This window comes from Nocardiopsis sp. NPDC006139, assembly GCF_040614155.1.
GTDB lineage: Bacteria > Actinomycetota > Actinomycetes > Streptosporangiales > Streptosporangiaceae > Nocardiopsis > Nocardiopsis changdeensis.
The window spans coordinates 113,663-169,787 of sequence record NZ_JBEXTT010000012.1; the positions used below are offsets into that span (position 1 = coordinate 113,663).

The window sequence follows — 56,125 nt, forward strand, 5'->3', positions numbered from 1 at the left end:
GGCCAGTTCTCCCCCCGTTACAACCACAACGACGGTCGCGTCTACTACCTGGAAAAGGTCCCCGACGGTGAAGAGGGCACCGTGAAAAGCGTCGACCCCGCGAGCGGAGACGTCCAGGAGGTCGGCTCCTGCACCGATTGCGACCGCATCATCCTCGACCCCTACAGCGGCCACATCTACGCGACGAACTTCCTTCCGGTCGATTCGCCGGAGTACGAGGGTTCCTGGGAGCGAAGCGTCACAGGGGGCCGGGAGTACGTCAGGCATTTCTCCAACCGTGAAGGCACTCTCGTCGGGCACCTCTACGTGGAGACTTCCACGGGCTTCCTGTGGACCCGGGCAAGGGATTCCGCGACCGAGGCCCCGGTGTCCACTGAGCTGCCGGCGGCCACCTTCGATCCGCCGGAGGGTTGGGTGAAAACCCTTGAAGACTACGAGGACTCCGAATCGGCCCTGAACGGGCAGCGGCCCGTCTTCATGGTCGGCGAGCACGAACTGCTGGTGGAAGGCGACAACCTCACCATCGTGGGCTTCGATCCCCAGACCCTTGAGCTGAAGCCGGAACCGGTCCGCCACCTCATCCAGGGCGGCGACCGGACCAACACCACCCCGGTCCTCTCCTCCGACGGTACGCAAATCCTGTTCCGCTCCACCGCCCCGGACGGCTCCAGCGGCTGGTACTCCGTGCCCGTCGACGGCAGTGCCGAGCCCACCGAGATCGGTGCCGTCGCCCCCGAGCACAGCGAGACCTTCCCGATCCACTGGTGAAGGCGACCGGCCCCGGAACAAGGAAAGGATCGGAGGCATGGCCGGCAATGAGGACTGGCTGAACGAATTGAACGAATACGCCAACAGCGGTGGCGAAGCCGACGACGCCGAAGGCCTCCACTACAGGAACGCGGTCGACTTCTTCGAGAACTACTTCCGCCACGTCTACAAACGGCGGGTGGGGGTCCGCAACCAGTACCGCTGGTCCGCGCGCTGGTGGGAGAACGCCGAGGCGCTCATCCGCGTCGACGCCGTCTGGCGGTCGTGGGAGAGCCTGCGCAACGACCCCTCCACCGGTATCAGCACCTGGCTGCGCGACCACGCGGACTACCACATGGGCATCCTGCTCTCCCCGGACGGCCCCATGGCCACGGCAGAGGACGGCAACGGACACGGCGAGCCCCTGCCCCATGACCCACCGCCGCCGGGGTACTTCCCCGAATACTGACGCACACGGGCCCACGTCTGAGGCCGCATGAGCGGAACGCCCGGTCGGGGACTCCGACCGGGCGTTCCGCTCATGCGGGGGCGTCAGCGACCGCCCATGCCGTTGTCCTTCCCGGGACCGCGGTCCAGATGGCTTCCGGCCCCGCCCCGGGCCGGGGCGGGGTCCTGAGGTCCGGCGGCCGCCCCCGGTCGCGTCGCCCCCGTGGTCCGGGTGAGCAGATGGCGGCTGTCCGTCCCCGGTGCCGTCGGCGCCGGTCGCCCGTGGCCCGTTTCCGCGGCGGTGGAGGACTCGTCCACCCGGCCTTCTCCACCGGTGACCGCCTCGGAGGCGGCCTGGGGGCGGTCCTCCGCCGGAGCGGTCCCGTTCACCTCGGGTGCGGAAGCCTCCGTTCCGGTGTGTTCCGCCGTCTCCCGGTGGCCGAACTCCTGGTCCGTTTCGGAGATCGCCGGCGCCCCGTCCGCGGGCCCCTCGGCCCCCCTGTCCCCCTCGGTCTCCGCGCCGGGGCGGTCCGCCGCCTCCTCCCGGGCGTTCTCAGCGGGTTCGCGATCCTCTCCGGCCTCGGTCTCGGGACTCTCCTCCGCCCGCTCCTCCTCAGCCCCCGGCTCGGACCGCTCGGCGGTCCCGTCCCGCTCTGGCCCGGTCTCTGCCTCCGCTTCGGGACGCCCGACGGCCTCCTGCTCGGCCTCCTGGTCCTGTCCGGCCTCCGCTTCGGGACGTTCGGCGGCCTCCTCCCGCTCCTCCTCAACGTCCCGACCGGACTCGGTCTCCGCCTCGGGGGCCTCGGCGGCGGCCTCGCGGTCGGACTCCTCCTCCGCCTCGCGGTGGGGGGTAACGCCCTCCTGCTCGGCCGCGGTTCCGTTCTGCTGCCGCTCCTCCGGGCTCAGCGGGGGAAGCCCCAACCGCTCACGGAGGTAGTCGATCTCGCGCGACATGCGCTCGAGTTCGCGCCGCAGCTCCTCCAGGCCGCGCTGCTCCTCGAAGGTGCGCGGAACCAGTTCGGCGAACCCCTGGGCCATGCCCTGGTTCCCCACCGCCTGGTGCGGGGACTGCGGGCCGAAGACCTGCACGGTCTCGTCCAGGTTCACACCGGTGAGCCGCCGGTATCCCCGGTTCAGCAGCCAACCGGCCAGCCGCGCCCGCAGGCTGTTGCCCCGTTGGCGCCGGACCGCCGCCGACGCGTCCGCGATCTTGGCGGGGGTGGCGTCGCGCCACCAGGATGCCCGACCGACCCCGGCGAACTTCCCGCGGTCCTCGCGCCACTGGGCACGCCGCTCCCTGCGGGTCTGGGGGCGCACCCGGGTGGGGGCCTCGTTCACCCGTGGAAGATCACGGAACCTGTCCATGACATGGCGGTTCGCCGCCCGGCCGAAGGTCTGGGCGATACGCATCTGGAGGTGGACGGCCTGGAGGAGGGCCTCCTGGGCTCCGTCCGATCTCTGGTCTATCTCCACCCTGGACCTCTACTCTTCCTCGTGGCGGATTGGCGGGGGCGGGGCATCCCCTGGGACGCCCCGGTCACCGGGAGCGCTCCGCGGCCTCGAACGGGGTTCGCCCGGGCGGCGGTTCACACACCCGACCTCTGCATGTTCGCGAGCCCCTCCACGCTCAGCAGCGCCAGATGGGAACACGCGTTGCGCGTGGACTCGTGCAGTTCCTGGAACCGGATGACCCTCCCCCACGCGAGGTGTTCGTCGAAGGGGATCCGGACGGCGGCCCTCACCGCCCCGCTGAAACGGGCTTCGAGGGTGTCGATGTCAGGGGACGACGCGGATCTCCGGTCGACCTTGGAAATGACGACGATGGCTCCGGAGACGAGATCCGCGTAGCCGTTCCTGCCCAGCCAGTCGAAGGTCGCCTCCGCGGCCCGGACCGCGTCGGAGGCGGGTTCGAGAACGACCACGACCTGGTCCGCGAGATCCAGCACCCGCTGCATCCCCGGGTTGCCCATACCGGTGCCGCAGTCGTTGAGGACGATGTCGTAGTACCGCTCCAGGACATCGGCGACCACACCGTAGCCGTTCCGTCCCTCGACCTCCCGGAAACCGAAGACCTGGTCGCCGACCAGGGCGTGCATCCTCTCCTCGTTCGCGGAGACGTAACCCCGCAGCTCGGTGAAACCCCTGATGGATGCGGCGTCCCGGAAGAGGTCGCGGACGGTGAGTCCGGTCTGCAGGGGTACCCGGTCACGCAGGGTCCCCATGTCCCGGTTGACGTCGACCGCCACCACCCTGCTCTCCCGCTGGGACGCCATGAGGGATCCGAGGAGGACGCTGGTGGTGGTCTTGCCCACACCGCCCTTCAGGCTCAGGACGGCGATACGGCGGTGTCCCGCGATGGGCACCTGCATACGGGCGTGGAAGTTCTCCGGAGGGGCGGACCACTCCGGCACACGGGGACCCAGGAGCCCGCCGAGGCCGAACCTGCGGCGCCGCGAGGGCGGTGCGGAGATGGGCGGGCCGACCGCCTCCTGAGCGGGGATGGGATGCACGGGCGGCACCGTCCCCGGGTGGGCGCCGCGTTCGCTGTTGATCTCCTGGATGACCGTGTTCCACAACTCGGCCGCTTCCGAGGGACCCGTGAGTGCGGCGGGGGCGCCGCCCTGGCCGGGCCCGCCCCCGAGGTCCGCCGGGAGGGGTTCCGCCTCGGGGCCCGGACCGGGCCGGGGGGCGGGCGGAACGGGGACACCCGGAGGCGGACCCGCGGGAACACCGTGGGAAGGGGTGCCGTGCCCATACCCCGGCGCAGGCTGCGGAGCGGGGGCAGGAGGTGTCGGCTGCCCCGCGGGGACACCGTGGAGAGGGGTCGTCCGGGGGCCTCCCTGGGCGGGCCGGGGGGCGTGGGGGCCCGGCGGGGGCCCCGACACCGGAGGCGTGGAATCGGGTGCGGGCTCCCCCGTGGGACCGCTGTGGGAAGGAACGCCGTGCGCGTATCCCGACGAGGGCTGCGGAGCGGGTACGGAAGGCGCGGGCGGCATCGCCCCGGCCCCTTCCCGGGGGGCGGGCTCCGGAGAAAACCGCCCGGACGGCGCGAAGGCCGCCGGAGTCGGCGCGGACGGTCCGTGGGGCTCCGGGCCCGGGGCATCGTCGCTTCCGGCCGTCACCGGCCCCGGCCCGGGGAACCGGGAACCCGGCGCGGAGAGGGGCGCAGGGGCGGAGGCGTCCGCCGAAGAGCGCACGGCCCCGCCCTGCGGGACGACCGGAGGGGGTTCCGGGGCCGGGTTCCGGTTCTGCTCGGCGGACAGGACCCGGTCACGTTCCTCCAGGCTCTGTACGACCATCTCGAAAAGCGAAGGGGTGGCGGGGCGCGGCCGGACCGGCTCCGCCTCGGTGTTCTCGTCCACGCGCACCTCGGGCGCGGGGGGCCGCTCTCCGGGGACCGCTGTGGCATGGGGGACCCCGCCCGAGACGAACGCGTCGGCCGCCGAGGGGCCGCTCGGCGCGGGGGTCTCGTCAGGGGTCCGCGGCGCGGTACCGCCCTTGGCCTTCGACCCCCGGCCCGCCTGCTTCTTCCTCCCCTTGCGCTTGCCGGGGTCGGCGGTCGTGTCGCTCTCGACGACTCCGTCCGGGTAGATGACGAGAGGCCATTCCTCTCCGCCTTCGACGGTGAGTGCGCGGACCGGGCGGCCGAGTCGTTTCGCGGTGAGCGAGATCAGCCGGACGACCTCGGCACGCGTCGCGTTGAGGTCGGTACCGGTCACCGAGCTGACGATTCCGCTCACGGTGACCTTGGCCGTCACCTCGTCGAGGATCTCCGCGGAGATCTTCGGAAACGAGGGGACCGTACTGTGGTCTCTGCGCATGTCCTCTTTTCCTTGGTGTCGACGACCCCGTTCACCTGTTGAAAAAGGTCAATTCGGACAGGTGTTGCCACCGGAGGTACAGTACTCCATCCCTGAGACAGGGATTGTGAGTGTTCTTCCTGTGTGATTCACACGGGGGCGTTCCGGTTCGTTTCCATTTCCGGATCAGAACGGCACGCCATCACTGCAGGTGGCAGCCCCGGAGTTCAAAAAATCGGAGGGAACGGCGCCTCGGAGAGGACTCCGGTGGGATGCGGCGCGCGAAGGACGCCTCGCCGTCGGCCGTGCGGGGAGCCGGAGGCGTTCCGGTCCGTGGGGCGGAGCCGGGCGTCCGCCGCCGGAGGCCTCGGACCCGTGTCGGCGCGGTCCCGGCATCCATCTGTCCGTGGAACCGCGCCGCCCCGGCCGGACCGGACGCCCTGGAGGGCGCGGGGCTCCGTGCCGCGGCTCGGACCGCGCCTGCGGCGTGTTCCCCGGGAAGGGGTCAGTGCACCGGACCGGCGTCGGGGAGATAGCGCTGCATCAGGTTCAGGAGGTCCTGGATCTCGTACTCGATCCGGTCGCGGACGAACCGGTCGGGGTTCCTCTCGTAGGACGCCCTGCCGATCTCCGAAACGATCAGCTCCGGGGGGACCCGGTCCTCGGACGGCGGGATGAACTTCGGGACTTCGGCGAGCGCGTAGACCGAACGCCGGAGAAGGGTCGCGACTTTTTCATAATCTCCGGGATTCGCCTGCTCAACGGCGTCACGGGCAAGGGCGAAGTACACGTCCGAGGCGGCGTGGAACTCTCCGGGGTCCATGATCTCGGACGGCTCGTTCCCGCCCAGGGGGCCGGGCGGGAGGGGTTCGCGCGGCATCAGGAACTCCAACTGATCCCGGGCACCGCAGGAAGAGCACGAAAGCGAGTAGACGGCCACGGGGCGGTCCTCGAGGGTTCTCAAAGCGTGCCGCACCCCGTCCCACCTGAGATTGCACGTCCGGCAGACCTGAATCTCCAGGTAGAGGTGGGCTTCGGCAATCGAGCGCGCTTCGAGCATGGTCCGGACTATAGCAATGCTCCACGGAGAAGGGCGCACCCGGACTATATGCTCCTATCGTATTCACGATCCTGAATGCCACGCCCCCGGCTTAGGAGACCGCAGACGTGACCGACCTGTTCCCCGACCCCCTCAGCAGCGGACGCAGGGAATCGACCCCCGACCGGGAAAGGGTGTTGCAGGAGGCCACTGCCGCCCTTCCGGTGATCCTCCGCGACTTCCACGGGTGCACACCGGCTCCGGTGCCCCCCGTTGCTCGTAGACCAACGACCGACATCCTTCTCGCGTTCCAGGACAGGAACGGCATCCCCTTCACCCTGCGAACGGAGGCGGTACCGCTTCCTTCCGGAGAGGTGGGACGTGTACACGTCAACTCCTTCTCCCAGAACCATGTGCTACAGATCGCCCAGGACGTGCGGCCGAACGATGTGGGCATGGCACTCGCCTACGAGTCCGGTGAGCTTTTCCAGGTCAGGGAGGACACGGCGGCGGATCTGTCGGCCCGCCGCGATTCCTTCTTCCTCGCCCTCGACCGGTCCCGGGACACCCGGCTGTCACCGGAGGACGCAGGGCGCGTCGGCGAGCTGAACTGGCTCGCCCACATCGCACACCTGCCCGACGCATCCCCCGACCTGCGCCGGGCGGCGCGGGACGGCTTCTCGAACCGGCTCGACGTACTGGCCCTGCGCGAGGACTCCCCCTCGTGGAACGGAGCCCCCTTCCCCGGGTGGGAGCGGATCGCGAACGGCCACGCGCTGTCCTCCCAGGCCCACGCGATGTACCGGGAACTGGGTGTCCCTCTGCGCGGTCTTCCCGAGCGCGACGCCGCGGCCCTGCGGGCCTTCCGGGAGAGCCGGGAGCAGGACACCGGTCGACTGCTCACCCCCTCCACGTCGTCAGCGGCCCTCCTCGACCCCACCGGTTCGCGGCCGGACAAACGGGACCTGGCGGAAATGGCCCGGCGATCGGGTGAGGTGCGCGCCCGGAAGAGCGACCAGACCGTGGAGGCCCTGCGCAGGAACGCCGAGGCCCTGCCGGAGGGCTCGTACCCGAAGGTGTCGCTCATGATCGGCGGCGGTGCCGCACTGGCCGGCCGTTCCCCGGACCAACTGGTCGTCGACGGGAAGGGACGCTGGCACGTGGACCCCATCAGGGGCATCGTCCAGTCCGCAGAGCAGGTGAGGCACCTGCCCAAGAGCGGTTTGGGCGATCCGGCGGCATTCGTCGGCCCGAACGACCGCGTTCCGCTGGACGCGATCCGGCTCTGGGAGAACGAGGCGGCGGTGAAGGGACCGGTCGTCGACGGACACGCCGCGCTCTCCGTGGACGACCAGGGAAGACTCCTCGCCACCATCACCCCGGCAGGCGACCGGGGCGACCCCGTCACCGTCGAGGTCAAGGGAACACCCGTGGTGGCGACCGGGGTGCCCCCTGAGATCATCCCCGGCGCTTCGCGCAGCATCCCGACCCTCCCCGAAGCCACACAGGTGTTGGCGGACGAGATCCGCAGGAGCGGAATCCCGGAGTCCTTGACCGCGGCGGAACGCCTCAAGAAACTCCCCGACACCCCGGGCAGCGCCCAGGAGGCCCTCGAAACGGCGGAACGGTTCGGAGTGGGGTCTCACTCCAGCAAGGACATGTCAGAGGCCATGAAGACCTTGAAAGCCGTGGACACCTGGGACCGCGCCTCCCAGGACGCCCCGGGACGCCTCCTCATCGGTGACGATGTGGGAGATGGCCGATATGACCCGAACATCACCGATGAGTGGCTAATCGCTGGGGCGGGAGGAGCAGCGATCGCCAATGCGGAGATCATCCTAGAGGCGAACCCCAACGCTCGGGTCACCATGGTCGGCGGTCAGGCTCCCTGGGTGTTGTCGAACGACGCGCAGTACCTGACGCTACGTCAGAAGCACGACCGGGAACACGGCGGAGACGGCAGACTCTCGGTCCACGACGCTCGGCTTGAAGCGGTGGAAACGTCTCACGCCCCTGATGGTTCTCTACGTTTTCACGCAGCGGGTCACACCGGTGGCGCCTACGTCGCCTGTCTAGGGCGTGTGGCGCGGGCGCCCAAGGTCCTGGACCCGGTACGCGACTGGTGCCGCGAGAACGGCGGTGAAGTCACCGGGCGGCTCATCACGAACAACACTGGCCAATACCTCGGCTACGAACTTAATTACCGGACCGAGGAGCGCGAAATAAAAACCCTGGTCACCGGAGCCGCATCGCGCATGCTCCCTTCTGATATATTCTCGGCAAAACAGGGACAAGAGATCGAACGCATGGGGGCGATAGAGGCCCCATCGGAAAGCGGGAACGTGGCGGCCGGGTTCATGGCGACCGCGATCCAGGGATCCCACCTGAAACAAACCCGACAGAACACCAACAGCCCGCACCAGTCGCCCTCCACCTCACCTCGACGAACGCCAAATAACAGTTCGAAGCCCTCCATCGAGAGAGATTGAGCACTAAGGGCCCGACGCCCAGAAGATGAGCCCGGGCCCGGTAAAGCTATATCTCTCCGCGCTTCCGCTTGACCCTCCATACCGCATCGGAGGACTCAGAGCCGAGCTGATACTGCCCCCCGTACTCACTGACCAGGTTCTTCTCCACCAGAGTGACCAGCGCATCGCGAACCGCGTCGACATCGGTTGTCAGATCCGGATAACCAGCTATATCTCCAGGACCGAAGAAGTTCGTCATCGGCTTATTCTCATACTCCAGGGCGTCCAAGGAGAGCAGAACGTCCTCTTCCACCTTTGTCAAAGACACTTCGGCATCGCTCATGCCCCTATCCTGCACCAGAACCCCGCGGCATGGACAGCCCGGCCACCGGCACAAAACAGGGCCCCCGAGGCGCTACGACCGGTTGCGGCCACCCCGGAGCACCACGAGACCGCAGAACGGCCGAGGCAGGACACAGAAGAGCGGCTGAGCGGCCGCGGCACCGCCCCGAGGGGGCCGAACGAGGATCACCCGGACCCTGCGCGGCGTCCGGACTCTTCCCCTGTTCACCGGCCCCGCTCCGACCGGATCCGCGAGTGCGGCGCCGAGGACTGCCGATGGGTGTTCGTGGACAGCTCCCGGCCCGGGCGGCGCCGCTGGTGCGCCATGGGGCGCTGCGGCAACCGACACAAGATCCGGGAACTGCGCTCCCGGCGCGAGTCCCGCCGACACGAGGAGGAGACGCCATGACCGATCGACCAGTCGGTCTCACCCGGGTCGGCGTCTCCCGCACTCTGCTCACCTTCCACCAAGAGAAGCCGAGCCCCCCGGAGGAGCGCGCCGCCCGGCGCGGGCACTGGTAGGCCGTCACGGCCGCCGTGGAGGCGGCTCTGCTCCCCGCCTGAGGCGTACCCCCTCACCGGCCCTCGTCCACACCCGCGCCGGAAGGCGTGCGCCCGCCGGGCGGTCTCCCGCGGGGCGCACGGCCGGGGCGGCCCGGACCCGACCGTCCCGGCGCGGCGGGAGGCGGCCCGGCGACCGCGGTCGCCGGCCGTGCCCGCCCTAGGAGCGGCGGGCGAGCAGGACGATGCCGCCGATGAGCAGGACGGCCACGGCGGCACCGCCCACGAGGAAGGGAACCGCGCTCCCCCGCCCGCCGGTGTCCTCGGCGGATTCCCCGGCGGACTCCGACGGGGAGGGGAACGCGCTCTCCTCCTCCGCCTCGGCCTGCCCGGACCGGTAGCGCTCCTCCAGCGGGATGCGCCAGACCGGGGCGTTCAGGCCCTCGGTCCCGGCCATGAGCTCCGTACCGTCGGGGGTGAAGGCGATGGACTCGCCCTGGTCGGACTCGGGCAGGTCGAACCCGCCCAGCGACCTGCCCGGCACCCCGTCGGTGGAGTCGTAGACCGTCACACCCCAGTAGGTGCGGATCACGTAGCGGGTGCCGTCCGGGCCGAACGCGGCGTCGGTGGCGAACAGCGGCGCCGAGTCGATCCGCTCCAGGGTGTTGACCCCCTCGGGGTCGATCTCCTCCGGCGCGGCGTACAGCCCGCCCGAGAACTCCTTGGACACCACGTACAGCCGCCCGTCGCGCGGGTCGATCATCATCGACTCGGCGTCGCGGCCCCCGTCCGCGTAGGAGAAGGTCAGCACCGTCGGCTCGACGACGGCGTCCGCCAGCACCTCCGGCTCGGCGAACCGGTACACCCGCACCTCGGTCCAGCCCCCGCCGAAGTTGTCGCCGATGTCGCCGATGTGGACGGCGGGCTCCCCGTCGGGCCCGGGGGCGACGGAGACGGCCTCCCAGTCGCGCCGCTCCAGGGCCAGGGTGAGGGTGGCGAGCGTGTTCCCCTCCTCGTCCACCGCGTACACCTCGCTGAGGTGCTCCCCGCTGTCGTTGTGGGTCCACCACACGCCCTCGTGCCGCAGCGAGGGGGCCAGGCCGCTGGACTCCGAGATCCGCGGGTCCTGGAAGGTGAAGGCGACCTCCGACCCCTCCGGCCCCTCGCCGCCGCGCGGGTAGTCGGGCCCGGTGCCCCCGTCGGGGACCGTCGGCTCCGCCAGGGCGGGCGCCGGGAGGAACACGGACAGCGCGGCCAGGGCGCACACGAGCGGTCGTCTCATGACGGACATCCTGCCAGGGGGCGCGGATTCGGGCGCGCAGCCGGGACGGCTTTTGCGGACCGGGATGAACGGGCACATTCGGCTTACGGAGTGCCGTGAGGAGTACCCATGAGGATCGTCGCCTGTCTGAACGGGGACCGCCGTCCCGGAGCGCACCCCGCCCTTCCCGTCTCCGTGGACCAACTGCTGGCCGACGCCCACGCCGCGGTGGCCGCGGGGGCGACCGACCTGCACGTCCACCCGCGCGACCGGAGCGGCGCCGAATCGCTGGAGCCGCAGGTGGTCGGCCCGCTCATGGAGCGGTTGCGCGCCGAGGGACCCGGCGTCCCGGTGTCGCTCACCACGGCCCTGTCCGCCGAGTCCGACCCCTGGCGGCGCTACGACCTGGTGCAGCGCTGGGCGTCGTCGGCGCTGCCCGACGCGGTGACGGTGAACCTGCACGAGGCGGGGTCGGTGGACCTGATCCACCTGCTGGAGGACCGCCGCGTGGCCGTGGAGGCGGGGGTGTGGACGGTGGACGCCGCCCGCATCCTGGTCGCCACGCGGGTTCCGGTGGCGGCGGTGCTGGTGGAACCCACCCAGGTGGCGGTGGAGGACGCCCGGCGCAACGCGCGGTCGATCCTGTCGCTGCTGGAGCGGGCCGGGGTGGAGGCGCCGCGGCTGCTGCACGGCTCGGACGCGACCGCCTGGCCGATGCTGGAGGACGCCCTGGACGCCGGGCTGGACATCCGGATCGGCCTGGAGGACACCATGCGGATGCCGGACGGGTCGGAGGCGGAGGACAACGCGGCGCTGGTCGCGCACGCGGTGCGGCTGGCGTCCGCCGCCGCCTGAGGTGGGCCGCGCGGCGGCCCGGCGGCCGGTCCGGCCGGCTCAGTCCAGGAGGGCGCCGACCAGCACGATCAGCATGATGGCGCCGAGCACCACGGGCAGCAGCCACCGCTGTTTGTGGTTGTTGGTGAGCATGCTCATGCCGTGCTCCGCTCTGGCGGTCGTCCGGGGTCGGTTTTCCAGCCTAACGCCCAGGTCCGGGCGGTTCGGTAGCGGTCCTCCCGTCCGGGGCGGCTCTCCACGAGGTGCACGTCGCGGGCGGGCCAGGGCGCTCGCGGGCCGCTCCCCAGCTCGGAGAGCAGGCCGGTGAGGTCCCGGGGCGGGCGGCTGCGGGCGACGGTGAGATGCGGCACGTAGACGCGGTCCTCGCCGGGCAGGCCGGCGGCGGACGCCGCGGCGCGCAGGTCGGCGCTCAGGGCGGCGAGGGCGCCGGTGTCGCCGCCGATTCCGGCCCACAGAACGGCGGCGCGGTCGCGGTGGGGGTGGGGGAAGACGCCCCAGCCGTCGACGGTGAGGTCGAAGGGGTCGTGTTCACCGACCGCCGCGCCCAGGGCTGCGGTGAGGCCGGGCAGCAGGTCGTCGGGGACCTCGCCGAAGAAGGCGAGGGTGAGGTGCCACCCGTCCGGCCGGGTCCAGTGCAGGTCGGGGGTGTGGCGCAGTCCCGGTTCGCGGGCGCCGAGGACGGCGTCGGCGACCGCGGCGGGCGGTGTCAGTGCGACGAACAGTCTCATGCGGGCATCCTCGCATCCGCCACGATCCCGCCCGGACAGGGCGGGCCAGGGCCTGTTCTTTGGACGTCGGCCTGTTCCGCGGGGGGCGGTGAGGCGCCGGCGTGGGTTCGGAAGACCCAGAGGAGACGTCCGAGGAACGAGGACGGTCCGTAGTGCCGGGGGCTCCCGCGGTCGAGAGGCGCCGGATCCGGTGGGGGCCGGGACGTCAGGCCGTCCGTTGGGGGCGGTGGCGGGCGACGGGCGGGCCGGAGCGGAGGACCGGAAGAACACGGCCTAGCGCTCGATGCCCCTGTCGGGACCGACGCCGGGCCCGCCCCGGGCCCTCGGAGCGACCGCCCCCCGGGGGCCGGGGCGGCGGGCCCCTCCCCTCACCAGCAGAGCGGCGGCGCTCGGCACCATCAGAGGCTGCGCCAGCCGGTCGATCTCATCCACCTCCGAGAGCAGTTTCCGCTTCTCGCGGGTGCTGAAGGCGTCGTTGCGGGCGATGGACGACCGCATCCACTCCTGGGTCGCCTTGAACAGGCCGGTCTGTGTCTCGCCGAGGGGCAGACCGCGTTCGACGGCGAGCCGCTCCACGGCGGACATCCCTCCCGACGGGGTGTTCGATATGCCGCCCCGTTGGAAGAACACCACTCCGACCCCGCTCGGCCGCCCCGCGTCGATCGCCCGGGCCGCGCGCTCGACGCCCTCGTAACACTCCCGGTGGATCTCCGGTTCCACGTAGCGACCGACACCGTACTTCTCCATCGCCGCCACGTACCGGTGCAGTCCGCCCTGAAGGCTCACGGCCTCGGGGACCCCCATGAGCGCGGCGTTGAGGCGGTATCCCTGCTCTCCGAACCGCTCCAGGATGTTCTCGAACTCGTCCGAACCGCGAAGCGCGGACTCGATGACCACATCGTTCCGGCGATCGGGGTGATGAGCGTATTCCTGGGCCTTGTTCCACCAGGAGAGCCCATCACTCCACAACAGCGCTCCGGCTTTCTCCGGGGCGGACCTTCGAAGCATCGTGTAGTCCGGGTGGTGCGGGTTGAAGTCGTCCATGTTGATGTGGAGCGCGCCGCCGCGCCGGTCGAAGGCGTAGCGCACCAGGTCGGTCACACTGCTCTTCCCGGACCCGGTCGCCCCGCCGACGACGACCAGGTGCGGGGCGGACTGGACCGCGGCACCCTCGAGATGAAACGGCACGATCTCGTCCAGGAAGATCCTCTGGTTGTCCGCTTCGCTGAGGCGTACCCTGTCGAACTCTTCGGGGGATATATCCGGCAGGGCTAACCCCCGTAGCCCTTGATGATCTCCAGGCATTCGGCCCTCAGGCGGACGGAACCCTCCGTGTCGGAGATCCGGAGCCCACGCAGCTCCTGCGCAAGCCGGGCCTTCTGCTCGTCGATCCTCCGGATGACGTCGTCCCGGGGAGCCTCGGACCTCCTTTCGGCGTGCGCCATGGCCGAGAGCACCCCGACGGCGTCCCGCACCATGTCCTTCAGGAGGTCGTACTCGAGTTCCCGCTCGGCATCCCACGTCGCGTTCCGGAGATCGGAGATCGGAGACGCGTCCTCATCGGGATCCATGCGCACACCCCATCGGTCGGTCGGGAACACCGGTCCGGTTCCCTCGACGAAGAGGGTGCCACCAGAACCCGCACCGGGCAAGGGCGGGAAGCCGCCGCGCTCCTTCGTGGAATCCTCGGCTCACCGCTCCCAACGGACCGTCGAGGCCTCCCCCGGCCCGGCCCCCCGTTCACCGCTCCGTACCCCCGGCGCCACCGGGGCCCGGTCCGCGCGCCGCGGCGAGCCGTCCGGGTGCGGCCGGGGCGCCGGCCGCGCCTTCCTCGACGGCGGCGACGGCGGTGGCGGCGGACACCGGCCCGCCGGCGTCCGGTTCCTCCGAGGCGGATTCCGCCGCGACCGGTGCCCCGCGGCGGCGCGGCAGCAGGTCGCGCACGCGCACGCCCTTGACCCGGAAGAGCGGCACGGCGAGCACCGCGACCACGAGCATCGTGAACGTGCCGCCGATGACCATGCTGGTCTGCGGCCCGAAGGCGTCGGCGAGGAAGCCCACCACCGGGGCGCCGATCGGGGCCACGCCCATGAACACCAGCAGGAACATGCTCATGACGCGCCCCCGCATGTGCGGTTCCACGGTGAGCTGGAAGGTGGCGTTGAGCGTCGTCACGTAGGTCATGAAGGCGATGCCCATGGGCACCAGCACCACCACGAACGCCGCGTAGGCCGGCATCAGCCCGGCGGCGACCTGGCCGGCGCCGAACACCATCGACCCGACCAGGATGAGGCGCAGCCGCGGGCGCTCGCGGCGCGCCGCCAGCAGCGCGCCGATGAGGGCGCCCACGGCCAGGCAGGCGGCGGCCACGCCGAACGCGGCGGCCCCCGTCTCGAAGACGTTGTTGACCATCAGGGCGATCTGCGTCTGCCCGTTGGCGCCGAAGAACTGCGTGCATGCGGCCAGCAGGAGCAGCAGCACGAGGTCCCGGCGCCCGCTCACGTAGGCGAGGCCCTCGCGGATCTGCCCCTTGCCCCGCGGCACCGGCTCGGTGGGGTTGAGCTCGGCGGTGCGGATGAGCAGCAGCGCCACGATGGTGAACCCGAACGAGGCCCCGTTGATGAGGAAGACCGGCCCGCTGCCGATCCAGGCGATGAGCAGCCCGGCGACGGCCGGCCCGGTGACCCGGCCGAGCTGGAAGCTGGCGCTGTTGAGGGCGATCGCGTTGGTCAGCAGGTCGCGGTCGACCATCTCGGGGACGAAGGCCTGGCGTCCGGGGTTGTCGAGCACCGTGACCAGCCCGAGCCCGAAGGCGAACAGGTACACGTGCCAGACCTGGGCGGCCCCCAGGGTGGCCAGCACGCCGAGGGCGACGGCGAGCAGGCCCATGGTGCTCTGGGTGAACACCAGCAGGCGGCGCTTGTCCAGCCGGTCCACCAGGGCCCCGCCCCACAGCCCGAGGAACAGCATGGGCAGGAACTGGAGCGCCGTGGTCATCCCGAGTGCGATGCCGCTGCCGCCGCTGAGCTGGAGGACCAGCCAGTCCTGGGCGATGCGCTGCATCCAGGTGCCGGGGTTGGAGAGCAGTTGGCCGAGCGCGTACAGGCGGTAGTTGCGCACGGACAGTGAGCGGAACATGGCGATACGCCGCATCAGTCCCTCCCCTGGGAGAGGAGAAGGACTGATGCGGTCATCGGAGCGTTCCGGGCGAGAAAAGGTAAACGGCGTTGACTCATCATTCGGGTCAACGCCGTTCACGGTGGCGGGAATTCCCGCCGTACAGGGGCTAGCCGATCAGCGCGTAGATGGGCGCCTCGGCGAAGTGGATGAGGAACACCACGGAGATCAGCCACAGCAGCGGGTGGACCTGGCGGCCCTTGCCCGTGACCAGGCTGACGAACGCGAACGTGAGCAGGCCGAACCCGATGCCGTTGGCGATCGAGTACGTGAAGGGCATCATGATGATGGCCATGAAGGAGCCCAGGCCGATGGCCGGGTCCTTGAAGTCGATGTTCACGACCTGGGTCATCATCATGAAGCCCACGATGACCAGGACCGGGGTGGCCGCCTCGAAGGGGACGAGGGTCACCAGCGGGGTGAAGAACGTCGCGAGGAGCATCATCAGGCCGGTGACCATCGGGGCGATGCCGGTCCGCGCGCCCTCACCGACGCCGGCGGCCGACTCGGCGTAGAGGGTGGCCACCGAGGCCGAGCCCAGACCGCCGAAGACGGTGCCCAGGGAGTCGGCGACCAGGACCTCGCGGGTGCCCGCGATGTTGCCGTCCTCGTCGGCCAGGCCGCCCTGGTGGGCGACACCGACCATGGTGCCCATGGTGTCGAAGAAGTCGGCCAGCAGCAGGGTGAAGATCAGCATCAGCACCGTGGCGAAGCCGATCTCCGACCAGCGGGCGAACACGTTGAAGCCGCCGTCGGCGAACAGGCCGATGAGCGAGAAGTCGGGCAGCGCGACCAGGCCGTCCACACCGGTGGGCAGCGCGGGGACGGTCAGGCCCCAGCCGAGGCCCTCGCCGCCGTCGCCCAGGGCCGTCTCCACGGCGATGGCGAGCACGGTGGCGACGACGATGCTCAGGAGCATCGCCCCGCGGACCTTGCGGACGTACAGGGCGATGGCGATGAGCAGGCCGACGACGAAGATCAGGATCGGCCAGCCCTGGAGGCCGCCGTTGCCGAGCTGGACCGGGGTGCCCTCGCCCGCCTGGACGAAGCCGGCGTTGACCAGGCCGATGAGGGCCAGGAACAGGCCCACGCCGACCGCGATCGCCATCTTCAGGCCGGGCGGGATCGCGGCGAAGACCGCGGTGCGGAAGCCGGTCAGCACCAGGACCAGCAGGAGCAGGCCCTCGACGATGATCAGCAGGAAGACATCGGACCACGGCATCAGCGGTGCGACACCGTAGGCGACCACGGCGTTGAGGCCCATGCCCGCGGCGATGGCGAACGGGTAGCGGCTCACCACGCCCATGAGGATGGAGGAGATCGCCGCGACCAGGGCGGTCACGGCCGCGACCTGGGGGATGCCCAGGGTCTCGCCGTTGACGTCCTCGGCGGTGCCGATGATCAGCGGGTTGAGGACGACGATGTAGGCCATGGCGAAGAAGGTCGCCAGACCGCCGCGGATCTCGGTGCCGAGCGTGGAACCGCGCTCGGAGATGCGGAAGTAGCGATCGAGGGGTCCGCTGGGACCCTTCGTAACGGGGGATTTGCTTGTAGCGCTCACGATGTCAGCCTGACCTGGTCGTGTTACCGGACAACTAGGATTCTGGGCCAGATTAGTTGCATCTTCATACAACGTCCGACACGTCTTCCACACGGGTTTCGTAGAAAACACCATCTCCCCGGATGATCCGGTGGTCGGATGTGACGAAGGTTTCCCTGATCAGCGTGCTCACCGCCACCGGTCCGTGGAGCGGCCGGGGGTGTGCGGCTAGCCTGGAGGCGTGCGCAAACCCCGACAGCCGGATCCCGAAGTCCACGAGAGCGACTACCGCGTCCCCGCGGCGCTCGGCACCCTCGCCTGGGCGGTCGCGCTGGTCGTCCTGCTGTTCATGGGCGACGCGCTCCCCGAGTCCGAGCGCTGGTGGATCTGGGTGTGCGCGACCGGCATGGGCCTGGGGGTCTTCGGGTTCCTGTACATCCCCCGCCTGCTGCGCAAGCGGTCCGAGGCCTCCGAACGGGGCGCGGACCGCGACCGGCCCGCCGCCTGACCCGGCACCGCGCACGGCCCGCCCCGAACGCCCTGGTGGGTCGGGTGGCCGATAATGAACGGGTGCCAGAGACAGCCTTCCCGCGCGGACTCGCCGAACGACTGCGCGCCATCCTCATCGACGCCGACTACACGGTGTCCGGCGTCCGCGACCGGTTGGGCGACGCCGCGGCCCGCGCGCTGGCCCGCGAGGAGCTCGTCCCCGCCCTGCGCGCCACCGGCGGCGAGGAGCGCCTCGGGCTGCTGCTGCGCCTGTGGTGGCTGCGCACCCCCATCCCCGCCCGCGCGGCCCGCGCCATCCTCCCCGTGGACGAGCTCGCCGAGGCGGGCCTGGTCGCCGTGGACGAACGCGCCGACGGGGCCGTCGTGCGCTCCCTGGTCCACCTGGGCCCCTGGGAGCTGGAGGAGGGCCGCCCCGGCTTCGTCGTCTCCGACCCCAAGGTGCGCCCAGGCGGCGGGGAGGTGCCCCGGCCCGACCACGTGGTGGGCGCGGGCGGCGCCTCCGCCACCCTGTCCCGGCTGATCGTGGACGGCCCGGTCGAGCGCGCCCTCGACGTGGGCACCGGCTGCGGCGTGCAGGCCCTGCACCTGGCCTCGCGCTCCCGGGAGATCACCGCCACCGACCTCAACCCGCGAGCCCTGCGGATGGCCGCGATCAGCCTGGCCCTGTCCGGGGTCCACGACGTCCGCCTGCTCCCGGGGTCGCTGTACGAGCCGGTCGCGGGCGAGCGGTTCGACCTGATCGTGTCCAACCCGCCGTTCGTCATCACGCCCGACGCCTCCCGCTACACCTACCGGGAGTCCGACCTGCCGGGCGACACGGTCTGCGCGGAGCTGGTGCGCCGGGCGCCCGCCCACCTCACCGAGGGCGGCTGGTGCCAGATCCTGGCCAACTGGGTGCACTCCGACGGCGACGACTGGGAGGACCGCGTCGGCGGCTGGGTCACCGGGACCGGCTGCTCGGGCTGGGTGGTCCAGCGCGACGTGCAGGACCCCGCGGAGTACGTGGAGCTGTGGCTGCGCGACTCCTGCGAGCACGGCACCCCCGAGTACACCCGCCGCTACGACGCCTGGCTGGACTACTTCGAGCGCGAGGGCATCAAGGGCATCGGGTTCGGGTGGATCAGCCTGCGCAACGACGTCGCCCAGGACGCGACCGTGCGCGTGGAGGAGTTGCGCCACGACATCGAGCAGCCGGTGGGCCCCTACCTCCCGTCCGTGGTGGACGGGGCGATGACGGCGCACCGGCTGACCGACGCCGCGCTGCTGTCGGCGCACGTGGCGCTGGCCCCGGGCGTGGTGGAGGAGCGCATCGGCGTCCCCGGCGCCCCGGACCCGGAGAAGATCGTGCTGCGCCAGCGCGGCGGGCTCCACCGGGTGGCCCGGGTGGGCACCGTGGAGGCCGCGCTGGCCGGGGTCTGCGACGGGACGATGCCGGTGGGCCCGCTGCTGGACGCCATCGCCCAGCTCATCAACGAGGACCCCGTGCAGGTGCGCGAACGGGTGCCCGAAGCCCTGAGGACGCTCATCTCGGAGGGCTTCTTCACCGTCACGCGCTGACCGGACACCGCCCGCCCGTCACCGCCCCGGAGCCCGGGCGCCCGCCCGGGTCCTACTCGGGGGCGTCCCCGGGCGCCTCGTCCGGCGCCTGGGTGTAGAACCCGATGGTCCGCTCCGCCGAGGCTCGCACCGCCTCCGGGTCCGCCCCGGCGGCCAGGTGCGCGGCCTCCCAGGCGCGGGCGCTCGACTCCATGAAGCGGATCGCCTCGGGCGAGGTGCCCCACTCCTCGAGCTCCGCGGGGATGTCGGACCCGGTCTCCAGGTGCAGGCTCAGGCCCAGGACGGACAGGTCCCAGCCCACGCCCACCGCGCCCGGGCCGAACCGCTCCCAGAACTCGCTCAGCGGGGCCACGTGCGCCAACTCGAACCGGGTGCGCTCCCTGCCGCCCTCCGCGGGCAGCGGGGTCAGCGTGACGTGGACGTCGCTGCGCGCGCCGCCGAACTCCCAGCTGATGTGGAACGACTTGGGCGGGTCGCAGGCCAGCACGGTACCGCTCGCGTTGCCCTCCACCTGGTACGCGCCGCCGAGTTCCAGGTCCCCGCTGACCGGGGCGAACCAGCGCGGGAGGCGTTCGGGGTTGGTGCAGGCGTCCCAGAGGTCGTCGACGCCGGTGGTGTAGTCGCGGGAGATGGTGACGGTGCTCTCGTCCCCTTCCCCGCTGATGGTGACCGTGCGCCCGACCTCGTCGATCCGCCGCTGAACATCCATGGTCCACTCCCCTGTCGGGTCGGTTGCCGGTCCGGCGTCGTCCGGACCGGGTCACCGCGAACGCCGTCCGTCCTCCTCGTCCGCGGAGGCGCGGCGCTCGCGGGCGCCTCTGGCGAGTTCGGTCTCCAGCGCCATCAGGTGCGGCTCCCAGCGTGCGGCGAAGCGCCGCAGCCAGGCGTCGACGTCGCGCAGGGGCGCGGCGTCCACGGCGTACAGCCGCCGGTTGCCGTCCCTGCGCACGGTGGCGAAGCCGTTCTCACGCAGCACCCGCAGGTGCTGGGAGACGGCCGGCTGCGAGATGCCGAACTCGGCCCGGACGACCTCCGTCAGCTCGCCGGAGGCGCGCTCACCCTCGTTGAGCAGCTCCAGCAGACGCCGCCGCACGGGGTCGCCCAGGACGTCGAAGGCGTGCATGGGACCACCATATAAGCATCAGGCTATATAAGCCAAGGCTGATCTAGTTGTGTCGTGGAACTCCCGGAGGTCAGCCGCTGAAGACGATCTCGCCCGTCCCGACCTCGGCGTCGCCCTCGACGAGCCGGAAGCCCGGCGTGTCCGGGTGGGCGGCGACCTCGTCGTCGCACTCCAGGCCGATGCGGTGCGTCTCCCCCGGCGGGAACTCGCGCAGCTCCACCGGGAGCTGCGCGTAGCACGTCGTGGACTGCTCCTGGTACTCGAACTCGACGGTGGGGCGGTAGCCCGAGAAGAACGAGGTGCTCCGGCCGCCGTCCTCGGAGGTGGCCATGGTGAGCTCCACCGTGATCTGCCGGCCGGGCTCGAAGGTCTGCTCACTGCCCGCGGGCGGGGCGCCTTCCTCGACTCCGCCGTTGCCCGAGGAGGAGCCCGGGTCGTCGGAGGAGCAGCCCGCCACCGCGACGAGGGCGGCGGCCGCGAACAGGGCGATGGGGATCGTGCGCATGGAGGGGTCCTGTCGGTTCGGATGTCGGCGGGGTTCGTTACGCCAGGGAGGACGCACCGGATCGTGCCCCGGTTCCTTCCAGGCCTCGATGAGAAGTACAGCGGGTACGGCGCCCGGGGGCAAACCGGGGGCTCCCCTTCCATGCGCTAACGTGCTCGGCATGGCCCGAATCTCCGAACTCGTCCATTACCCGGTCAAGGGGTGCGCGGGGATCTCCCTGGACACCGCGGAACTCACCCCGGCCGGGATCCGCCACGACCGCTCCTTCATGGTCGTGGACGACTCGGGCGGCTTCCGCAGCCAGCGCGTGGACCCGCGGATGGCCCGCATCCTCCCCGAGGCGGGCGAGGGCACGCTGCGGCTGTCGTTCGACGGGGTCGAGCCGCTGGAGCTGGAGGTCGACCCCGACGGCCCCCGCCTCGACGTCACCCTGCACAGGCAGCCGTTCGTCGGCGTCGACCAGGGCGCGTCCGCCGCCGCCTGGCTGACCGAGGTGCTCGGCGCCCCCAGCCGCCTGGTCCGGGTGCCCACGGAGCACGGCCGGGAGACCGGCGGGCTCACCCCGGGTACCAGCGGCTTCGCCGACAGCACCGCCGTGCTCATGGCCTCGGCCTCCTCGCTGGACCTGCTCAACGCGCGCATCCTGGAGCGCGGCGCCGAACCCGTGCCGATCCGCCGGTTCCGCCCCAACATCGTGGTGTCCGGCTGGGCCGAGCCGCACACCGAGGACCTCGTCCGCGCCGTGCGCCTGGGCACGGCCGAGCTGGGCTACGCCAAGGTGTGCATCCGCTGCGCGGTCACCACCGTGGACCAGGAGACGGGGGAGAAGCGCGGCCCGGAGCCGCTGCGCACCCTGGCCGGGTACCGGCGGGCCGACGGGGGCGGCGTCTCCTTCGGCGCCAAGTTCGCCGTCACCCGGCCGGGCGTGCTGGCCGTCGGCGACGAGCTGGAGGTCACCGCCTGGGGCGAGGCCGAACTCGGCCTGGGCGACCGGCTGGCCGCCGTCCTCTAGGACATATCGGACCGCCCCGTGCGGGCCTACTGCTCCAGGTCGGCCTCGGCGAGCAGGAGCGGGGCCGCCTCCGGCTCGCGCAGCGCGGCCGCGAGCAGGTGGCGGCGGTCCCACTGCTCGGCGCGCCAGCACAGTGCGCGGGCCAGGCCGTCGCTGGTGGAGGCGTGCACGACGCCGTCCCCCGCGTACCACTCCACCTCGACCCCGTCCACGACGAGCTCCGCGTGGTGCAGGTAGGTGCGGTCCGGCTGCTCCCCCTCGGGGTCCAGGAACAGGTCGGCGACCGCCGGCACCTGGCGCAGCGTGCCCCCCGCGGAGACCTCCCCGTCCACCGACTCGCTCGCCAGCTCCAGGTCCAGCACGTCGGCCAGCTCCTCCGGAGCGGCGGTCAGGATCAGCGGCCGCTCCGCGAACAGCGGGAGCAGGTCCGGGGAGTCCACCACCACGGCGTCCTCGGCGTCGGCCACCACGATCGCCCCGCCGAGCACGGCGCGCACCCGCGTGGGCGGGGTGACCAGGTCGGCGTCCACCCCCGCCAGCGCCGTCCAGATCCGCAGCAGCGCCGACCGGTCCACGTGCCGCTCCGGGTCGGCCAGCCGGGCCAGCAGGTCGTCCGGGCCCTCCGGGTCCGCCAGCAGTTCGGCCAGGGTGGTGCGCACGCCCAGCGCCCGGGCGAACTCCGGGTCGACGTCGGCGGGCGCCTCGTCGTAGAGCCCCGTCAGCGCGGGCTCGGCCTCGGCGGCGCGCAGCTCGTTCGGGGCGGCACCGCCCACCAGCGCGCGGGTGCGCAGCCACCAGGCGGTGTAGGACGGCACGTCCGCCACCCGGCCGTCGGGCAGGAGCACCCGGGCCGGTTCGGTCACGGCCCCGCGCAGCGCGCCCCGGGAGAGCATCTCCAGGGCCTGCGGCCAGCGGTCGTCGGCCACGTAGTCGAGGTCGGCCACACAGACCAGTTCGGGGACCACCGGCGGCAGCTCGGGGTCGCCCACCCGCTCCAGGACCTCGTCGGCCCACTCGTCCAGGGCGTCGGGCGCCTCCTCGAACACGTCGAGGACGTCCTCGCCCAGGGCGGCCTCCTCGGCGCGCACCAGGGTGAACTCCCACAGCGCGCCGACCGCCCGCAGCACGTCGGTGCCGTACCGGTCCACCAGGTCGGCGTGCACGGTGCCGAAGGGGGCGTCGTCGGCCAGCACCTCGCCCAGCGGGGCCCCGGGGACGAGCAGTTCGGCGGCCACCGAGTAGCCGTCCTCGTCGTCGCGCAGCGCCAGCTCGGCCAGCCAGGGCAGATCGGCCGCGGTGGTCCCGGAGGCGGCGACCAGGCCCAGCACTGCCTCGGCCAGCGGCTCGGGGTCGTCGGCGTCCAGGGAGCCGCGCACCGCCGCCTCGGTGCGCGCGTCGGCCAGCACCGCGGCCGGGCCCGCCTCCACCGCGCCCAGGCGCAGCAGCAGCGGGTGGACGGCCTCGGGGTGCACCAGCCGCACCCCCAGCGCGGCCAGGGCCTCGGCGTCGATCGGATCCGGGCCCTCCTGGGGCACCAGCAGGGACCGGGGGCCGCGCACCAGGCGACCGTCGGCCAGCGGCACGGGCAGCGCGCCCAGCTCGTCGGTGTCCGCCCCTGCGGCCAGCGCCGCGTACAGGCCCGCCCACCAGGACGGCGGCCGGTCGGTGTCGGCGAGCAGGTCGGCGATGTCGGCGGCGCCCAGGCGGTGGACGCGCAGCGCCGCCAGCGCGGGGTGGCGGGGGTTGAGGCGGCCGGGCAGCAGCCCGGGGATCAGCTCGGCCAGGACCGCGGACAGCCCCGCCCCCCCGGTGTCCAGCAGCACCGCGTCGCGCGGGGCCACCGGCGCCCCGGTCTCGGTGGTCAGGAACGGGGTGGAGCGCAGGGGCTCGGCGACCCGGGCGCGGAACCCCGCGTCGACGTGCCCGCCGCCCACCCGGGTGCCGGGCACCAGGTCCAGGGCGGCCGCCGCGTCGAACCGGCGCAGCAGGGCGGCGTAGGCCTCGGCGGCCTCGGACAGCAGCAGGTCGGTGGCCGGACCGGGCTGCACCGCGCGGCGGTCGCTACCCAGGGGGAAGGTGCCGATGAGCACGGCGGGCAGGTCCAGCCCGGTGTCGGTGGGGGTGGGCGCGTGCACCACCGGCTCCACGTCCGGCGGCAGCGGGGCCACGCCGCCGCCGTCGTCCACGGGCACCGCCCAGGTGAGCGACCACGCGGTGCGCCCGCGCTCCTCGGTGGGCCGGTCGGCGAGCAGGGCCGGGTCGAACTCCCCGGTGCGGGTGAGGGTGTGCCAGCGGGTGGTGCGGGTGCCCTCGGCGTCGCGCAGGGTCGTGACCGGGTCCCCGCCGCTCGCCTGGCGGGTGGCGACGCGCTCGGCGCCGTCGACCAGGACACGGATCTCGGCCAGCCCGGGCAGGGCCAGCAGCAGGGCCTCGCCGGTCCCGGACAGCAGGTCGCGCACCCGTTCCCGGGCGGTGTCGTCGCGCAGCTCCAGCGAGACGACGGTGTCGTAGTCCCGGGCGTCCGCCGCGCCTTCGGTTGCCGCCTCGGCGGCGAAGGGCAGGCGCAGCATGGGCACGTGCCCGCGGCGGCGCTCGATCTCGGCGGCCAGTCCGTCGGGGCCGGTCCCGGCCAGCAGCTCGGCCACGGCCGCGCGGGCCAGGTCGGCGCTGAAGCGGACGGCGGCGCCGGCCGAGGTCACGGTGACGTCATCGCTGAGGGCGGCCACGGCGGAGAACCCCACCCCGAACCGGCCGACGGAGTCGTCCCCGCCGCGTTTGGTGGAGGCCCGCAGGGTCGCCAGCGACTCCACGCCCTCCGCGGTGAGCGGGGCCCCGGTGTTGGCGGCGACGAGGCGGCGGCCCTCCAGCGACAGCAGCAGCCGGCCGGGGACGCCCGCGCGGCGGGCGGCGTCGGCGGCGTTCTGGGCCAGTTCGACCACGACCCGGTCCCGGTACCCGCCGAGGGCGAAGTCCTCCTCGGCGTTGGCGTCCTCGCGGAACCGGGCGGGGGCGTCCGCCCACGCCGCGAGTACGCGGCGGCGCAGTTCGGCGGTGTCGTAGGGGTCGATCCCGGTGGCGAGCGGCTCGGCCATTGACGGTCCCTCCTGGCTGCCGGCACGGCCCGGCACGATGCACATCAGACCCTAGCCCACCCTTCGCCGGGCGGGTGTCGGGACGTGCCCGGGCCGGGCCGTCAGGAGTCGGAGGAGACCAGTTCCAGCTCCGCGGTGTCGTCGAAGACGATGTGGTCGTAGCCGACCTCGTCGACGACGGGGGCGACCGGCTCGTTGCGCGACTGCGGCATGCGGACCTCGGAGTGGGCGCCGCAGCCGTGGTCCAGGGAGACCACGCGGCCGTCGTCGGGCGCGAACCCGTTGGTGCACACACCGAACATCTGGCGCAGCTCCCCGGCGAGCGGGGTCATGAAGCCGCAGGTGATGCAGCGGGCGGGCGCGGCCTCGGCGATCGGCGCGCGGGGCCCGGCCTCGCCGTTGTACCAGCGCTCGGCGGCCTGTTCGCGGCCGGCCTCGGAGAGCACGTGCTTACGGCCCAGGCCCAGCTCCCAGACCATCTGCCGGTCCACGCCCTCCTCGTCCAGCTCGCTGTCGGCGACCTGGGCGTAGCCGGGCACGAGGCGCTCGTCGTCCTCGTCGGTGGGCAGCAGGTCGCCGGGGCCGAGGTCGCCGGGGAGCAGCCGCTCCTTCCAGGGCACCCACTCGGGCGCGACGAGGGCCCCCTCGCCGGGGAGCAGCACGACCTCGTTGACCGTGACCTCCTTGGCGCGCGATGCGCGGACCACGGTGACGGCGTAGGTCCAGCCGGGGTACGCCGGGTCGAGGCAGGTGAAGTAGTGGGTGATCAGACGGGTGTCCTCGACCTGGGGAGCGAGGTGCTCACCCACCCACTCGGGTCGCCCGACCTCGGCGGCCACCGAGCGGGCCAGGTCCACCGCCTCGATACACGCCTTGTCGGGTACAGGAGAACGTCGAGAAGGGCTCACGTCCCCCATTCTCACTGATCCACGGCACCGATTTGACCACAACGCGGGTCAAGGTTCGTCCGATACACCCTCTTGGTCGGCCCTTGGGAACGCGGAGCGGCCCCGGCCGGGGGGCCGGGGCCGCTCGCGCACCGGGGGATCAGGCCTCCAGGTCGTCGGCGACGACCCGCAGCACGGCCGCGACACGGGCGGCCTCGCGGCGGTCGGGGTGGCGGTCGCGCCGGTACCCGTTGGAGAGTCCTTCGAGCAGCTTGATGAGGTCCTCGGTGATGACCACCATCTCCTCGGGCTTCTTGCGCCGGGCCTTGACCACCGAGTGCTGGGCGTCCAGCAGCTTGACCTGGAGCGCCTGGGCGCCCTTGCGTCCTTCGGCCACCCCGAACTCGACCCGCTGGCCGGGGCGCAGCGCTTCGGTGCCGGGGGGCAGTGCGGTGGAATGGACGAAGACCTCTCCACCGTCGTCGCGTGTGAGAAAACCGAAACCCTTGCCGCCGTCGTACCACTTGACCTTGCCGGTGGGCACGTAGGACCTCATGCTTTCACTCGTTGCCGTCAGCCTGAATGCCAGGCTAATGCCCGGTGGTGACGGAAGGCGAGGGAAAAAACCGCCCCCGGCGCACGGAACGAGGCCCGGATGCGGCTCATCCGGGCCTCGTGTGTTCCGGCGGCCCCTCCCCGCGGGTGCGGAGTACGGGACGGGACTCGGCGGAGATGCCGGGCCGCCGGGAACGTGGTGTGGAGACCGGGCTGGACGCCGGGCCGACCCACCGACATGGCCGCCGCCGAAGCGAGAACGGCGGTGTACACCCTTGGGTACCCGAGATCACATGCCGGAACGCGCGGTAACGGGCCGACCGGAAAAGGTTATTCCCCTGCTTTTGCCTACCGATGACCGGCGGGCCCCGCGGAGGCGCGCTGCCGTTCGGCCGCCCGCGCCGACCGGGCGGCCCGGGGGTAGAGGTAGGCGACCGACACGAGGGAGGCCAGGCCCAGCCCGATCACGCCGTAGTCGGCCAGGGAGTGCTGGACGTACTGGTCCACGAAGTCGGCCTCTCCGCTCCACAGCGCCATGCCCGCCAGGCAGCCCAGCAGCGGCACCAGCACCGCGATCCACTTGTCCTTCGCGCTCCACACCCGGCTGAGCACGACGAACGCGACACCGAGCACCCACAGGAAGGACAGCCCCCAGCCCCAGGGCACGGTGGCCAGCAGCAGGGCCAGGGCGGCCATCTCGGCGGAGTGGTGGCGCAGGCACAGCACCAGCCCGCGCAGCGCGCCGGCCTCGCGGCCGGCCCCGCCCCGGCGGCCGCCGCTCTCCAGCCGCATCTCGGTGCGGCCGGGCCCCTCCAGCAGGCCCATGATCCCGCGGCTGGGGCCGCCCCGCCAGGGCGGCGGCGGCCGGTCGGCGTGCCGGGGCCTGGGCGGGATGAGCTCCTCGTCCTCGATGTCGAGGTCGCGGCCGGCGAGATCCCGTTCCACCAGGTCCCCGGGGGTCCCCAGGCCCAGCAGGATGTCGCGGACGGCGTCCACGCCGTCGTCGGGGGCCGCGGCCCGGAGCGCGTCGATCCGGGCGCGCACGGAGGTGAGGTAGGCGGTCCTTTCCCTGGCGGTCAGCCGACCGTGCAGGACCAAGCCGACCTCGGACAGATAGTCGAGTACCAATTGTTCCGAGCGCTGGGTCATGCCCTCCATAGTGACGGAGGATGACCTGCCTTTTAAGCCCCCTTTCCTATTTCGGTCGTCTGATTCGGACCGTATACGGCCTGTCACGCGGAAACGGGCGCGCTACCGGGGGCGCGGGAGGAGTCCGTGGCCGGGGTTCCCCGGGCCGTGCCCGTGGCCGCTCCCGGACCGGCCCGCGGAACCGGGACGCTTCTCTCGTTCCCCGGGTCTCCCACCTCGTCACAGGTATCGCCTAGCGTTGACGGTGATGACCGAGAACGCACCTCCCGACCTGCACGGACCGGACACGGGGACCGCCGGGCCGGTCCGCCCCCCGACCTTCACCTCCTGGCTGCGCGAGCGTTCCGACGAGGAGCTCGCCGCCCTGCTGTCCGCCCGGCCCGACCTGGGCCGCCCCGTCCCCGACGGCATCGGCTCGCTGGCCGCCCGGGCCACCACCCGCAACACCGTCCTGCGGGCCCTGGAGGGGCTGGACTCCTTCACCCTCCAGGTCCTGGAGGCCGTCGTCGCCCTGGGCGACGACCGGATGTCCGAGCCCGTGGGCGTCACCGCCGCCGGGCTCACCGCAGCGCTGGCGCCCGCCGGTGACGACGGGGAGGTCCGGGAGGCCGTCGCGGCCGCCCTGGACGGCCTGCTGCGCTCGGCGCTGGTCTGGCCCGACCGGGACCGCCTGCGCCCCGTCCAGGTGCTGCGCGACCTGCTGCCGGCCCCGGCGCGGCTGGGGCCGCCCGCCCGGGTGCTGCTGGCCGCGCTGCCGCACGGCCGCCTCAAGCGGCTGGCCGGGGACCTGGCCCCCGACTCCCCCGCGTCCGCGCCGGTCGAGGCGCTGGCCCGCCTGCTGTCCGACCCCGCCGGGCTCGGCGCCCTGCTGTCCCAGGTCGGCGAACAGGCCCGCCGCCTGCTGGACGGGATGACCTGGGGTCCGCCGCACGGCACCGTCGCCGACGCCCGCCGCGACGTCGGGCTGGCCGACGCCGGGTCGCCGGTGGAGGAGCTGCTGGCCCGCGCCCTGCTGCTGCCCAGCGGCGACGACACGCTCACGCTGCCCCGGGAGGTGGGGGTGCACCTGCGCTCGGGGACGCTGTTCCGCGAGGTCGCGGCCGCTCCCCCGGAGTTCGCGGGCACGTCCCACGACCCCGAGGGGGTGACCCGGTTCGCCGCAGGGCAGGCGTTCACGGTGCTGCGCGCCGTCGAGGAGCTGCTGGAGTCCTGGTCCGGCGAGCCGGCCGCGGTGCTGCGCAACGGCGGCCTGGGCGTGCGGGACCTGCGCCGGGCCGCGCGCACCATGGACACCGACGACACCACCGCCGCGCTGCTCGTCGAGGTCGCCCACGCCGCCGGGCTGCTGGGCGCCGACGACCGCGTGGAGGGCGAGTGGCTGCCCACCCGCGAGTACGACCTGTGGCGGGAGAGCCCGCCCGAGCGCCGCTGGCTGCGCCTGGCGCAGGCGTGGCTGGACACCGACCGGGTGCCCGCGCTGAGCGGCTCCCGGGACTCCGGCGGGCGGGTGCGCAACGTGCTCGGCCCCGGGCTGGCCCGCCCCGCGGCCCCGCAGGCCCGCCGCGACCTGCTCGCCGAGCTGGCCACCGCCGAGCCCGGGTTCTCCCCGGCGGCGGGGTCGCTGTCGGCGCGCCTCTCCTGGCGGCGGCCGCGCCGCCGCTCGCCCGTGTACACCGAACTGGTGGAGACCGCCGGGACGGAGGCCGCCGCGCTGGGGTTCACCGGCCGGGGCGCTCTGGCCGGGTACGTCCGCCCGCTGCTGGAGGGCGACCCCGAGGCGGCCGCCGGACTGCTGGCCGGGTACCTGCCCCGGCCCCTGGACCACGTCCTGGTGCAGGGCGACCTCACCGCCGTCGCCCCCGGCCCGCTGGTCGCCGAGCTGGCCCGGGAGCTGGCGCTGGTCGCGGACGTGGAGTCCACCGGCGGCGCCACCGTGTACCGGTTCACCGAGGACTCGGTGCGGCGCGGACTGGACGCCGGACGCGGCATCGCCGACATCCTCACCCTGCTGGAACGCCATTCGCGCACCCCGCTGCCGCAGGCGCTGCGGTACCTGGTGTCCGACGTGGGGCGGCGGCACGGGCGGCTGCGCGCCGGCACGGCCTCCTCCTACCTGCGCTGCGACGAGCCCGCCCTGCTGGACGAGGTGATGGGCGACCGGCGCACCGAGGCGCTGGGACTGGTGCGGCTGGCGCCGACCGTGGTGGCCGCCGGGGTGGGCCGGGCGGCGCTGGTGGACGGGCTGCGCAGGCTCGGCCACCACCCCGTCGCCGAGGGCGGGGACGGGGCCATGCGGCTCTCCCGCCCCGAGGCGCGCCGCGCCGAACCCGTGGAGGTCCCGCCCGACCCGCCGTCCGCCGCCCCCGACGTCGAGCGGCTGCGCGACATCGTGCGGGCGGTGCGGGCCGGCGACCAGGCCGCCACCGCGGCCCGCCGCGCGGTCCCCCTGCCCGAGGACGGCCCGCCCGGCTCCCGGGCGGCGGCGGTGCTGGAGGCGCTGTCCGGGGCCGCCGCGGCCGGGCGGCGCCTGTGGATCGGCTACACCGACACCGACGGCCGCCAGGGCGGCCGGATCATCGGCCCCTCTTCGGTCGACGGCGGGTTCGTCACCGCCCACGACGAGACCCGGGGCGCGGTGCAGCGTTTCGCGGTCCACCGGATCACCGCCGTGGCCGAGCTGGAGGAGGACGATCGGGGCGGCACGCCGTAGGCTGGGACGCGGTTGCCAGTCGGCCCTCGGACAAGCGAGAGACACCCCCATGAGCAATGCGTCCCTGCCCCCCGGAGCCTCGTCCCCCCGTGAGCACGGCCGCGACGACGGGCGCGACGGCGGGCGCGGCCGGGCGGCGGACGCCGCCCCGGCGCGCGGGGAGGGGGGCGCGTCCGGCCCGTCCGCCTCCGGCGCGGCTAACAGCTCCACGATGGCGCTGATCCTGCACGCGTTCACGCTGCTGTGCTGCGGCAACTGGATCTTCGGCGTCGCGGGCATCGTGTTCGCGATCCGGGCCGCCCACGCCCGCGACCGCGGGCTGCCCGGCCGGGCCGAGATGCTCACCCGGTACTCCTGGTACTGCCTGGGGGCGGCCGGGGTGATGCTGTTCGTCATGCTGGTGCTGACCTTCGTGGTGTTCACGCAGAGCGGGTCCTGGATCCAGGGCATCGTGCCGGTGACCAACTACTGACCCGGCCGCGCGCCGGGACCGCACCGTGACCGCGGGGCGGGGAACCTCCGCCGGGTCCCCCGCGTCCCACCGGGTACGGGCGGGTACACCTGTGGTCGGGAGGGCCGAGGGCCCGCGGGAGGGGGAGCGCATGCCGGGGAGATCCGGGGGTCCCAGGGATTTCTGGGAGCGGGAGCAGGGCGGGGCCCTGCGCCCGGCCGCCCCCGTGCGCGCCGCCGCCCCGGCCGCGCCCGCCGCGTACGCCCCTCCCCCCGCCCACCCTGCCGCCGCCCCGGCCCCGACGGGCCCGCCCGCCCGGGTGGGCGGCACGGTCGCCGCCCTGGTGGTGGCGGTCCTGTCACTGGCCCCGCCGCTGCTGGGCGCCTACCTGGGCCTGTGGTTCCTGCTCCTGGGCGCCAACATCCCGGGGATCGCGCTCGCCATCGTGGCGCTGACCAAGGTCCCCGACGCGCCCGAGGTCGAGCGGTACCTGCGGTACACCTGGGCCTGCAACCTGGCCTACGGCCTGCTGGGCGTGCCCGTGATCATCGTCGTCCTGTTCGTTTTCGTGATGGCCCTGACCCTCGGCTACTGAGCCGGTCCCGCCACCACGGCCCCCTCCCCCTCGAAGGATCCCCATGAGCGACAACCCGTACGACCCCTACAAGGACGCGACCGGGGGCTACTCGGCCCCCGGACACGACCCCTACGGCCGGCCCTCCGGCCACTACGGCGGCGGCCCCTACGGCCCTACGCCCGGCTACGGCTACACGCCCCCGCCGCCCAGGCCCGAGCACGAGGGCCGGGCCATCACGGCGCTGATCCTGTCGTGCGTCCAGCTGGTCCTGTGCTGCGGCGTCACCGCGATCCCCGGCATCGTGTTCGGCGCCCTGGCCCTCGGCGAGAAGTACGACCCCGAGCGCGGGGAGCGGCTGACGAAGAACGCCTGGCTCTCGGTGTGGATCAACTTCGGAATCCTCGGCGTCATCATCGTGGGCTACATCGCCCTGGTGGTGTTCGCCATCGCCTCGTCGGCCTGACCCGGGCATGATCGGGGCCCCCGGGGTGTTGCACCTGGGGCCGCCCCCTCCCGACGCCCGCCTCCCGACGGAAGGTTCCGTGTGTCCTGCCTGATCGTCCAGTCCGACAAGACCCTCCTGCTCGAGGTCGACCACGAGTCCGCAGACGAGTGCCGCCGCACCATCGCCCCCTTCGCGGAGCTGGAGCGCGCCCCCGAGCACGTGCACACCTACCGGATCACCCCGCTGGCGCTGTGGAACGCGCGCGCCGCGGGGCACGACGCCGAGCAGGTCGTGGACGCCCTGATCCGCTTCTCGAAGTTCCCCGTGCCGCACTCGCTGCTGGTGGACATCGCCGAGACCATGGACCGCTACGGGCGGCTGCGGCTGGAGGGCGACCCGGCGCACGGGCTGGTCCTGCGCTCCTCCGACCGGCCGGTGCTGGAGGAGGTGGTCCGCTCCAAGCGGCTCAAGGGCATGCTGGGCGAACGGCTCGGCGACGACTCCGTGGCGGTGCACCCCAGCGAGCGCGGCAACCTCAAGCAGGCTCTGCTCAAGATCGGCTGGCCCGCCGAGGACGCGGCCGGGTACGTCGACGGCGAGGCGCACAGGATCGACCTGGTCCAGGACGGCTGGGAGCTGCGCGACTACCAGCGCGCCGCCGCCGAGGGCTTCCACGCGGGCGGTTCGGGCGTGGTGGTCCTGCCCTGCGGGGCGGGCAAGACCGTGGTGGGCGCCGCCGCGATGGCGATGACCGGCGCGACCACGCTCATCCTGGTCACCAACACCGTGTCGGTGCACCAGTGGAAGGCCGAGCTGCTGCGGCGGACCACGCTCACCGACGACGAGATCGGCGAGTACTCGGGCACCCGCAAGGAGATCCGGCCGGTCACCATCGCGACCTACCAGGTCATGGCGGCCAAGCGGAAGGGCGTGTACACGCACCTGGAGCTGTTCGACGCCCGCGACTGGGGCCTGGTGGTCTACGACGAGGTGCACCTGCTGCCCGCGCCGATCTTCCGGATGACCGCGGACCTCCAGGCCCGGCGGCGGCTGGGGCTGACCGCGACGCTGGTGCGCGAGGACGGCCGCGAGGGCGACGTGTTCTCCCTCATCGGGCCCAAGCGGTACGACGCCCCGTGGAAGGACATGGAGAACCAGGGCTGGATCGCCCCGGCGGACTGCGTCGAGGTGCGGGTGGACCTGTCGGAGTCCGAGCGGTTGGCGTACGCGACGGCCGAGCCGGAGGACCGCTACCGGTTCTGCGCGTCCTCCGAGGCCAAGACGGCGGTGGTGCGGGAGCTGGTGGAGCGGCACGCCGACGGGCAGGTGCTCGTGATCGGCTCCTACATCGACCAGCTGGACGAACTGGGCGAGGCGCTGGGCGCCCCGGTGATCAAGGGCGAGACCCGCACCGCGGAGCGGGAGCGGCTGTTCGCCGCGTTCCGGTCCGGGGAGCTGCGGACCCTGGTGGTGTCCAAGGTCGCCAACTTCTCGATCGACCTGCCCGAGGCGGGTGTGGCGATCCAGGTGTCGGGGTCGTTCGGGTCCCGGCAGGAGGAGGCGCAGCGGCTGGGCCGGGTGCTGCGGCCCAAGTCCGACGGCCGGTCGGCGCGGTTCTACGCGGTGATCGCGCGCGACACCCTGGACCAGGACTACGCCGCGCACCGGCAGCGGTTCCTGGCCGAGCAGGGGTACGCCTACCGGATCACCGACGCCGCCGACATCCTGGCCGGCGGCGAGGTCTGAGGGGGCGGGGCGGCCCGGGTCCGGGGCCCGTTCCCGGGTGCTCCCCCGCGCCGCGGGGGTTCGCGCGGCGCCGGCGGGGTCCCGGGCCGTCCTCCGAGGGCGGGCCGGAGCGGGGGTCCGCCCGGCGAGGGCTCATCCGGCGGGCCATTCCGCCCCGCGCCCGCCGTCCTGAGAGGGATCCGCCGGAGGCCGTTCGCGTCCTTCGGCGCGGGCGCCGGACCGCACGGGGGCGTCCGCCGAACCCTCCCTAGAAGGAGGGCAGGCCGCCGATGACGTAGGTCCCGGCGGCGATGGCCCAGGCGATGAGGGAGTAGGTCAGGGTCCGGGTGCGCAGCGCGCGGTCGTCGCGCACCCCCGGGGCGGCGAAGGCGGCGACCAGCAGGGCCAGGCCGAGCAGTGCGGGGATCGCGGAGGCCAGCGAGAAGAGCTGGGTCTGGGCGGCACAGGCGGTGTAGCCGGAGGTGCCGGGATCACCACAGAACACGTCGTACCCCGATCGGATCGTTCAGTGCGGACGGGACACCCCGACCGTACCGTTTCGGCGGAGACCCCAGACCGGTCCATGCCGACCGTATCCGGGGTGCGCGATTTTCGTGATCTGGACCACCACCCCTCTTTACACGAACCCGCTTCGTGTCCAATCATGGGCGGGAGAGCCCCCCGGCACCCCCTCGGAGGTCCACCCGTGTCCGACCGCACCGGCTTCCACTCCCTGAGCAACGGCGGCCTGAACTGGGACTCGCTGCCCCTGAAGCTGTTCGTCAAGGGCAACGCCAGGTTCTGGGACCCCGCCTCCATCGACCTGAGCAGGGACGCCGAGGACTGGAAGACCATCGGCGAGGCCGCCCAGAAGCGCATCCTGCGGCTGTGCGCGTTCTTCGCCGCGGGCGAGGAGGCCGTCACCGAGGACCTCCAGCCGTTCCTGCGCGCGATGGCCGCCGAGGGGCGGCTGGGCGACGAGATGTACCTGACCCAGTTCGCGTTCGAGGAGGCCAAGCACGTCCAGGCGTTCCGGCTGTGGCTGGACGCCGTCGGCGTGTACGACGACCTGCACGGGTACGTGGAGGAGAACCCGGGCTACCGGGCGCTGTTCTACGAGGAGCTGCCCTCCTCCCTGGAGGCGCTGCTGGACGACCCGAGCCCGCGCAACCAGGTGCGCGCCTCGGTCACCTACAACCACATCGTCGAGGGCTCCCTGGCGCTCACCGGGTACTACGCCTGGAACCACATCTGCACCGTGCGCGACATCTTCCCCGGGATGCGGGAGATCGTGCGCCGGATCGGCGACGACGAGCGCCGCCACATGGCGTGGGGGACGTTCACCTGCCGCCGGCACGTGGCCGCCGACGACTCCAACTGGGCGGTGGTGAGCGAGCGCCTGGAGGAGCTGCTGCCGCACGTGATGTCCACCGTCGAGCGGGGCGAGAGCGCATCGGAGGCCACCCCCGAGAGCGCGAGGTACGAGCTGCCCCCGGGCGAGCTGGTGCGCTACGCCTCCGACCGGGCGCTGCGCCGCCTGGGCGCCATCGAGTCCGCCCGCGGAGTGCCCGTGGCGCGGATCGACCTGGACGCCTCCCCCGAACGCCTGGAGGAGGAGTTCGGCGAGGAGGACCGGGCGGCGATGGAGAGGCTGTGAGGGCGGGGGCCCGGCCCCGCGGTCAGCGCCCCTCCAGCAGCACCAGGTCGATGGCGATGCCCGAGGCGACCACCATGGTGCGCAGCGGTTCGGGCAGCGCCGGGTAGCGGTGGTGCAGGGCGTAGGAGTCGGCCGAGGTGAACAGCTCGCCCAGGTCGGGGACGCGCCGGTCCACCCGGGCCACCTCGTGGCCGCCGGTGTCGTTGATCCGGAAGTCGCGGGCGAAGAAGTCCCCCTCGATCGACCCCAGCGGCCGCTTCCACGGGTCCAGCAGGCCGAACTTGGCCTTGAAGAAGGCCACGTCCTGCTCGATGCTGCCGACCGGCCGCCCGTCCGGCCACTGCACGGTGGTCGTGGCGGTCATCCACGACCACTGCTTCTCGATGACCAGGCGCGGGCCGCGGCCGTCGTGGACGACGACCCGGCGGTTGGAGGAGACCCCGTAGGACGCGGCCAGGTGGCGGGCGATCCGCCTGCCGGTGTCCAGGCCCTCCTCCCGGACGTGCGCCAGCTGCCGGCCGTGCCCGTCGAAGCAGTGGTACTCGGACTCGTCGACGAGGAAGCGTTTCGGCTGCCTCACCAGCAGGGGGTTCGCGGAGAAGAAGTCCATGCGGGCACTTTAGGGCGTACGTCCCGGTCCCGCCCGGTCCGGGCGGGACCGGAACCGGTCAATCCCCCGCCGGGCCCCCGAACGCGGCGGCGTTGTCCCGCGCCCACTCGGCGAAGGCGCGCGGCGCGCGGCCGAGCACCCGCTCCACGTCGGGGCTCACCCTCCGCTCGTCCCGCGAGGGCTCGCCCAGGATGGCGAGCGTGCCGTCGGCGACCACCTCGGGCATGAACTCCAGCAGCGCCGCCCGGGCCTCCTCCCGGGTCTGCTCCACGAAGCGCACCGGTGCGCCGATGGCGTCCGCGATGGCCGCGGCCCGCTCGCGCGGGGTCACCGCCGCCGGGCCGGTCAGCTCCAGGGCCCGCCCGGAGTGGGCGCCGTCCCGCAGCACCCGGGCCGCCACCTCGGCGATGTCCACCGGGTCGACGACCGGCAGCCCCACGTCCCCGAACGGGGAGCGGACCTCGCGGCGTTCGCGGACCGGGCCCGCCCAGGCGAAGGCGTTGGAGGCGAACCCGCCCGGCCGCAGGACCGTCCATTCCAGGCCCGAGCCCCGCAGCGCCTCCTCGAACACCCTGAGGTGGTCGTGTGAGGGCGAGTCCGGCCGGGTCCGGGCGGCCTGGGAGGACTGGAGGACCACCCGGCCGACCCCCGCCCCGGCCGCCGCCTTGAGGATCCGGTCGGGGTCGAGGCCCTCCCCGGCCCCCGAGACCAGCAGGTACAGCGCGTGAGCGCCCTCCAGGGCCGGGGCCAGCCCCTCCGGGTCGGCCAGGTCGGCCGACAGGTACCGCGCGCCCGCCACCCGGTCGGCGCCGGGGAGGCGGCGGGCCACCGCCGTCACCTGCTCGCCCTCACGGACCAGCGCCCGGACCAGCGGACGGCCGACATTCCCGGTGGCTCCCGTCACAACGATCATGATGTGTCCCCCCTGTTCCGCGGCGGCCGGCCGGAGGCTCCGGCGCAAGTGCGCCGCCGCGGTCGAAGACCATCGTGGTCGCCTAACCGGTCACCTCCTGACCGGTTTCCGGAGGAGAATCGAAGACATGAGAGCCGATCGCCTGGTGGCGACCCTTCTGTTCCTCCAGGAGCGCGGGCGGGTGACCTCCGCCGAGGTGGCCGCCGAACTGGAGGTGTCCGAGCGCACCGCGCGCCGTGACCTGGAGGCGCTCATGGCCGCCGGCGTCCCCGTGTACTCGCGTCAGGGCCGGGGCGGCGGCTGGACGCTGGTCGGCGGGGCCCGGACGAACCTGACCGGGCTGACCGCCGAGGAGATCCGCTCCCTGTTCGTGCTGCTGGGGCCGGTGTCGGACACACCACGGATGCGTACGGCACTGCGCAAACTGGTCCGGGCGCTGCCCTCGACGCTGCGGACGGACGCCGAGGCCGCGTCCCGGGTGGGCCTGGACGACGGCACGGACTGGGCGCGCACCGCGGAGGGCGGTCCGCACCTGGCCGACCTGGAGCGGGCGGTGCTGGACCGGGCCCGGCTGCGGCTGGGGTACGCCTCCCCGGGCGGGGCGGCGCGCGTGCGCGCGGTGGACCCGCTGGGGCTGGTGTCCAAGGCGGGCGCCCGCTACCTCGTGGCGGACACCGACGGGGGGCTGCGCACCTTCCGGGTCTCCCGCGTCACCTCGGTCGAGCGGACCGGGGAGGCCTTCGAGCCCCCCGCCGGGTTCGACCTCGCCGCCGCCTGGCGCGGGCTGGCCGGGCCGATGGAGGAGCGCATGGCGGCGGCGACCGTCCGGGGCCGGGCCGCGCCGGGGACGGCCGCCCTGCTGGACCGGCTCCTCGGCGGCCGGCTGCGCCTGGGGGAGCGCGACGGCGACGGGTGGACGCGGTTCGAGGCCGACGGCCCCTCGCCCGAGGTGGTGGCGGCGCAGCTGGCCGGGCTGGGCGCCCGGGTGGAGGTCCTGGCCCCGGAGGCGGCCCGGCGGCGGCTCGCGGAGCTGGCCGCGGAGCTCGCCGGGCTCTACGGGGCTCCCTGAGGCACCGGGTCCTCCTCGTGCCAGAGCTCGCGGCGGCCGCGCTGCGCCTCCAGGGCGATCCGCCCGAAGGGCTCCGCGCGCCAGTCGCCGCCGGCGTCCAGGTGGTTGGCGTAGAGGACCTCTCCCTCGCGGGAGAGGACGTAGAGGGAGTCCACGAGCCGGTGGGTCTCCAGGAACTCGACCGTGTTGGGCACGCCCTGGTAGAAGCGGTCGTGCAGGTGCTCGGGCAGCCAGCGGCCGAACCCCTGCTGTTCGCGGGAGCGGCGGTAGCGGTCCGCGAGCGCGAACCCGCTGGCGGAGGCGTGGACGGCCAGGAACGCGACCTCCACCCGGTAGCCCGCCCCGCGGAAGCCCCGCACCCATTCGGCCGCCCAGTCGGCGCGCCCCAGCGGGTGGCTGCACAGCACGTCCGCCCGCCCGGAGCGGATGTGCTCCATGGCGGGGGCGTGCAGCACCCCGACCTGCGCGGCGACCGTGTGCGAGGCCGCCCGGTCGTCGCGGCGCATCGCCCTCTCGTAGTCCGGGGACAGCCGCATCAGGTCGTCGCCGTCGTAGCTCACGGTGCCCTCGGGCAGCACCGGCAGCAGCAGCCGCTGGAGGGTGGACTTGCCCGATCCCGGCTGGCCGCCGAACAGCAGCAGCCGCGGGTGCTCGCGGGCCTTCCCGGTGAGGCGGTCGCGCAGCCCCAGGTCGAAGAGGTCGGCGGCGTCGGCCCCGGAGAGCGGGCGCACCTCGTCGCCGGTGTCCGGGACCGGGTCGGCGCGCAGCCCGGCCAGGGTCCGGGCGAGCTCGTCGGCGGTGCGTTCGAGCTCGTCCGGGGAGAGGAAGGGCAGCCGGGCCTCCCGCGCCAGCAGGTCGGCGGCCCGGTCGCGCAGGCCCCGGGCCGTGCAGGCGCCGATGGCGGCGCTGAACAGGTTGTAGGCGCGTTCCCGGGCCAGCCGCAGGTCCGCGGTCTGCGGGGGGACGCCTCCCGTGGGGCTCTCCGCGAGGAGGGGAGAGGCCGTGGAGGCCGTGCGGGGCTCCGCGGCCGGGGCCGCCGCCCCGGGTTCGAGCGCCCCGGGGGCCGGGGTCGTGTCCGTCGCCATGTCGTCACCCTTCCGGGGCCCGTGGCGGCCCCGCTACCGCTGACACAGGGTGATCGTAGTGCGTCCCCGCGGAGCCGGTGGGCGGTTTCGGCGGCCGGTACCGGACGCCGTGCGGCCCCGGGAGACCCGTGCGCCTCAGGGGACGCACGGGTCCCGGGAACCTCACGGACCCGTGTCCTCGGGATCCGTGTCCTCAGGGGGCCGCGGGCCGGGCGGCGGGGGGTGTCCGCCCGGACCGCGGGATCAGGTCGCCGAGCAGGTCACCTCGGGCACCGTGTTGGCGCCCGTGCGGGATCCGGTGAACCCGAACTCGGCGGTGGCGCCCTGCCCGAGGGCGCCTCCCCACTCCGGGTTCAGCGCGGTGACCGCGCCCCCGGAGGAGGTCACCCGGGCGTTCCACGCCTGGGTGACGGTCTGGCCGTCGGCGAACTCCCACTCGACCCGCCAGCCGTCCACCGGCACGTGCGCGGTGACGGTGACGGTCGCCTGGAACCCGCTGCCCCAGTCGTTGTCGACGCGGTAGGCCGCGGTGCAGTCGCCGTCGGCGGGCGGCTCGGAGGGCTCGCCCGAGGGCACCTCGGTCGGCCCCTCGGTGGGCTCCTCCGAGGGCTCTCCGGCGTTGAGGGCCATCTCGTAGGCGAGGTCGGGGACGAACGACCCGGCGGGCCCGGCGCAGCCGTCGGCCTCGCCGGGGAGCTTGACCCACAGGAACGCGTCGATGGCCGGGTCGCCGGTGTCCGTGGTGCTCGGGGTGCCCAGTGCGCGCCCCGGCGGGTCGCACCACTCGTCGTCGGGGGCGGGGCCGTTGCCGTTGCGGCTGGTGTCGATCACGGCGCCCAGCCCCGGCACCCCGGTGGCGGCGATGACGGACCTGGCGAAGGCGGCCTCGTCCTCGGTGCGCCGGTAGTTGGAGGTGTTGGTGGAGATCCCGTCCGCGCTGCCGGCGACGTCGGCCCCGTTGAGCAGCTCGGCGGCCCGGGACGGGGTGAGCCAGTCCGAGTGGCCGATGTCGAAGTAGACCCGGGCCTGGGAGGACCCGGCCTTGAGCGCCCTGCCGGCGTAGGCCATGGAGTCCAGCAGCGCCTGCGTGTCCTCCGGCTCGCTGCACCCGCTCACCAGGGGCAGGGCGTCGGGTTCGAGGATGATGTAGGCGGGACGGCCGCCGAGCCCGGCGGCGACCTCGTCCACCCACTGGCGGTACGCCTCGTGCGAGGGCGCCCCGCCTCCGCTGTGGTTGCCGCAGTCGCGGCCCGGGATGTTGTAGACGACCATGATGGGCACCTGGCCCACCGCGTCGGCGGCGCCGACCAGCGCGTCCACCTCGCCGCGGACGGTCGCGGGGTTGTGCCGGGTGAACCAGGTCCCCTGGGCGACCGAGGCGATGCGCTCCTCGATGACGGCGGCCCGGGGGTCGGAGGGGTTGTCGGCCGCCCAGCGGGCGGCGGAGGTGTCGGGGTTGACGTAGAAGCCGGTGTCGGCGGCGGCCGGGGCGACGGTTCCGGCCGCGGCGAACGCGACCGCGGCGGCCAGGACCGCGACGGATCCGGCCGCGGCGCCCAGCGCCGCGCGCAAGCGGGTTGTGCGGGACATGTGTGTTCCTCGGACGGCTCGTTCTTCGGATGGTCCCCACCACCTGGGAGCGCTCCCAGTCCGGACGTAACGTAACCCGGGGCCACCGCGCCCGCACAGGGGTGCAACGGCGGCGTTTCCCAATGGTTACCTCGGCCCGCCCCGGCGCCCGCCCGCCCGGCGGCCCGCGGCCCTGGTCCCCGCCCCGTTCCGGCCCGCGCCGCGTCGCCGGCTCCCCGGTCCGCCTACCCTGGGACCCATGTCCGCCTCCACCACACCGCCCGCCGTCATCGACGCCCTGGCCTGGGTCCACGTCCGCGACGGCCGGGTCCTGTGCGTCCGCTCCCGCGGGCGCGACGTCCTCTACTCCCCCGGCGGCAAGCGCGAGCCCGGGGAGACCGACGAGCAGGCCGTGGCCCGCGAGGCCCGCGAGGAGGTCGGCGTCACCCTCGTCCCCGGCACCTTCCGCCTCGTCACCGTCGTCGACGAGGTCGCCCACGACCAGGCGCCCGGCACCCGTGTGCGGATGGCCTGCTACGCCGCCGACCACGAGGGCGAGCCGCGCCCCAGCGCCGAGGTCTCCGAGATCGCCTGGGTCGGCCACGCCGACCGGGGCCGCTGCGCACCCGCGACCCAGCGCCTGATCGAGCGGCTGCACGCCGCCGGGGCGGTGCGCTGAGCAGCGCGTTCGCCGCCGAAAAATGAGTGGCCCCGGCGCCGGGCTCGTGATTACAGTCCGTGTGTGCGCGACCTTCCCCAGCCTCCGGGCGATCCCGACCACCGCTCCGCCGACCGCTTCCTCCTGTGGATGGCGTGGAAGGAGTGGCGGCCACTGCTGTGGGCGGGGGTCCTCGCGAGCGCGTACAGCGCCGGTTCCGTCCTGCTGTCCGCCGTCATCGGCGCGGCACTGGACTCCGGGCTGGACACCCGGTCGGTGCTGTACTGGGCCGGGGTCCTGGCCGCCGTCATCGTCGCCTGCACCGTGTTCATCCCGCTGGGGCACCGGGCCGAATGCTTCAACTGGTACGCCTCCGCCTACCGCACCGTGCAGGTCATCTGCTCGCGGGCGGCCGACCTGGGCCCCACCCTGACGCGGCGGCTGCCCTCCGGCGAGGTCATCGCGGTGGGCACCGAGGACATCGAGCAGATCGGCGACTTCTGGGAGCGGTCGGCGATGCTCGTCGCCTCCCTCGTGTCCATGGTGGTCGTGGCCGTCCTCATGCTCACCTCCCACCTGACCTTCGGGCTCATCGTGCTGGTCGCGGTCCCGCTCATCATGCTCGGCATCGCCCCGGTGCTGCGCCCCCTGGCCCGGCGCCAGGAACACCAGCGCACCCGCAAGGCGGAGCTCACCACCCGGGCCTCCGACCTGGTCGCGGGGCTGCGCGTGCTGCGCGGTGTGGGCGGCGAGCGCACCGTCGGCGAGCGCTACCGGGAGGAGTCCCAGGAGGTGCGGGCCGCCGGGGTGCGGGTGGGCTGGATGGACGCCGCCCTCCAGGCCCTGCGCGAGCTGTACCCGGGACTGCTGCTGGTCGGGATCGTCTGGTACGGCGCGCGCCTGGCCCTGAACGGGGAGATCACCGTCGGACAGCTGGTGGCGTTCTACGGGTTCACCACCAACCTGGCGGTGGCCGTCCGCCACCTGATGCAGAGCGTGACCCTGTACATCTCCGCGCGGGTCGCCGCCGGTCGGGTGGCCCGGGTGCTGTCCCTGGCCCACGACCACCCCGACCCGGAGTCGCCCGCCGAGGCGCCGACCGGCCCCTGCGGACTGCACGACCCGGTCAGCGGGGTACGCGTCCCGGCCGGGCTGCTCACCGCCGTGGTGTGCGCGGACACCGCGGACGCCACCGCGATCTCCGCCCGGCTGGGCCGCTACGCCGAGGGCGGGCACCTGGTGGAGGAGGCCACCGGCCGCTCGGTCCCGCTGTCCGACCTGCCGCTGCGCGAGGTGCGCCGCCGCGTCCTGGTCGCGGCCAACGACGCCCACCTGTTCTCCGGGCCGCTGCGCGACGAGCTTTCGCCCGACGGCGGCCTGTCCGAGGAGCGGCTGGCCGAGGTGGTGCGGGTCGCCGCCGCCGAGGACGTGGTCCGCCAGTCCCCGGACGGATGGGACGCGCTGCTCACCGAGCGCGGCCGCGAGTACTCCGGCGGCCAGCAGCAGCGGCTGCGGCTGGCCCGGGCGCTGGCCCACGACCCCGACGTCCTGGTGCTGGTGGAGCCCGCCTCCGCCGTGGACGCCCACTCCGAGGCCGCCATCGGCGCCCGGCTGGCGGCCGAGCGCTCGGGCCGCACCACGGTGCTGGTCACCACCAGCCCGCTGCTGCTGGACCGCACCGACCACGTACGGTTCGTCCGCGACGGCCGGGTGGTCGCCGAGGGCTCCCACCACGACCTTCTGGCGTCCGAGCCCGGTTACGCCGCCACCGTTCTGCGCACCGTGCTGGAGGAACAGCCGTGATCCCGACCGACGAACGCCGGGGCCTGCTGCCGGTCGCCCCGTCCCCGATGGTGTGGAACCGGCTGTCCGGCCTGCTGCGAAGCCACGGCGGCGTCCTGGCAGCGGTGGTCGGCCTGTACGGGCTGGCGGCGCTGGCGGCGCTGGCCCCGCCGTGGATGCTGGGCCGGATCATCGACGCGGTGCGCGCGTCGGCGGCCCCGGAGCGGATCGACACGATGGCGGTCATCGTGGTCGGCGCCCTGGTCTGCCACGCCGTGCTCACCCTGGTATCGGTGGCGCTGTCCATCCGGTTCGGCGAGGCGGTCCTGGCCGAGCTGCGCGAGGGCTTCGTGCGGGCCGTGCTGCGCCTGCCGCTGGGCACCGTGGAGCGCGCGGGCAGCGGCGACCTGATGGCGCGCACCGGCCGCGACGTCGGCCACCTCAGCCACACGGTGCGCCACTCGATCCCGGTGATGGTGGTGAGCGGGGTGACGGTGGTGGTCATCTTCGGCGCGCTCACCGTGCTGCACCCCGTGCTGCTGCTCGCGTGGCTTCCGTCGGCGGTGATCGTCTGGCTGTCCACCCGCTGGTACGCCCGCCGCGCTCCGGGCGGCTACCTGCGCGAGCTGGACACCTACTCCGAGCTCACCCAGGGGGTGACCGACACCGTCGAGGGGGCGCACACCCTGGAGGCGCTGGGCCGCCAGGACCGCCAGCGGCGGCGCACCGACGAGCGGATCGGTCGCGCCTACCTGGCCGAGCGGTACACGCTGTGGCTGCGCACCGTGTGGTACCCGACCCTGGAGTTCTCCTACCTGCTGCCGACCGCGGTGACGTTCCTGACCGCGGCGTACCTGCACGCCCAGGGGGAGCTGACGGTCGGGCAGATCGCCACGGCGGTGTTCCTGACCGTGCAGGTGGTGCGGCCGGTGGACCTGCTCATCGACCAGGTGGACAGCCTGATGATGGGGTTCACGAGCCTGCGCCGCCTGATCGGCGTGGAGCTGGTCGAGGACTCCGCCGACAGGACCCCGTCCGACGCCCCGGGGACGCCGGGCGCCGTGGAGATCTCCGGGCTGCGCTTCGGCTACACCGGCACCGAGGTCCTGCACGGGGTCGACCTGTCCCTGGCCCCGGGCGAGCGGCTGGCCGTGGTGGGCCCCAGCGGGGCGGGCAAGTCCACGCTGGGCAAGCTCATCGCGGGCATCCACACGCCCGCCTCCGGTGCCGTCCGGGTGGGCGGCGAGGACCTGACGGGGCTCGCCCCGCAGGACCGCCGGGAGAAGGCGATCCTGCTCAGCCAGGAGAGCCACGTGTTCCGCGGGACCGTCGCCGAGAACCTGGCGCTGGCCCTGGACCGCGACGAGGTCGACCACGACGCCCTGTGGCGGGCGCTGGCCGCGGTGGACGCCGACGACTGGGTGCGCTCCCTGCCCGACGGCCTGGACACCAGGGTCGGCTCGGGGCACCTGGCCCTGGACCCGGCCCACGTGCAGCAGCTGGCCCTGGCCCGTGTGGTGCTCGCCGACCCGGAGGTGCTGGTGCTGGACGAGGCGACCTCGCTGATGGACCCGGGCTCGGCCCGCCACCTGGAGCGTTCCCTGGCGGGCGTGCTCGCGGGGCGCACGGTGGTCGCGATCGCCCACCGCCTCCACACCGCCCACGACGCCGACCGCGTCGCGGTGGTCGAGGACGGCCGCATCTCCGAGCTGGGCTCCCACGACGAACTGCTCGCCGCCGGGGGCTCCTACTCCGCCCTCTGGCACGCCTGGCACGGCGACTCCTGACCCGGCCCGGGTCCCGGGAACGGCGGCGGCCGGGCCGCTCCCTGTGGGCGCCCGGCCGGTCCGGTGCGGGGAGGGCTACTCCTCGAAGTTCTCCAGGGCCTCCAGGGCGGCCTGGGCGATCTCCTCGTCGATGTCGCCGGAGGGCGCGCCGCCCACGCCGATGCCCGCGATCGGGGTCTCGCCCGACAGGACCGGGACGCCGCCCGCGAGGAAGAGGGTGCCCGGCAGGTCCGCGATGGTGGGCCCGTCCCCGGTGGCGTTCTCGGCCAGGGCGCCGGTGGGCTGCCCCATGGCCGCGGAGGTGTAGGCCTTCTGCTCCGCCGACTCCTGGGTCTGCGGGCCGGCGTTGTCGGTCTTGAGGACCAGGCGGGTGGCGCCCGAGCGGTCGACGATCGCGATGGTGACCTGCTGGCCCTGGTCCCGGGCCTCGGCCAGGCCCGCCTCTGCGGCGGCGACCAGGGCGTCGGCGCTCAGGACGTCGCGCTGGGCGACGGCCTGCGGGGCGACCGCCGCGGCGGCGGTGCTCGGCCCGCCCGGGGTGTCGGCGGGCAGCAGGGTGGTGGCGGCGACGCCGCCGACCACGGCCAGGCCCAGCCCGGCGCCGGCGATGGTGGAGATGAGGTGGTTGCGCTTCATGGTGCGACTCCGTTCGTGGATGTCCGTTCCGACGTCCTCCACTCTCGCCGGGAAGGCCCGTCCCGGCGTCGGGCTCCCGGACGAACCGGCGGATGCGAAGGGACGACGCGCCGTGTCATCCGATCGGATGACGGCGGCCGGGGCGCGCGGGGGCACCATGGGAGGGATATGGGGACACGAACGCGCGACGACGGCCTGGGCGGACCGCTGCTCAACGCGGTGATGCACGTCGGCTTCCTGGTACTGCTGGCCGCGTCCGCCGTGCGGCTGCTCATCCGGCACGAACTCGACGAGGGGACCGTGGCCGCCCTGGAGCTGGCCGCCGTGGTCGGCCTGCTGTACTCCGCGGGCGTGCTGCTGTGGAACCGGGCTCCCCGGCCGGTGCTCTTCGGCTGGCTGGCCGGGGTGATCGTGTGCTGGGTCGCGCTGGTGTGGGCCGCCCCGTCGTTCGGGTTCGCCGGAATCCCCCTGCTGTTCGTCGCGCTGCGGCTGCTGCCGGTGGCGGCGGTGGTCGCGGTCGCCGCGGTGCTGACCGCCGCCACCGCGGCGGCCTGGGGCGTGCTGACCGGGTTCGGCGACCCGATGGCGTTCGTGGTGCCGCCCGCGCTGGCGGCGATGGTGGTCGGCACCGTGGTGGAGCTGCGCCGGGAGGGCGACCGCCGCAAGCGGGTCATCGCCGACCTGCTGCGCACCCGGGACGCGCTGGCCGAGTCCCACCGCCGCACCGGGGTGCTGGAGGAGCGGGAGCGGCTGGCGCGGGAGATCCACGACACCGTGGCCCAGGGCCTGTCCAGCACCGGGATGCTGCTGCGCGCCGCCGACCTGTCGTGGGAGTCGGACCCGGAGCGGTCCCGCAACCTGGTGCGCCGGGCCGCCGAGGGGGTGCACGAGAACCTGGCGGAGGCGCGGGCCTTCGTGCAGGGCGGCGCGCCCGCCCCGCTGAGCCGGGGCACGCTGCGCCGGGCGCTGGCGGACCTGTGCCGGTCGCTGTCCGAGGAGACCGGGATCGAGGCCGCCCTGACCTGCGACGGCGAGCTGGACGGCCTGCCGGGCGAGGTGGAGGCCGCGCTGCTGCGGGTCGCCCAGGGGGCTCTGGCCAACGTGCGCGAGCATTCGGGGGCGGACCGGGCGGCGGTGTCCCTGGCCCGGATCGGCGACCGGGTCACCCTGGACGTGCGCGACGACGGGCGCGGGTTCGACCCCGGCGCTCCGGGGCCGGGCGGCGGGCGCGGGTTCGGCCTGGAGGCGGTGCGCGCCCGGGTGGCCGGGCTGGGCGGCGAGGTGACCGTGGAGAGCGCGCCCGGCGAGGGCACCGGGCTGTCGGTCTCGATCCCCGTACGGGAGGACGCGTGAAACTGTTCCTGGTGGACGACCACCCGATCGTGCGGGCGGGGCTGTCCGCCCTGTTCGAGGGCGAGGAGGACATCGAGATCGTCGGCGAGGCCGCCGACGGGACCGACGCGGTGCGCCTGATCGGGCTGCGCTCGCCCGACGTGGTGCTGATGGACCTGCGCCTGGAGGGCGGCCTGGACGGCGTGGCCGTGACCGAGCGGGTGCTGGCGCTGCCCGCCCCTCCGCGGGTGCTGGTGCTCACCACCTACGAGAACGACGGGGACATCATGCGGGCGCTGGACGCGGGCGCCTCCGGGTACCTGCTCAAGGACAGCCCGCCGGAGCGGCTCTTCGAGGCGGTGCGGGCGGCGGCCCGCGGGGAGACGGTGCTGTCGCCGCACGTGGCGGCCCGGCTGGTGCGGCGGGTGCGCGACCCGCGGCCCGCGGTGACCCCGCGCGAGCTGGAGATCCTCCGCCTGCTGGCGAAGGGGGCGGGCAACCGGGAGATCGCCCGGACCCTGTTCGTCACCGAGGCGACGGTCAAGACCCACCTGCAGCGCATCTACGCCAAGCTCGGCGTGGAGACCCGCACCGCGGCGGTGCGCGCGGCGGTCGACCTCTCGCTCATCTCCTGGGACTGACGCCCTCGGGACCGGCTGTTCGGGAACGGGTGCCCGGAAAGCGGAACCGGGCGGCCCCGAGGGGGCCGCCCGGTCGTCGCGGGTTGAGGTCGCGTATCCCGACCCCGAACTCCTGGGGACTAGAAGTCCATGCCGCCCATGCCACCGGTCGGGTCGGCCGCGGGGGCCGCCTTCTCCGGCTTCTCGGCGATGACGGCCTCGGTGGTCAGGAACAGACCGGCGATGGAGGCCGCGTTCTGCAGAGCGGAACGGGTGACCTTGGTCGGGTCGATGACGCCGTCCTTGAACAGGTCGGTGTACTCACCGGTGGCGGCGTTGAGGCCGAACCCGGGCTCCAGGTTGCGGACCTTGTCCGCCACGACGCCGCCCTCGAGGCCGGCGTTCACGGCGATCTGCTTCAGCGGCTCGGCGATGGCGCGGCGGACGATGTCGGCACCGATGGCCTCGTCGCCCTCCAGCTCCAGCTTCTCGAACGCCGGGACGCTGGCCTGCAGCAGCGCCACACCACCGCCGGGGAGGATGCCCTCCTCGACCGCGGCCTTGGCGTTGCGGACGGCGTCCTCGATGCGGTGCTTGCGCTCCTTGAGCTCCACCTCGGTGGCGGCACCGGCCTTGATGACCGCGACGCCGCCGGCCAGGCGGGCGAGGCGCTCCTGGAGCTTCTCGCGGTCGTAGTCGGAGTCGGTGCGCTCGATCTCGTTGCGGATCTCGTTGACGCGACCGGCGATGGCGGTGGCGTCGCCGGCACCGTCGACGATGGTGGTCTCGTCCTTGGTGACGACGATCTTGCGGGCGCGGCCGAGCATGTCGAGCTCGGTGTTCTCCAGCTTGAGGCCGACCTCCTCGGTGATGACCTGGCCGCCGGTCAGCACGGCGATGTCGCCGAGCTGGGCCTTGCGGCGGTCACCGAAGCCCGGGGCCTTGACGGCGACGGACTTGAAGGTGCCGCGGATCTTGTTGACGACCAGGGTCTGCAGCGCGCCCTGCTCGACGTCCTCCGCGATGACGACCAGCGGACGGCCGGCCTGGAGCACCTTCTCCACGATGGGGAGGAACTCGTTGTTGTTGGAGATCTTCTGGTTCGCGATGAGGATGTACGGGTCCTCCAGGACCGTCTCCATGCGCTCCAGGTCGGTGGCGAAGTAGGGCGAGATGTAGCCCTTGTCGAAGCGCATGCCCTCGGCGAGCTCCAGCTCGAGCCCGAAGGTCTGCCCCTCCTCGACGGTGATGACGCCTTCCTTGCCGACCTTGTCCATCGCCTCGGCGATGGTCTCGCCGATCTGGGTGTCGCCGGCGGAGATGGAGGCGGTGGAGGCGATCTGCTCCTTGGTCTCGATCTCCTTGGAGAGGTTGCCCAGCTCCTCGCTGATGCGGGAGACGGCGGCCTCGATGCCCCGCTTGAGGCTGATCGGGTTGGCGCCGGCGGCGACGTTGCGCAGGCCCTCGCGCACGAGCGCCTGGGCCAGGACGGTGGCGGTGGTGGTGCCGTCACCCGCGACGTCGTCGGTCTTCTTGGCGACCTCCTTGACCAGCTCGGCCCCGATCTTCTCCCACGGGTCCTCGAGCTCGATCTCCTTGGCGATGGAGACACCATCGTTGGTGATGGTGGGGGCGCCCCACTTCTTCTCCAGGACGACGTTGCGGCCCTTGGGGCCGAGCGTCACCTTGACGGCGTCCGCAAGCTGGTTCATGCCGCGCTCGAGGCCGCGACGGGCCTCCTCGTCGAACGCGATCAGTTTGGCTGCCATTGAGTTCTTGTCCTCCCGTGACCGGGCTGATACGCGGTGGGACGAGGCGTGCGCCCGCGACGGACGACCGCGGATCCGCCGGCGACCCTGTTGCCGGCGGCCGCGGTCTCGCAGCCTCGATCCGGTTTAGCACTCAGCCGGGGCGAGTGCTAACCAGATCCCTTTTTAGCACTCGGCATGGGAGAGTGCAAACGATGCGGTCACGATTCCACCACCTCTTCGACACGCGTTCACCTGCGCAAACCCCCCATGTGACGGGTTTTTCCGCTCGCGGCGGACGAGACCGGCCGAGCGCGGGCGGGGGTCAGGCGGAGATCCGGCGCATCGCCCGCGACCCCAGTCCCAGGACCAGCAGGGTGGTCGCCAGGGCCACCGCCCAGCCGATGCCCACGGCCGCGTTCCACTCGCCCGCGAACAGCGCCCGCTCCGCGTCCACCACGTAGGCGACGGGGTTGGCCCGGGACAGCGCGTACAGCCAGTCCGGCGCCAGGTCCATCGGCAGCAGCACGCCCGACAGCAGCATCAGCGGCATCACGGCGGTCTGCACGATGGGCGCGAACACGTAGGTCTGCCGGACCTTGAGGGCGACCAGGTACGACAGCGACGACAGGCCGACGCCCAGCACGATGAGCAGCAGCAGGCCGGCGGCGAAGCCGGCCACCGGGACGCGGAACCCGAACGGCACGACCAGGACGACGATGAGCGCCATCTGCAGCGCCATGACGGCCACGTCGCGCAGCACCCGCCCCAGCAGCAGGGCCACCCGGGAGGCCGGGGTCGCCATCAGGCGCTCGTGCGCCCCCGAGGAGATCTCCGGCAGCAGCCCGAACCCGGCGAAGCCCGCGGTGAACAGGGCGAGCATGACCAGCAGCCCCGGCACGAACCACTGCCAGGGGTTCTCCCCCTGGGCCCCGGCCAGCCCGGTGAGCAGCGGCGCGAACAGCACCAGGTACAGGACCGGCTGGAGCATGCCGAACAGCAGGAAGGCCGGCCGGTGTAGCAGCGGGCGGAACTGGCGGACGAACATCAGCCAGGTGTCCCTGGCCAGGGACGAGGGCCGCGCGGCGGCGGTGCCGTACGTGTCGGCGGCGGTGTCGGCTGTCGTGGTCTCGGTGGTCACGGGTTCTCCTCCCGCAGGCTGCGGCCGGTGAGGGTCAGGAAGACGTCGTCGAGGGTGGGGCGCTGCACCCGCACGGTGGTCAGGGCGATCCCGGAGCCGTCCAGGGAGCGCAGCAGCTCGGGCAGGACGGCGTCGCCGCGCTCGATCCGCAGCCGCACCCCGGCCTCGCGCCCGGGGACGACCTCGACCTCCCGGGCGGTGGGCAGCTTCTCCGCGATCGCGGCGCCGGCGGCCGCGGCCTCCGCGTCGGCGACGGTGAAGGTGACGAGGTCGCCGGAGACCCCGCCCTTGAGCTCGTCGGCGGTGCCGTCGGCGATGACCCGCCCGTGGTCGATGACCAGGACCCGCTCGGCCGCCTCGTCGGCCTCGTCGAGGTAGTGGGTGGTCAGGACGATGGTGGTGCCGAACTCCGCCCGCAGGCGGGCGATGTGGTCCCACAGGTTGGCGCGGCTGTGCGGGTCCAGGCCGGTGGACGGCTCGTCGAGGAACAGCAGCGGCGGCCGGTGGATGAGCCCCATCGCGATGTCGAGGCGGCGCCGCTGCCCGCCGGACAGCTTGGTGACCTCCCGGTCCGCGGCCCCCGACAGTTCGAGCATGTCGAGCAGCTCGGCGGTGCGCGCCCCGGCCGTCGCCCGGTCCAGCCCGTAGAGCAGGCCCTGGGTGTAGAGCTCCTCCCCGGCGCGCTGGTCCTCGCCCGCGCCGTGGCCCTGGCCGACGAACCCGATGCGGCGCCGCACCTCGGCCGGCTCGGCGCGCACGTCGCGCCCGGCGACCACGGCGGTGCCGGAGGTGGGTTCGAGCAGGGTGGTGAGCATGCGCAGGGTGGTGGACTTGCCCGCGCCGTTGGGACCGAGCAGGGCGACGAGTTCGCCTGCGGCGACGTCGATGTCGATGCCCCGGACCGCCTCGACGGTCTCCCTGCCGACGCGGAAGTGCTTGGTGAGATCCCGGGTACGGATCATCCGCGACTCCTTATTCAAAGTTGAATATGGAGAGTCTGCCCCACCTCCGCTTCATATTCAAGTTTTAATACGAGGGCGTGCGGGCACCGGCTCCGCTCCGCGCGCCTACCCGCGCGGGGCCCCCGCGGGCGGCAGGCCGAAGGCCTGCGGTCCGTCGTCGGCCATGGTGTAGCGCCCCTCCTCCAGTTCGCGGATGAGCCTTCGGGTCCACTCGACGGCCGCCCCCACGGTCAGCTCCCACAGGGTGAAGAGCGGGCGCACGTGCTCGGGCTTGTCCCACTCCTCGGTGCTCAGCCGGGCGATCTCCAGCGCCTGGGCGCTGCTCTTCTCCAGGTCGGCGATCCGGCTCCGGAGCAGTTCGACCACCTCGGCCCGCGGCAGCGCCGTCATCAGGGTGACCCCGGCGCACAGCAGCGCGTGGTCGTCGCCGGCGTGGGAGAGCGCCTTGCGCAGCAGCCGGTGGAACTCGGCCTCGCCCTCCCCGGTGATCTCGTAGGAGACGCGCTCCACCACATCGTCGCCCTCGGCCTCCACCTCCCGCAGCCTGCCCTCCGCGGTGAGCTTGCGCAGCGCGTGGTAGATGGACCCCCACTTGACGTTGGCCCACTCCGAGGCGCCCCAGTCCATCAGCTCGCGGCCGACCCGATACCCGTGGGCGCGCCCCGAGATGCGCACCACACCCAGCACCAACAACCGCGTCGCCGACATCGCCGCCTCATCCGGAGCTCCCCGGGGACCGCCCCCGGTGGGACTCCAGGTTACGGCCCGTGTCCGCGCGCCCCCCGGCCGCCGCCGGGGGCCGGGTGTCGGGCGCGCGGCACCCGGCCCGGCCGCAGCCGTCACAGGGCCTGGAAGTAGCGGGAGACCGGCAGCTCGGTCAGGCCCGCCTTCTCGTAGGTGCGCCGGGCCGGGGCGTGCCCCTCGTCCCCGCCGGTCTCGACGACGGCCATGCCCATGCCCTGGCCGCGGATCCAGTCCACCGCGTGCCGGGTGAGCGCCTCCCCCACCCCGGCCCGCTGGTGGCCGGGGTGCACGGCCAGCAGAGTGACCTCGCCGGTGTCGTCCTTGGGCCGGATCACCACGGCGTAGAACCCGGCGACCGCGCCGTCCCGGACGGCCACCCGCACGGTGGTGTCCGCGTCGTCGAGCGCGCCGCCGACCTCCGTCCGCTGGCTCTCCCGCCAATCCGGGATCATCCGGTCGTAGATGCGCCCGCCCAGCACCCGCCGCAGCGACGCGTGCACCGGCTCCCAGGCCCGCAGCGACAGCTCCAGCACCGCTTCGCGGTCGCCGTCCCGGAAATCCCTGATCTCGATACCCATACCGGAACCGTACTCAGCCGCTCCGCGCCCGGACAAAGGCTTTACCGCCCCCCGCGGCGGGCCCGGGGCGGAAGGCGGGGCGGCCGCGGCGGCGCGGGAACGAGGGCGGCCCCGCGTCCGGTGGACGCGGGGCCGGGGAGCCGCCGGCCTCGTGGGCCGGCGGGGTTCGGGGGGTCGTGCGGTACGGGGGCCGTCAGCAGCCGCCCGCGACCGCCGGGATGATCGAGACCTGCGCACCCTCGGCGACCTCGGTCTGCAGCCCCTGGGCGAAGCGCACGTCCTCGTCGCCGACGTACACGTTCACGAAGCGCCGCACCTTCCCGTTCTCGTCGAGGATGCGCGCCCGGATGCCCGGGTGGTTGGCCTCCAGGTCGTCGAGGATCTCGGCGAGGGTACCGCCCTGCGCGGTGACCTCCGCGGCGTCGTCGGTGTAGGTGCGCAGGATGGTGGGCACGCGAACGCTGGCGCTCATGGCGTCCTTCTTCCGTGGTGGTGGTCGTGGAGGGAGTGGGCCCCGGGGCGTGGCGCCGCCCCGGGGAGCGGGGTCAGGCCAGTCCGGCCTCGGCGAACGCCTTCAGGGACGGCTTGATGGTGGCCGTCACCCCGGCGCTCACGGCGTTCAGGGTCTTGAGCCCGTCACCGGTGTTGAGGACGACGGTCTCGGCCCCGGGGTCGAGCCGCCCCTCGCGGACCAGCTTGCGCAGCACGCCGGTGGTGACGCCGCCCGCGGTCTCGGCGAAGATCCCCTCGGTCCGGGCCAGCAGCGAGATCGCCTCGACGACCTCGTCGTCCCCCACGTGCTCCACCGAGCCGCCGGTGCGGCGGGCGATGTCGAGCACGTAGGGGCCGTCCGCCGGGTTGCCGATGGCCAGCGACTTGGCGATGGTGTCGGGCTTGACCGGCTGGATGACGTCCAGGCCCTTGTCCCACGCCTGCGCCACCGGGGAGCAGCCGGTGGCCTGCGCGCCGAAGACCTTGTACGGCCGGTCCTCGACCAGCCCCAGCTTGATCAGCTCCTGGAAGCCCTTGTCGATCTTGGTGAGCTGGGAGCCGGAGGCGATCGGGATGACGATCTGCTCGGGCAGCCGCCAGCCGAGCTGCTCGGCGATCTCGTAGGCCAGCGTCTTGGAGCCCTCGCCGTAGTAGGGGCGCAGGTTGACGTTGACGAAGCCCCAGCCCTCGCCCGCCGGGTCCCCGATGAGCTCGGAGCAGAACCGGTTGACGTCGTCGTAGTTGCCGTCGATGGCCACGACCTGGCCGCCGTAGACCGCGGCCATGACGACCTTGGCCTCCTCCAGCCCGGCGGGGATGAACACGCAGGACTGGAACCCCGCGCGGGCCGCCGCGGCGCCGACGGCGCCCGCCAGGTTGCCGGTGGAGGAGCAGGAGAGCGTGGTGAAGCCGAAGTTGCGGGCCGCCTCGACGGCGATGGCCACCACCCGGTCCTTGAAGGAGTGGGTGGGGTTGCCGGAGTCGTCCTTGATGTGCAGGGAGGCCAGGCCCAGTTCGGCGGCGAGGCGGTCGGCCTTGACCAGGGGGGTGAGGCCGGGGTTCATGTTGGGCAGCTCGGCCACGTTCTCCGGGACCGGGAGCAGGTGCCGGTAGCGCCAGATGTTGGCGGGGCCGCTCTCGATGTCGGCCCGGGTGACGGCGCCGAAGTCGTAGGCCACTTCCAGCGGGCCGAAGCAGAACTCGCAGGCGAACCGGGGGGTGAGGTCGTAGCGCTCACCGCATTCGCGACAGGACAGCGCGGCGGCGGGGCCGAAGGCGCGGACGGAGGTGGGTTCGGTGGCGGCAATCGCCATGGCGAGGCGTCTCCCCTCATCTTCCCTGGCGGACACCTTGTCCCCAGGCCGGAGTTGGCACCTGTCCCGGCCGCCTCGCGTGTCCGCGAGCGATGTACGCCGAGATGGTTGCCGGGGCTTCGCAGGGCCGGTCCCTCCACCCCTCTGGATGAGCAATATGAAGTTGTCGTGGTGTGGCCGCCGGCTCCTCCCGGAACCGGCAAGGTCACTGTAACGGACGTGTCGGCCGGTTTTCCACGGGGCGTGATCCGGGTAACACGAACCGACTCACATGGTGAGACGGCACAGGTCGGCGGCGGCCGCGCGCGTGTGCCCTGTTTCCACCGCGTGACATCGTGCGCCCGTGACCTGGGGCGGGTTTGGGGCGTACGCCGACCGGCGAGACCTAGGGTGCGCCCTCCGCCCTCCGTCCCTTCCGCACCGGGTCGGCACCGGCCACGGGGGCCGTTTCCGTATCCTGCGCTCGACCGGATCCCGCGCACCCGAGAGGACGAGACCACGTGGACAAGGCACAGATCCTCATCGCCTCCAACCGAGGACCGGTGTCCTTCTCGATCAACGAGGACGGCTCCCTGGAACACCGCCGCGGCGGCGGCGGCCTGGTCTCCGGCATGATCTCGGTGGCCACCGAGATCGACAGCATCTGGGTGTGCGCCGCCCTGTCCGAGGGGGACCGGCGGGCCGCGGCCGAGGCCCCGGGGGCCCGTCTGGACCGCGACCACGACCTGGGCGGCATGCGCGTGCACATGCTGGACATCCCCGAGGAGACCTTCCAGGGGGCCTACACCGGGGTCGCGAACTCGACGCTGTGGTTCCTCCAGCACATGATGTACGACACCCCGAACAAGCCGTCCTTCGGCTCGGGGTTCCGGCGGCGGTGGGAGGACTACACCGCCTACAACAACGCCTTCGCCGAGGCGCTGGTGGCGGGTGCCGCGGACAACGCCCGGGTGGCGGTGCAGGACTACCACCTGGCGCTGGTGCCGCGCATCCTGCGGGCCCGCCGTCCCGATCTGCGCATCGCGCACTTCTCGCACACCCCGTGGGCCCCGCCGGAGTACTTCCGGATGCTGCCCGACGACATCGCCCGGGAGCTGCTGTCGGGGATGCTCGGCGCCGACCGGCTGGGCTTCCTCAGCCCGCGCTGGGCCGATGCCTTCCTGCGCTGCTGCGCGGAGATCCTGCGCGCGGACGTGGACTTCCGCAACCGGACCGTGGAGTACGGCGGCCGGGTGGTCGGGGTGGGCGTGCACGCGCTGGGCGCCGACGAGGAGGGGTTGCGCGAGAGCGCCGCCGATCCGCTGGTGGCGGTCCGCCGGGAGACCCTGGAGGAGCTGGTCGGGGACACCAGGCTCATCGTCCGGGTGGACCGGACCGAGCTGTCCAAGAACATCGTGCGGGGCCTGGAGGCGTACCGCGAGCTGCTGCACGCGCACCCCGAATGGCGCGGGCGGGTGACCCACCTGGCGTTCGCCTACCCGAGCCGCGGCGACGTGCCCGAGTACCGCGAGTACACCGACACGGTGCTGCGGGTGGCCAAGGAGATCAACGAGGAGTTCGCGACGGCCGACTGGACGCCGCTGGTCCTGGAGGTCAACGACGACTACCCGCGTTCGCTGGCCTCGTTCCAGCTGGCCGACGTGCTGCTGGTGAACCCCATCCGGGACGGCATGAACCTGGTCGCCAAGGAGGGCCCGGTGCTGTCGGAGCGGGACTCGGTGCTGGTGCTGTCGCGGGAGGCGGGGGCCGCCGACGAGCTGGGCGGGGACGCCCTGACCGTCAACCCCTACGACACCGTGGAGACGGCGGAGGCGCTGCACCGGGCGCTGTCGATGCCCGCGGCCGAGCGCCGGGCCCGGCGGGAGCGCCTGGCGGAGGCGGCGGTGGCGCTGCCGCCGCGCCGGTGGTTCCAGGACCAGCTGCGCTCCCTGGGCTGATCCCTGGCCCCGGCCCGGGGCCCGCTCCTCCCCCCGGCGGAACCCCACCGCCGGGGGAGCCGGCTCCCCCGCACGGGGGAGGGGCGCGGCCGCGCCGTGCGCGATGCTGGGCCCATGGACATCCGGACCCCGCACCCCTCCACCGCCCGGCCACCGCACCACACCGCCCGTTGGGCGGTGGCCGCGGCGCTGTGGTCCCTGCTCTACGTCGCTTCCAAGGTCCAGTACGCCCTGGCCGGCCGGCTGGGGGTGACCGGCGGCCCCGCGGTCCCGGCCGACTCCTACGCCG

Annotated in this window: 52 protein-coding genes and 1 riboswitch (2 of these 53 cut by a window edge); of the genes, 22 read left to right on the plus strand and 30 right to left on the minus strand. The window is 73.4% G+C overall.

Annotated elements, in window-relative coordinates:
• Together ABZ249_RS17785 and ABZ249_RS17790 are read left to right on the plus strand one after the other, a co-directional pair.
• A protein-coding gene (locus ABZ249_RS17785) for a hypothetical protein (RefSeq protein WP_355263782.1) crosses the window boundary here: on the plus strand, positions 1-768 show its 3' portion. It extends 573 nt beyond the left edge of the window; 768 of the gene's 1,341 nt are visible here — the last part of the coding sequence; its start codon lies beyond the left edge, outside the window; its stop codon occupies positions 766-768.
• Between the two features lie 37 nt (positions 769-805).
• Positions 806-1,216, plus strand: coding sequence for a DUF4913 domain-containing protein (locus ABZ249_RS17790; protein ID WP_355263785.1), 411 nt, complete (start codon positions 806-808; stop codon positions 1,214-1,216).
• Between the two features lie 83 nt (positions 1,217-1,299).
• Here the strand turns inward: ABZ249_RS17790 and ABZ249_RS17795 are convergent, their stop codons facing one another.
• From ABZ249_RS17795 to ABZ249_RS17805, 3 genes are all read right to left on the minus strand, one after another.
• The gene (locus ABZ249_RS17795; protein ID WP_355263788.1) at positions 1,300-2,667 is read right to left on the minus strand and encodes a hypothetical protein; all 1,368 of its coding nucleotides are present in this window, start codon (positions 2,665-2,667) and stop codon (positions 1,300-1,302) included.
• Positions 2,668-2,780: 113 nt separating this feature from the next.
• Positions 2,781-3,770: a MinD/ParA family protein gene (locus tag ABZ249_RS17800; protein WP_355263791.1), complete on the minus strand. Its 990-nt coding sequence runs from the start codon at positions 3,768-3,770 to the stop codon at positions 2,781-2,783.
• A 1,729-nt stretch (positions 3,771-5,499) separates the two neighbouring features.
• The gene (locus tag ABZ249_RS17805; RefSeq protein ID WP_355263794.1) at positions 5,500-6,054 is read right to left on the minus strand and encodes a hypothetical protein; all 555 of its coding nucleotides are present in this window, start codon (positions 6,052-6,054) and stop codon (positions 5,500-5,502) included.
• A 107-nt stretch (positions 6,055-6,161) separates the two neighbouring features.
• Between ABZ249_RS17805 and ABZ249_RS17810 the strand changes: the two genes are divergently transcribed.
• A complete protein-coding gene (locus tag ABZ249_RS17810; protein WP_355263797.1) occupies positions 6,162-8,522 on the plus strand; it encodes a hypothetical protein in 2,361 nt (786 codons plus the stop codon).
• A 46-nt stretch (positions 8,523-8,568) separates the two neighbouring features.
• Here ABZ249_RS17810 and ABZ249_RS17815 read toward each other — a convergent pair whose 3' ends face one another.
• Positions 8,569-8,844 carry a hypothetical protein gene (locus tag ABZ249_RS17815; RefSeq protein ID WP_355263800.1) on the minus strand — a complete coding sequence of 92 codons (276 nt, stop codon included), beginning with the start codon at positions 8,842-8,844 and terminating at the stop codon, positions 8,569-8,571.
• 285 nt (positions 8,845-9,129) lie between these two features.
• Here ABZ249_RS17815 and ABZ249_RS17820 point away from each other — a divergent pair, with 285 nt between their 5' ends.
• Positions 9,130-9,252 (plus strand): CGNR zinc finger domain-containing protein, encoded by a 123-nt coding sequence (locus ABZ249_RS17820; RefSeq protein ID WP_355264098.1) that lies wholly within the window; start codon positions 9,130-9,132, stop codon positions 9,250-9,252.
• Positions 9,253-9,564: 312 nt separating this feature from the next.
• Here the strand turns inward: ABZ249_RS17820 and ABZ249_RS17825 are convergent, their stop codons facing one another.
• A complete protein-coding gene (locus tag ABZ249_RS17825) occupies positions 9,565-10,626 on the minus strand; it encodes a hypothetical protein (RefSeq protein ID WP_355263803.1) in 1,062 nt (353 codons plus the stop codon).
• A 108-nt stretch (positions 10,627-10,734) separates the two neighbouring features.
• Between ABZ249_RS17825 and ABZ249_RS17830 the strand changes: the two genes are divergently transcribed.
• The gene (locus tag ABZ249_RS17830) at positions 10,735-11,460 is read left to right on the plus strand and encodes a 3-keto-5-aminohexanoate cleavage protein (RefSeq protein ID WP_355263806.1); all 726 of its coding nucleotides are present in this window, start codon (positions 10,735-10,737) and stop codon (positions 11,458-11,460) included.
• A 134-nt stretch (positions 11,461-11,594) separates the two neighbouring features.
• Here ABZ249_RS17830 and thpR read toward each other — a convergent pair whose 3' ends face one another.
• The 5 genes from thpR to ABZ249_RS17855 all read right to left on the minus strand — a co-directional run bounded on the left by thpR (position 11,595) and on the right by ABZ249_RS17855 (position 17,040).
• The gene (thpR, locus tag ABZ249_RS17835; RefSeq protein ID WP_355263809.1) at positions 11,595-12,188 is read right to left on the minus strand and encodes an RNA 2',3'-cyclic phosphodiesterase; all 594 of its coding nucleotides are present in this window, start codon (positions 12,186-12,188) and stop codon (positions 11,595-11,597) included.
• Positions 12,189-12,461: 273 nt separating this feature from the next.
• Positions 12,462-13,493 carry a zeta toxin family protein gene (locus tag ABZ249_RS17840; RefSeq protein WP_355263812.1) on the minus strand — a complete coding sequence of 344 codons (1,032 nt, stop codon included), beginning with the start codon at positions 13,491-13,493 and terminating at the stop codon, positions 12,462-12,464.
• Entirely contained in the window at positions 13,460-13,759 is a 300-nt protein-coding gene (locus tag ABZ249_RS17845; protein ID WP_355263815.1) for a hypothetical protein, read from the minus strand. The genes ABZ249_RS17840 and ABZ249_RS17845 overlap by 34 nt, the downstream gene beginning before the upstream one ends.
• Before the next feature lie 169 nt (positions 13,760-13,928).
• Positions 13,929-15,341 (minus strand): MFS transporter, encoded by a 1,413-nt coding sequence (locus tag ABZ249_RS17850; protein ID WP_355263818.1) that lies wholly within the window; start codon positions 15,339-15,341, stop codon positions 13,929-13,931.
• Between the two features lie 133 nt (positions 15,342-15,474).
• Positions 15,475-17,040: an NCS2 family permease gene (locus ABZ249_RS17855; RefSeq protein WP_355263821.1), complete on the minus strand. Its 1,566-nt coding sequence runs from the start codon at positions 17,038-17,040 to the stop codon at positions 15,475-15,477.
• Positions 17,041-17,146: 106 nt separating this feature from the next.
• Between ABZ249_RS17855 and ABZ249_RS17860 the strand changes: the two genes are divergently transcribed.
• Positions 17,147-17,413: a DUF2530 domain-containing protein gene (locus ABZ249_RS17860; protein WP_355263824.1), complete on the plus strand. Its 267-nt coding sequence runs from the start codon at positions 17,147-17,149 to the stop codon at positions 17,411-17,413.
• Positions 17,414-17,475: 62 nt separating this feature from the next.
• On the plus strand, positions 17,476-18,972 hold the full coding sequence (locus ABZ249_RS17865; RefSeq protein WP_355263827.1) for a methyltransferase: 1,497 nt from the start codon (positions 17,476-17,478) through the stop codon (positions 18,970-18,972).
• Positions 18,973-19,024: 52 nt separating this feature from the next.
• Here the strand turns inward: ABZ249_RS17865 and ABZ249_RS17870 are convergent, their stop codons facing one another.
• From ABZ249_RS17870 to ABZ249_RS17880, 3 genes are all read right to left on the minus strand, one after another.
• Positions 19,025-19,681 carry an SRPBCC family protein gene (locus ABZ249_RS17870; RefSeq protein WP_355263829.1) on the minus strand — a complete coding sequence of 219 codons (657 nt, stop codon included), beginning with the start codon at positions 19,679-19,681 and terminating at the stop codon, positions 19,025-19,027.
• A gap of 51 nt (positions 19,682-19,732) precedes the next feature.
• The gene (locus tag ABZ249_RS17875; protein ID WP_220564710.1) at positions 19,733-20,095 is read right to left on the minus strand and encodes a metalloregulator ArsR/SmtB family transcription factor; all 363 of its coding nucleotides are present in this window, start codon (positions 20,093-20,095) and stop codon (positions 19,733-19,735) included.
• A 70-nt stretch (positions 20,096-20,165) separates the two neighbouring features.
• Positions 20,166-20,600 carry a hypothetical protein gene (locus ABZ249_RS17880; RefSeq protein ID WP_355263833.1) on the minus strand — a complete coding sequence of 145 codons (435 nt, stop codon included), beginning with the start codon at positions 20,598-20,600 and terminating at the stop codon, positions 20,166-20,168.
• 160 nt (positions 20,601-20,760) lie between these two features.
• Here ABZ249_RS17880 and ABZ249_RS17885 point away from each other — a divergent pair, with 160 nt between their 5' ends.
• A complete protein-coding gene (locus tag ABZ249_RS17885) occupies positions 20,761-21,612 on the plus strand; it encodes an MOSC N-terminal beta barrel domain-containing protein (RefSeq protein ID WP_355263836.1) in 852 nt (283 codons plus the stop codon).
• A gap of 26 nt (positions 21,613-21,638) precedes the next feature.
• Here ABZ249_RS17885 and ABZ249_RS17890 read toward each other — a convergent pair whose 3' ends face one another.
• From ABZ249_RS17890 to ABZ249_RS17905, 4 genes are all read right to left on the minus strand, one after another.
• Positions 21,639-24,704, minus strand: a complete 3,066-nt coding sequence (locus tag ABZ249_RS17890) for an ATP-binding protein (RefSeq protein ID WP_355263839.1) — start codon at positions 24,702-24,704, stop codon at positions 21,639-21,641.
• A 101-nt stretch (positions 24,705-24,805) separates the two neighbouring features.
• Positions 24,806-25,561 (minus strand): DUF3027 domain-containing protein, encoded by a 756-nt coding sequence (locus ABZ249_RS17895; RefSeq protein WP_355264101.1) that lies wholly within the window; start codon positions 25,559-25,561, stop codon positions 24,806-24,808.
• A gap of 190 nt (positions 25,562-25,751) precedes the next feature.
• A complete protein-coding gene (locus tag ABZ249_RS17900; protein ID WP_220565502.1) occupies positions 25,752-26,135 on the minus strand; it encodes a cold-shock protein in 384 nt (127 codons plus the stop codon).
• Between the two features lie 359 nt (positions 26,136-26,494).
• Positions 26,495-27,295 carry a hypothetical protein gene (locus ABZ249_RS17905; RefSeq protein ID WP_355263842.1) on the minus strand — a complete coding sequence of 267 codons (801 nt, stop codon included), beginning with the start codon at positions 27,293-27,295 and terminating at the stop codon, positions 26,495-26,497.
• A 247-nt stretch (positions 27,296-27,542) separates the two neighbouring features.
• On the opposite strand from ABZ249_RS17905, the gene ABZ249_RS17910 reads away from it, so the two are divergent.
• The 5 genes from ABZ249_RS17910 (at position 27,543) to ABZ249_RS17930 (ending at position 33,224) form a co-directional block, all read left to right on the plus strand.
• Entirely contained in the window at positions 27,543-30,005 is a 2,463-nt protein-coding gene (locus ABZ249_RS17910) for a helicase-associated domain-containing protein (RefSeq protein WP_355263845.1), read from the plus strand.
• A 49-nt stretch (positions 30,006-30,054) separates the two neighbouring features.
• Positions 30,055-30,477: a hypothetical protein gene (locus tag ABZ249_RS17915; protein ID WP_355263848.1), complete on the plus strand. Its 423-nt coding sequence runs from the start codon at positions 30,055-30,057 to the stop codon at positions 30,475-30,477.
• 130 nt (positions 30,478-30,607) lie between these two features.
• Complete coding sequence (locus ABZ249_RS17920; RefSeq protein ID WP_355263851.1) at positions 30,608-31,051, plus strand: hypothetical protein; 444 nt, start codon at positions 30,608-30,610, stop codon at positions 31,049-31,051.
• A 43-nt stretch (positions 31,052-31,094) separates the two neighbouring features.
• Positions 31,095-31,496 carry a DUF4190 domain-containing protein gene (locus tag ABZ249_RS17925; protein ID WP_355263854.1) on the plus strand — a complete coding sequence of 134 codons (402 nt, stop codon included), beginning with the start codon at positions 31,095-31,097 and terminating at the stop codon, positions 31,494-31,496.
• 81 nt (positions 31,497-31,577) lie between these two features.
• Complete coding sequence (locus tag ABZ249_RS17930) at positions 31,578-33,224, plus strand: DNA repair helicase XPB (protein WP_355263857.1); 1,647 nt, start codon at positions 31,578-31,580, stop codon at positions 33,222-33,224.
• A gap of 247 nt (positions 33,225-33,471) precedes the next feature.
• Here the strand turns inward: ABZ249_RS17930 and ABZ249_RS17935 are convergent, their stop codons facing one another.
• Complete coding sequence (locus tag ABZ249_RS17935) at positions 33,472-33,708, minus strand: hypothetical protein (protein ID WP_220564700.1); 237 nt, start codon at positions 33,706-33,708, stop codon at positions 33,472-33,474.
• 201 nt (positions 33,709-33,909) lie between these two features.
• Here ABZ249_RS17935 and ABZ249_RS17940 point away from each other — a divergent pair, with 201 nt between their 5' ends.
• The gene (locus ABZ249_RS17940) at positions 33,910-34,860 is read left to right on the plus strand and encodes a R2-like ligand-binding oxidase (protein WP_355263861.1); all 951 of its coding nucleotides are present in this window, start codon (positions 33,910-33,912) and stop codon (positions 34,858-34,860) included.
• Between the two features lie 22 nt (positions 34,861-34,882).
• Here ABZ249_RS17940 and ABZ249_RS17945 read toward each other — a convergent pair whose 3' ends face one another.
• Both ABZ249_RS17945 and ABZ249_RS17950 read right to left on the minus strand, forming a co-directional pair.
• Positions 34,883-35,470: a phospholipid scramblase-related protein gene (locus tag ABZ249_RS17945; RefSeq protein ID WP_355263864.1), complete on the minus strand. Its 588-nt coding sequence runs from the start codon at positions 35,468-35,470 to the stop codon at positions 34,883-34,885.
• 58 nt (positions 35,471-35,528) lie between these two features.
• Positions 35,529-36,383 (minus strand): NAD(P)H-binding protein, encoded by an 855-nt coding sequence (locus tag ABZ249_RS17950; RefSeq protein ID WP_355263867.1) that lies wholly within the window; start codon positions 36,381-36,383, stop codon positions 35,529-35,531.
• A gap of 127 nt (positions 36,384-36,510) precedes the next feature.
• On the opposite strand from ABZ249_RS17950, the gene ABZ249_RS17955 reads away from it, so the two are divergent.
• Positions 36,511-37,452 (plus strand): WYL domain-containing protein, encoded by a 942-nt coding sequence (locus ABZ249_RS17955; RefSeq protein WP_355263870.1) that lies wholly within the window; start codon positions 36,511-36,513, stop codon positions 37,450-37,452.
• On the opposite strand, the gene ABZ249_RS17960 is transcribed toward ABZ249_RS17955, so the two are convergent.
• Together ABZ249_RS17960 and ABZ249_RS17965 are read right to left on the minus strand one after the other, a co-directional pair.
• Positions 37,437-38,537, minus strand: coding sequence for a zeta toxin family protein (locus ABZ249_RS17960; RefSeq protein ID WP_355263873.1), 1,101 nt, complete (start codon positions 38,535-38,537; stop codon positions 37,437-37,439). The two genes, ABZ249_RS17955 and ABZ249_RS17960, sit on opposite strands and share 16 nt — an antisense overlap.
• Before the next feature lie 243 nt (positions 38,538-38,780).
• Complete coding sequence (locus ABZ249_RS17965; protein WP_355263876.1) at positions 38,781-40,127, minus strand: glycoside hydrolase family 6 protein; 1,347 nt, start codon at positions 40,125-40,127, stop codon at positions 38,781-38,783.
• 238 nt (positions 40,128-40,365) lie between these two features.
• Between ABZ249_RS17965 and ABZ249_RS17970 the strand changes: the two genes are divergently transcribed.
• The 3 genes from ABZ249_RS17970 to ABZ249_RS17980 all read left to right on the plus strand — a co-directional run bounded on the left by ABZ249_RS17970 (position 40,366) and on the right by ABZ249_RS17980 (position 44,333).
• Positions 40,366-40,785: an NUDIX domain-containing protein gene (locus ABZ249_RS17970; protein ID WP_355263879.1), complete on the plus strand. Its 420-nt coding sequence runs from the start codon at positions 40,366-40,368 to the stop codon at positions 40,783-40,785.
• Positions 40,786-40,848: 63 nt separating this feature from the next.
• Positions 40,849-42,567, plus strand: a complete 1,719-nt coding sequence (locus tag ABZ249_RS17975) for an ABC transporter ATP-binding protein (protein ID WP_355263882.1) — start codon at positions 40,849-40,851, stop codon at positions 42,565-42,567.
• A gap of 47 nt (positions 42,568-42,614) precedes the next feature.
• Complete coding sequence (locus tag ABZ249_RS17980; protein WP_355264105.1) at positions 42,615-44,333, plus strand: ABC transporter ATP-binding protein; 1,719 nt, start codon at positions 42,615-42,617, stop codon at positions 44,331-44,333.
• A 75-nt stretch (positions 44,334-44,408) separates the two neighbouring features.
• On the opposite strand, the gene ABZ249_RS17985 is transcribed toward ABZ249_RS17980, so the two are convergent.
• The gene (locus ABZ249_RS17985; RefSeq protein ID WP_355263885.1) at positions 44,409-44,969 is read right to left on the minus strand and encodes a heme-binding protein; all 561 of its coding nucleotides are present in this window, start codon (positions 44,967-44,969) and stop codon (positions 44,409-44,411) included.
• Between the two features lie 168 nt (positions 44,970-45,137).
• On the opposite strand from ABZ249_RS17985, the gene ABZ249_RS17990 reads away from it, so the two are divergent.
• A complete protein-coding gene (locus ABZ249_RS17990) occupies positions 45,138-46,322 on the plus strand; it encodes a sensor histidine kinase (protein WP_355263888.1) in 1,185 nt (394 codons plus the stop codon).
• Positions 46,319-46,942: a response regulator transcription factor gene (locus tag ABZ249_RS17995; RefSeq protein ID WP_355263891.1), complete on the plus strand. Its 624-nt coding sequence runs from the start codon at positions 46,319-46,321 to the stop codon at positions 46,940-46,942. The genes ABZ249_RS17990 and ABZ249_RS17995 overlap by 4 nt, the downstream gene beginning before the upstream one ends.
• Before the next feature lie 119 nt (positions 46,943-47,061).
• Here ABZ249_RS17995 and groL read toward each other — a convergent pair whose 3' ends face one another.
• The 7 genes from groL to thrC form a co-directional block, all read right to left on the minus strand.
• A complete protein-coding gene (gene groL, locus ABZ249_RS18000; protein ID WP_220564689.1) occupies positions 47,062-48,690 on the minus strand; it encodes a chaperonin GroEL in 1,629 nt (542 codons plus the stop codon).
• A 304-nt stretch (positions 48,691-48,994) separates the two neighbouring features.
• A complete protein-coding gene (locus ABZ249_RS18005; protein ID WP_220565498.1) occupies positions 48,995-49,717 on the minus strand; it encodes an ABC transporter permease in 723 nt (240 codons plus the stop codon).
• 89 nt (positions 49,718-49,806) lie between these two features.
• On the minus strand, positions 49,807-50,772 hold the full coding sequence (locus ABZ249_RS18010; RefSeq protein ID WP_355263894.1) for an ATP-binding cassette domain-containing protein: 966 nt from the start codon (positions 50,770-50,772) through the stop codon (positions 49,807-49,809).
• A 105-nt stretch (positions 50,773-50,877) separates the two neighbouring features.
• On the minus strand, positions 50,878-51,480 hold the full coding sequence (locus tag ABZ249_RS18015) for a PadR family transcriptional regulator (protein WP_355263897.1): 603 nt from the start codon (positions 51,478-51,480) through the stop codon (positions 50,878-50,880).
• 131 nt (positions 51,481-51,611) lie between these two features.
• Positions 51,612-52,094 (minus strand): GNAT family N-acetyltransferase, encoded by a 483-nt coding sequence (locus tag ABZ249_RS18020; RefSeq protein ID WP_355263900.1) that lies wholly within the window; start codon positions 52,092-52,094, stop codon positions 51,612-51,614.
• A 193-nt stretch (positions 52,095-52,287) separates the two neighbouring features.
• Positions 52,288-52,566 (minus strand): ubiquitin-like small modifier protein 1, encoded by a 279-nt coding sequence (locus ABZ249_RS18025; RefSeq protein WP_220564685.1) that lies wholly within the window; start codon positions 52,564-52,566, stop codon positions 52,288-52,290.
• Positions 52,567-52,639: 73 nt separating this feature from the next.
• A complete protein-coding gene (gene thrC, locus ABZ249_RS18030; protein WP_355263903.1) occupies positions 52,640-53,899 on the minus strand; it encodes a threonine synthase in 1,260 nt (419 codons plus the stop codon).
• A gap of 13 nt (positions 53,900-53,912) precedes the next feature.
• Positions 53,913-54,054: riboswitch (SAM riboswitch) on the minus strand.
• Between the two features lie 345 nt (positions 54,055-54,399).
• Between thrC and ABZ249_RS18035 the strand changes: the two genes are divergently transcribed.
• Together ABZ249_RS18035 and ABZ249_RS18040 are read left to right on the plus strand one after the other, a co-directional pair.
• Positions 54,400-55,836: a trehalose-6-phosphate synthase gene (locus ABZ249_RS18035; RefSeq protein ID WP_355263906.1), complete on the plus strand. Its 1,437-nt coding sequence runs from the start codon at positions 54,400-54,402 to the stop codon at positions 55,834-55,836.
• 114 nt (positions 55,837-55,950) lie between these two features.
• Positions 55,951-56,125, plus strand: partial view of a hypothetical protein gene (locus ABZ249_RS18040; protein WP_355263909.1) — the start only. The gene runs 290 nt beyond the window's last position; only the first 175 of its 465 coding nucleotides appear in the window; the start codon lies at positions 55,951-55,953; its stop codon lies off the right edge, out of view.

Coding starts and splice junctions, on each gene's coding strand:
- ABZ249_RS17910 (WP_355263845.1), top strand. CDS start 27,543: ATGACCGAGAACGCACCTCCCGACCTGCACGGACCGGACACGGGGACC.
- ABZ249_RS17825 (WP_355263803.1), bottom strand. CDS start 10,626: ATGAGACGACCGCTCGTGTGCGCCCTGGCCGCGCTGTCCGTGTTCCTC.
- ABZ249_RS18015 (WP_355263897.1), bottom strand. CDS start 51,480: ATGTCGGCGACGCGGTTGTTGGTGCTGGGTGTGGTGCGCATCTCGGGG.
- thrC (WP_355263903.1), bottom strand. CDS start 53,899: ATGGCGATTGCCGCCACCGAACCCACCTCCGTCCGCGCCTTCGGCCCC.
- ABZ249_RS17885 (WP_355263836.1), top strand. CDS start 20,761: ATGGCCCGAATCTCCGAACTCGTCCATTACCCGGTCAAGGGGTGCGCG.
- ABZ249_RS17980 (WP_355264105.1), top strand. CDS start 42,615: ATGGTGTGGAACCGGCTGTCCGGCCTGCTGCGAAGCCACGGCGGCGTC.
- ABZ249_RS17870 (WP_355263829.1), bottom strand. CDS start 19,681: ATGGATGTTCAGCGGCGGATCGACGAGGTCGGGCGCACGGTCACCATC.
- ABZ249_RS17960 (WP_355263873.1), bottom strand. CDS start 38,537: ATGGCGACGGACACGACCCCGGCCCCCGGGGCGCTCGAACCCGGGGCG.
- groL (WP_220564689.1), bottom strand. CDS start 48,690: ATGGCAGCCAAACTGATCGCGTTCGACGAGGAGGCCCGTCGCGGCCTC.
- ABZ249_RS17855 (WP_355263821.1), bottom strand. CDS start 17,040: ATGGTGTTTTCTACGAAACCCGTGTGGAAGACGTGTCGGACGTTGTAT.
- ABZ249_RS18020 (WP_355263900.1), bottom strand. CDS start 52,094: ATGGGTATCGAGATCAGGGATTTCCGGGACGGCGACCGCGAAGCGGTG.
- ABZ249_RS17880 (WP_355263833.1), bottom strand. CDS start 20,600: ATGCGCACGATCCCCATCGCCCTGTTCGCGGCCGCCGCCCTCGTCGCG.
- ABZ249_RS17805 (WP_355263794.1), bottom strand. CDS start 6,054: ATGCTCGAAGCGCGCTCGATTGCCGAAGCCCACCTCTACCTGGAGATT.
- ABZ249_RS17965 (WP_355263876.1), bottom strand. CDS start 40,127: ATGTCCCGCACAACCCGCTTGCGCGCGGCGCTGGGCGCCGCGGCCGGA.
- ABZ249_RS17955 (WP_355263870.1), top strand. CDS start 36,511: ATGAGAGCCGATCGCCTGGTGGCGACCCTTCTGTTCCTCCAGGAGCGC.
- ABZ249_RS18005 (WP_220565498.1), bottom strand. CDS start 49,717: ATGTTCGTCCGCCAGTTCCGCCCGCTGCTACACCGGCCGGCCTTCCTG.
- ABZ249_RS17920 (WP_355263851.1), top strand. CDS start 30,608: ATGCCGGGGAGATCCGGGGGTCCCAGGGATTTCTGGGAGCGGGAGCAG.
- ABZ249_RS17830 (WP_355263806.1), top strand. CDS start 10,735: ATGAGGATCGTCGCCTGTCTGAACGGGGACCGCCGTCCCGGAGCGCAC.
- ABZ249_RS17850 (WP_355263818.1), bottom strand. CDS start 15,341: ATGCGGCGTATCGCCATGTTCCGCTCACTGTCCGTGCGCAACTACCGC.
- ABZ249_RS17875 (WP_220564710.1), bottom strand. CDS start 20,095: ATGCACGCCTTCGACGTCCTGGGCGACCCCGTGCGGCGGCGTCTGCTG.
- ABZ249_RS17915 (WP_355263848.1), top strand. CDS start 30,055: ATGAGCAATGCGTCCCTGCCCCCCGGAGCCTCGTCCCCCCGTGAGCAC.
- ABZ249_RS18025 (WP_220564685.1), bottom strand. CDS start 52,566: ATGAGCGCCAGCGTTCGCGTGCCCACCATCCTGCGCACCTACACCGAC.
- ABZ249_RS17905 (WP_355263842.1), bottom strand. CDS start 27,295: ATGACCCAGCGCTCGGAACAATTGGTACTCGACTATCTGTCCGAGGTC.
- ABZ249_RS17950 (WP_355263867.1), bottom strand. CDS start 36,383: ATGATCGTTGTGACGGGAGCCACCGGGAATGTCGGCCGTCCGCTGGTC.
- ABZ249_RS17945 (WP_355263864.1), bottom strand. CDS start 35,470: ATGGACTTCTTCTCCGCGAACCCCCTGCTGGTGAGGCAGCCGAAACGC.
- ABZ249_RS17790 (WP_355263785.1), top strand. CDS start 806: ATGGCCGGCAATGAGGACTGGCTGAACGAATTGAACGAATACGCCAAC.
- ABZ249_RS18010 (WP_355263894.1), bottom strand. CDS start 50,772: ATGATCCGTACCCGGGATCTCACCAAGCACTTCCGCGTCGGCAGGGAG.
- ABZ249_RS17990 (WP_355263888.1), top strand. CDS start 45,138: ATGGGGACACGAACGCGCGACGACGGCCTGGGCGGACCGCTGCTCAAC.
- ABZ249_RS17845 (WP_355263815.1), bottom strand. CDS start 13,759: ATGGATCCCGATGAGGACGCGTCTCCGATCTCCGATCTCCGGAACGCG.
- ABZ249_RS17985 (WP_355263885.1), bottom strand. CDS start 44,969: ATGAAGCGCAACCACCTCATCTCCACCATCGCCGGCGCCGGGCTGGGC.
- ABZ249_RS17925 (WP_355263854.1), top strand. CDS start 31,095: ATGAGCGACAACCCGTACGACCCCTACAAGGACGCGACCGGGGGCTAC.
- ABZ249_RS17815 (WP_355263800.1), bottom strand. CDS start 8,844: ATGAGCGATGCCGAAGTGTCTTTGACAAAGGTGGAAGAGGACGTTCTG.
- ABZ249_RS17970 (WP_355263879.1), top strand. CDS start 40,366: ATGTCCGCCTCCACCACACCGCCCGCCGTCATCGACGCCCTGGCCTGG.
- thpR (WP_355263809.1), bottom strand. CDS start 12,188: ATGAGACTGTTCGTCGCACTGACACCGCCCGCCGCGGTCGCCGACGCC.
- ABZ249_RS17840 (WP_355263812.1), bottom strand. CDS start 13,493: ATGCCTGGAGATCATCAAGGGCTACGGGGGTTAGCCCTGCCGGATATA.
- ABZ249_RS17890 (WP_355263839.1), bottom strand. CDS start 24,704: ATGGCCGAGCCGCTCGCCACCGGGATCGACCCCTACGACACCGCCGAA.